Genomic DNA, 55,673 nt, shown 5'->3' with positions numbered 1-55,673 from the left:
CTGATCCCTTCCCGAACTCAGAAGTGAAACCTCTTAGCGCTGATGGTAGTGTGGCACTTGCCATGTGAGAGTAAGTCATCGCCAGCTTTTAAATTGAAAACACCCCTAACTAAACAGTTAGGGGTGTTTTTTTTATTGGCGTTTAAAAAAGTATTCTAGATATCATTCTCTATAAATTTAAAAATTACTTTCGATCTAACGATTAAATTTTTCTCGTTATTTTATTTGTTAAAAGTTTCAACAAAAATCTCGGTTTCTAAGAATAGTTTGATTCGTTTCACTTTAATAATCTTTACTTGAAGATAAACTATATTTACATAAAAACTGTATTATGGTTACATTAGGCATATTTTTATAATGAAAAGTCTAATTCCATTTGGGGATTTGATCGGGGATAAAAAGGAATGATCATGAATAAAAAACAACTTACTTTAAAGTTGTCGGCAATTGCCTTGTCAGTGCTATTAGCTAACTGTGGTGGGGGGGATGGTTATTATGGGAGTACAGGCTCGTCTTCTGGAAATACTGATACACCAGTAGTCGAAACTCCAGTTGCGACGAATTACCATATTATCATTACAAGTTCTAAACCAACATTGGTTACTTCTGGTGACAGTGCAGTAATTACTTTGAAGTTGGTTGATGTAAATGGCGGTGGTGTTGCAAATCAAACTGTACAATTATCTATTCAAGATACAGCTTCTACGAATGTTACTATTGACGGGGCTTCTTCTGCTGTAACCGATAGTTCAGGGAATGCAAATTTTACAGTAAAGCTACCTAAAGATCTGAGCCAAGCGCAATTGAATGATCTGATTGCAAATGGAGTAATGGTTAAAGGTAGTTTTACTGATGCTACAAAGAAAATAACGATTCAATCTTTTATAATTAATGTGGTTGATAATTCAGCTCCAGTATCTGAGACAGCACAATACAGTTTAAATATTACTTCTAATAAACCGACATTACTTGTAACTGGCGATAATGCAGTTATTACAGTAAAAGCTGTAGACAAAAATGGTGGTGGTGTCGCTGGACAAAATGTTGTTCTAAGTATTCCTGATTATAAAGTGAATGGTGTTACGATTAACGGACCATCAACAGGTGTAACTGATGCAACAGGAAATGCAAATTTTACAATTTTATTACCTAATAAGTCTGCTCAAGCACCTAGCTTAATTGCGAGTGGTATCGTAATTAATGCTGCGTTAACTGATAGTAATGGGGTGACATCAAAACAGACGACTACCTTAAATGTTTCAGCGGCACAAGTTGAGCAACCAATTGCGAATATCACTTTCGGTAATTCTGGACAATTACAAACAAGTGCTGATGGTACGTACTATACGGAATCTGTTTCTGTACAAGTGACGAATATCGACGGTAAGCCAATTGCTTCTCAACCTGTAGTAATGTCAATTAATAATTTAAGCTATGCAAAAGGCAGTTTTGTTTATAATCCAGATGCGAAGCCAAGTGCAACACGTCAACTTGTCCTACCATATACTTATTGCCCAATTACAGTTGCAGTCCCAGCTCCAGATTTTGTTCAATTACCAACATCGTTTGTAGCTCCAACAGTGTCTAGTGACGGTACGGTGACTTATACGACTGATGCAACAGGTAAATTTGATTTCCAGATTCGCTATTTAAGAAGATATGCAAATTGGCATAGAGTTAATATTATTGCGACTACACAATTATCTGGTCGTAAAGTTGTGTCTAATATTCCATATAGCTTAACTGCTTTAAAAACAGATATGGACAATCCTGCTGGTATGCCATTTGATGTTAGCCCTTATGGACAAGGTATCGACTGTACTAATCAAAATTAATAATAAAAGAAAAGGAAGCTAAAAAAGCTTCCTTTTTTATAGCCCTGTTCCTACACTGACTGAGGCAGTCGGACGAACTTGCATTGAGCTACAAGCCGAGATGGCGAAAACACATAACAGGATAATAGCTAGTTTTGGCATGGTTCTTTATCTGATGAAAAAGAACCATCTTCTTATAAATCACAGCATTTAACTATTTTGATCAGGTAATTAAATGTAATGAATTTAATCGTCCAGCAAGTCCATTTGTTTTGCTAACTGATATAAATTATTCGAACGGTTACCTGTACGGCAGAACATTAAAATAGGTTTTGGCAATTCGTTATAATGATTTGCAAAAGTACGGACATCTAGCTCAGTAATCTGACCCGCCACGACAGGCTGATAAACGTAATCTAAACCTGCGCTGCGTGCAGATTCTTCGATTTGTGCACTGGTCGGTTGATCAGGTCCACCTTCCATATCTGGACGATTATTAATAATCGATTTGAAACCTTTTTCGACAACTTGGCCTACATGCTCTGGGCCGATTTGACCTGCAAAACCTATATTTTCTGACATCTTGTCACTCCAAAAACAAACAAAACATTTTATGCTCTATCATAGCATTAAGCTCTATCTTGAGTTTAAATGTCTATATTAAATAAACGATGATAACGAATAAGATACGCAATGGAGCGCGCATGCATACTTATACAGTTGAACCGTTGTATGTTCCTAGTGGTGATGAAACGATCGCTGCCGATTTCTATCTTCCCAAAACCAATATCAAGCCTGCTGTGATTGTCATGGCACATGGTTTTGCTGGATTGCGTCAGTTTAAACTGGTTCAGTATGCGCAGCGGTTTGCCCATGCAGGCTATGCCGTGATTTTGTTCGACTATCGTTATTGGGGCGGAAGTACAGGAAAACCACGAGAGCTGGTGTCCTTGAGTGCACAATTGGATGACTGGAAAAGTATTGTTCAATATGCCTCAAACTGTAAGTCGATTGATAGCCGCCGAATTATTTTATGGGGCACTTCACTCAGTGGCGGTTATGCCCTCAGTTTGGCCACCGATCTTAAAAATATTCAGGCAGTGATGGTGCAAGTGCCATATGTGGATGGAGCGGAGACGGCAAAACTGTATCCACTACAACGTTATCCTGAAGCATTAAAACGTTCTAGTCAGGACTATATGGGCTCCAAGATGGGAATGGCACCTAAAACCTTACCAGTAGTCGATCAATATAAGCTTTGTTTCTTACCTACTTCAGACAGTTATTACGGTTATCATTCGATTGTAAATCCTGATTATTACTGGAGTGGTGAGGTTCCTGCCCGGGTATTTTTTAATTTAATGCGTTACCGGCCGATCCAGTTTGTACGTAAGATTAATATCCCCGTTTTATTTATTGCTGCGAAATATGACAGCTTGATTCCGATTGCATCTAGTCGTGAAGCTGCCACCAATATTGCGCCATTTGTGAGCTATCATGAATGGGAAATGAAGCATTTCGATATTTATCACGATTCTTGGTTTGAAAAAGCAGTCACAACCCAATTAGAATTTTTACATCAACATATCGGAGTGATGTAAATGATTATTGTCTGTGCATCATGTGGTGCAAAAAACCGTGTACCCGAAGAAAAACTGGCAGTTCATCCTAACTGTGGTCAATGTCATAAAGCCTTATTGCCTTTAGAACCTATTGAGTTAAATGAACAAAACTTTAGCAATTTCATTAGTAATAGTGATTTACCTGTGCTGATTGACCTATGGGCGGAATGGTGTGGTCCATGTAAAATGATGGCACCACATTTTGCTCAGGTCGCAAAACAAAATCCTTATGTGGTTTTTGCAAAAATTGATACTGAAGCAAATCCTCGTTTAAGCGCAGCATTTAATGTCCGTAGTATCCCAACCTTGGTTCTTATGAATAAAACTACAGAAGTAGCGAGAATTAGCGGTGCATTACGTGCGCCTGAATTACAGCAGTGGTTAGACCAGCAATTACAGCAACATCAAGGAAATTAACATGAGCGAACGCCCAAAGCATCCAGAGGGGATTTTATCTCTACAAAACATTGCCATGCCAGCCGATACTAACTGGAGCGGTGATGTTTTTGGAGGTTGGATTGTTTCTCAGATGGATTTAGCTGGAGCGATTCATGTTGAACGTTTTAGTAAAGGCCGTTGCGCCACGATAGCCATTAATCAAATGACTTTCCTTGTTCCTGTGAAGGTAGGGAATGTGATTAGTTGTTATACCAAAATTCTAAAAGTGGGCAGTAGTTCGGTACAGGTTCAAATTGAAGTGTGGAATAGCCACGACGATTCACGTGAACCTGTGCGTATCACAGAAGGAGTGTTTACTTTCGTGGCGGTGGATGTAAATGGCAATAAACGTTTAATTACAGATGAAATTAAACAGTCCTTTTTAGCCTCACAGTCAGCTTAAGTAAGCCTTTTAAGGTCTACATTTATCAGAATAGATTGATGTTTTAACACTACTTTTTTAATCGAGAATATACAGATGGCTGAAGAACTGGTTTTACAACAAGGCCATAAAGTTGAGCAATATCAAAGTATCCTTCCTCAGATTCAGGCCATTGTTGAGGATGAGTCGGATGTGATCGCCAATCTGGCCAATATCTGTGCTGCACTTAAACAGCAATTCGGCTGGTTCTGGATTGGCTTTTATCTGGTGAAAGGGAATGAGCTGGTATTAGGTCCATTTCAGGGTCCAATTGCCTGTACCCGTATTGCCAAAGGTCGTGGTGTGTGTGGTTCAGCATGGCAACAACAGCAAGTGATCGTTGTGCCTGATGTGGATCAGTTTCCAGGGCATATTGCCTGTAGCTCTGACTCTAAATCGGAAATTGTGTTACCCATCATGAAAAATGGTGAATGTGTTGGCGTGCTAGATATTGATAGTGATGAATTAAATCAGTTTGATGAGATTGACGCTGAATATCTCAAGCAGTTGATGAGCGTGATCGAAAAATTTATCTAAGTCAAAACCTAAAAATAAAGCCCAAATCATTTTGGGCTTTATTGTTTGATTCAGAACTATTTTTTGCGTTTCGGCAACCAGGCCCACAGCATTTGGCACTGGATCGGTTCATTGCCTGAGTCATCAATAACATTCACAGGAATCAATAACTCGCCTTTTTCATTCTCAGCAATAAACTTCTGCTGATCAGTTGATAAGCTTGCTGTCGCAGTTAAACCACCTTGGGCAACTTTTAAATAATCTACATGGAGTGATTTGATCAACAAGATACGATCATCTGGAACATGTAAACCTGTTAAAAAACCAGTCGCAGTTTCCGCAAGTAATGCCATCGCAGCGGCATGAACCCCTTTAATATGGTTTTGCATATTGCGCTGGTTTTCAATACGAACAGTCACGTGGTCTTTATCCACTTCTAAATAACGGATATTCGCAGTTCCAACCATGGGAACAACACGACCAAAAGCTTTGCTCCAGAGCGTGCTACGAATGCCTTTCGGAAATTTAGAGGTGGTTTTAACCAGCTTATAAAGACGGTTATCTTTTGCCATGGTGAACCTATTAATTAATCTTTGAAGTTATTAAATTGGAGCGGCAGACCAAATTGTTGTTCACGTAAAAAGTTCATCACTTGTTGCAAAGTATCGCGCTTTTTGTCCGTGACACGGATTTTGTCTCCTTGGATAGAAGATTGCGCCTTGATGCCACTTTCTTTAATGGCTTTATTAATTTTTTTTGCGGTATCTGAGTCAAGTCCATCTTTGAGCTTGATTACTTGCACGACATTTTTACCTGAAGCTGTTGCTTTTTGTGGATCAAGTGCTTGAACGTCAACTTTGCGTTTATAGAAATGATTTTCCAGCATGGTATAGACTTGTTCACATTGGAAATCACTTTCAGTTGAGATTTTGATTTCTTTATTTTTTTCATTTAGCTCAATTGAAACATCTTGCCCACGGAAGTCAAAACGTGTAGCAATTTCTTTTTGCGTGTTTTGTACCGCATGATTGACTTCAAATAACTCTAATTCAGAAACAATATCAAAAGAAGGCATAGTTAGACCTTTACAAAGGGAAAGAATATTTGAGATGCTAAGGGGGTTTTCTTCATTTGCCAAGTGTTGTTTACATCAAAGGAGTGCACAATGATCCGTAAACAAGAAATTACAACATTTGAGTTCCCGGAAGGCGCAGTCATCTGGGATGTCCGAGATACCAAAGCGTATACAGAGGCTCATGTCAAAGGGGCGGTGAATCGTCCAATTGCTGAATTAACTGCGGATAGTTTGACTCAAGTGGCAGCGGATCAACCGATTTACATTCTGTGTGGTGGCGGTAGTAAAGCACCGCGTGCAGCAGAGCTTTTAGACGGTATTGATAGTTCTCGTGAGTATGTTGTATTGATGGGTGGCACACGCGCAGCGCGTGATGCAGGCTTAGCTTTGGAACAAGGCGCTTAAAACACTCAAAGAATTAGCCAAAATACTTGGGTATTTTGGCTAATTCAAAAATAAGAAAGATTCAAAAGTCCAAACACTTAACCTGAATAATACGGTTTTTTAGCTTTCATTTTCTTCTGGAAGCGCTGCGGATTCAATTTATCCAGTAACTGCTGTGGCACTGGACAAATCTCACCTAAGATCAATGCTGCCAAGATTTCACTACATAGTGGCGCAAACAAGAATCCTTTCGACCCTAAACCTGCAAAGCTATAGTTTTGCTCATGGTTGTGGACTTTGCCGACCAAAGGAAAGTAATCTAGACTCTGCGCACGGACAGCGGCTCGACCTTGCCAATTCTCTATGGCAGGCAACTGTTGTGCATATTCAGGAAAGACACTGTGGATAAGTTCGTAGTTATGCACATGGTCTTCAGTTAGCACGTCTGCATCATCCCGATTGGGATAAAAAGATGCACCGAGAATTAACTGTGAAGCATCCAGTTGCATGCAATAGCCGCCATAACTATAAGCTTGATCCAGAGCTAAAGGCTGCTGGCTATTCTCAACCCAGCTGACTTGTCCCCGAATTGGCTTTAAGACGGGATAGTTTTCAAAGAGTTCAGCACTTTGTTTAGCGCAACAGACGATGACATGATCTGCCGTGGCAATTCGTTGTTGATCTTGCCAAAGTTCAGTTTGTGTTTCGAGCGAATTTAAGCGGGAAATTCTGGCTGTTTTTATCGTGATATTCGGATGTCGTAAAATTTCATCGCGTAATTGGTGTGGAGAAACGGCACCTGCATGATGTAGCGTCAAACTCGGTAAGTCTGTCTTCGGGAATTGTTGCTGTTCTGATTGTGCTGATAAGACACCTTCAGGATACTGTGCTGCTAAAGCCAGTAATTCATCCGCATTTTTCAATGCCAATTGTTGGACCTGAATTGGCCTAAATGCATTAAAGCGTGTATAAAAGTTTAGCGCATGTTGCCAACTCAAGGTCATCAGATGTTCGGATGCCTGATCAATCGGGCACAGTTTGGGATTGAGCAGCGCCAGTGGATTACCAGATGCGCCTGAAAGGGGCTCATTTTGCTCGTATACGATGACTTGATGCCCACGCTGAGCAAATGCCCATGCTGAGCTTAAACCCGCGATTCCAGCGCCAATAATCGCAATTTGGCGTGGTCCAGCATGCTCTATCGTTGTTTTCGTGTCGGGTTGCGAGGTTGCATCGTTCTGTTCTGAAGCCATTGAGCCTGTTTCAGGTGCTACAGTGTCCTGCCAGATCGCTTTGAGCATTTCCCGTTTATGACCAAAACCACGCGGACGGCTAATCTGGATGCCATGTTGTTTAAGCCCGCGTTTCAGTACTCCTGCCACGCTAAAGGATGCGAAGGTGGTTCCAAACGCCGACAAACGTACAATGTGATTCAGCACATTCTCTTGCCACATATCCGGGTTACAAGACGGAGCGAAGCCATCAAGAAACCATGCATTGACCGCTTGTGTTTTAGGAATAACGGGGAAAATATCCTGAGCATCACCAAGCCATAAATCAATGCTAAAGCGTTGCTCTGGAAAACTGAGACGATGACAGCCAGCGATTGGCAAGGGATATTGCTGAATGAGCTGTTCTGCAAGTGGCTGAAGTTCAGGCCAGACATTCAGTGCACGAATCAGATCGGCTTTGCTGAGCGGAAACTTTTCTACACTGATGGCATGCAGATGGCTATGGTTATCTGGTCGAACCTGTTGCCAGAGTTGCCATAAGGTCAAAATATTCAACCCTGTGCCAAAACCTGTTTCACCCACACAGAAATACTGATAATCATGTAATTGGGAAAGACGTTCAGTTAAATCATTGCCATTTAAAAACACATGGCGTGTTTCGAGTAAACCGTTATCTTTGGAAAAATAGACATCGCCGAATTGTTTAGAAATGGGAACTTCAATACCATCGACGAGTTCCCAGTCTAAATCAGCTGTTTGTAGTTTTGATGAGAGAGACATAAATAAAGGTGTATGTTTTACCACTGACGACGACGTTTAGTGTAAACATAACTTGCAATAAAGAAACCGAGAATAACACCGACAGCAATTGTCATTGCGCCGTATAAAAACATTTGTGCACTACGTTCGCTTTGTAACACCTGAACCTGAACCGTCAAATTATCATTTTTTAACTGTAATTCCTGATTCTGCGCGAGCGCTTCAAGATTGGCATGTTCGAGTTGCTTTAAACGGCTAGCCTGATCCTGAATCATGGCTTTTACTTTTGCATCTTGCTGTTGTTTGGCTTTAACAATCTGTTCTGCTGTAAGCGGTTTAGCAGCAGTGGCGACGGTATTGGCTGGCGTCGTTGTGGTGGTTTTTGCTTGTGTCGCTGGAGCAACTGCTGTTGGGGCAGCAGTTGGTGTTGCAGGTTCTACCGCCCATGCAGTAGAACTGAGTAAACTTAAAACGAAAAAGCTTTTGACTGCAATGTGCATGATTTACCCTTTTGGAAAAGCTTTGTTGAAAGGTCTAACTTCAATATCTGAGTAGATCCCTTCTTTTAAAAATGGCTCTTCCTGAATCCACGCATCCAGTGCTTCGCGACTATCAAATTCAACAATCATGGTACTGCCAAAAAAGCCTGCCTGTGGATCATTGGGATCTTTAGGATGCGCGCCTGCAGCAATTAAACGGCCTTCATCATCTAACTTTTGTAGTCGTTCAATATGTTGCGGACGGGTGGCTAAACGTTTTTCCAGAGTACCTTCGCGATCAGTACAGGTCAGCACAAAATATGGCATGGCAGTAGCTCGATGATTTAAAATCTATTCAGTGGTTTTGAAATGTTTTCGTAAGAAAAATAGTATAGCAGCAAGGTAACTGATAGAAACGATAATATCGCCAAAAGCAGTGAATTCGCCCCAATATTTTCCTTGCATATAGACAAAACCAAAGAAGAAATGCAAAGCAGCAAGCAAAAAGAATTGACCACACCAAGCCCAGTTCAATTTGATCCAGCCTCTTGGACTGAGTTCTAACAGTGAACCTAATAATTTCTGGATAATCGGCATGCGTTCTTTATTAAATAAAGGTGTCACTAAAAAGCCGAGACCAATCCCGATATTGATAATAATGGCCTTCATTTTGATATAGGTGACATCGCTAAAAATCAGCGTAATTCCACCAAAAATAACCGACATGACCACGATAAACCACTGCATTTTTTCCAGTTTAAATTTCTGGAAAAAGAACAGGCAACCATAGACGACAAGTGTCGAGATCAGCAGGGCACAGGTCGCAACAAGGATATGGTTCTGGTCGGTATTTCCTGCGCTGCCCACCAACTGCAACAAAGGATGGTGACTATCTTTAGGATCGGTGGTTTTATAAAAATAAAAGAAGATAATAATCGGAAGATAGTCGAGCAACGCTTTCATGTTACAGTACGATGATGAAATAGGTCAGATAGCATAATACAAACCATGTTCGGTGTCGATTTACATACACATACTCTCATTTCCGACGGTACGTTCTCACCTGAGCAGCTGGTGCAGGCTGCTGTTGATTTAAAAATACAGATACTGGCTGTGACTGATCATGACACTATGGATGGACTGGAGCGGGCACAGAATTATGCACAAGAACATGATATTCAAATTATTTCTGGTGTAGAAGTTTCTAGCCAGTGGTCGAGACCGAATACAAAAAAAAGCTATGGCGTGCATATCGTGGCTTTAAATATGCAAGATGAAGCACCCATCAAGGCGATGCTGGAAAATCAGAAGAAGATCCGTGCGGAACGGGCAAAAGTGATTTGTCAGTTACTGGAAAAATGTATCAATTTTGATATTTACCCTGATGTCGTTGCCAAAGTTGATGGTTATGCAGATCGGGTCACCCGAACCCATATTGCCAAGACTTTAGTTGAAAAAGAGATTGTCAGTCGTCCGCAGCAGGCATTTGATCGTTTCCTGAAAGAGGGCAAGAAAGCCTTTGTCAAATTTGAAGGCGTGGGACTGAAAGAAACCATCGAGATTATTCATGCCAGTGGCGGTTTGGCTGTTCTGGCTCATCCTACACGTTATGATTTATCAGCAACCAATATTCGTTACCTGATCGAACTGTTCGCTGAATCTGGGGGGGACGCCGTTGAGTTACCGCCCAGTATAGAACCTGCTTCAACCCGACAAATGGTCGATCGGATGATTCAGCAATTTGATCTGGCAGTTTCGATTGGCAGCGATTTTCATGGGGACAATATGCCGTGGATCAAACTGGGGCAAACGCCACGGGTCAATGAAGGCCAGAGCGGAATTTGGGAACGTTTTAGATAAACGGATCTATGAAAAAATTAGAACTTTACCTGATTATTTTCTTTTTCCTGATGCTTTTGCTGTTATGGGGCATTCAATGGATGTTTCATGGTTTTGCGGGACTTTGAAGAAACTCAATTTTCAGACCGCCAGTGATCATGATGCAGGAAGTAATCTGATAAATAATCTAAAAAGCATTGCACTTTAGGCGGTAGTAATTCTCGATGTGGAAAGACCGCATAAATTGCAGTGGCCTCGACTGGATAATCTGGCAAGATCTGTACCAGTTTGCCTGTGTCTAAATCTTCTGCAACATGCCAGAACGAATGATTGGAAATGCCTAAACCGTGTAAAGCAGCTTGTCGAACGGCTTCACCCGAATTGGTACTAAAGTAACCCTCTACCCGAATCTGTTCAGTTTCACCTGCTTTATTTAGAAAAGACCACTGGTTGGTGAGCCCATTGGCATGCTGTTGCAAAATACAGCGATGAGATTTGAGATCAGAGAAGCTTTCTGGAATCCCATATTGTTGCAGGTAGGTGGGTGAGGCGCACAATAACCGTGGATTGGGAGCTAATTTTCTGGCAATCAAACTAGAGCTTTTTAATTGTCCAATACGAATCGCAAGATCCATGCCTTGTTGAATTAAATCAATGTTTTGATCATTGAGATCGAGATGGATATGTAGCTCAGGATGTAATTTTGAGAACTCGGCAATTAGGGGCATTAAAACCTTGGTACCAAAGATGGCGGACGCGGTTATGCGTAATGTTCCCGAAAGCCTATGATCTTTGACTTTTAACGACTCGTGTAAATTGACAAAATCAGCCATCCAGCCGCGCCCACGCGTCAGTAGCGTGCGGCCTTCTTCTGTTAAGGTCAGCTTACGGGTGGTGCGATGAAATAAACGCAGTTGTAGCTGTTGTTCAAGACGTTGCAACTTCTGGCTGGCGACTGAAACCGAAATATTGGCATCCTGTGCGGCTTTGCTGATTGAGCCTAAGTCTGCCACCCGAATAAAAAATTGAAAATCTTCTGTATTCATTATCCATAAAACCAGAAAAGTATTTCCTGATTATCGTGGTTTTTTAAATAAACCCATAGCGCTATTTTGTCTCTAAGCAATTATGTATTGGAGAGAAAATCATGAAATATCATTTTCTAGGAAACTCGGGGTTAAAAGTCTCGGAATTGGGATTTGGTGCTGGCACTTTAGGCGGACAGGGACAAATTTTTTCTGCTTGGGGACAGGCCAGCCAAACGGAAGCCAACCAAATGATTCAGGCGGGTCTGGATGCGGGGATTAATTACTTTGATACCGCAGATGTTTATTCGGATGGAGAGTCTGAACGAATGCTCGGCAAGGCTTTAGCGGCGAAAAGACAGCAAGCGATTATTTCCACCAAAGTTGGTATTCGTAGCTCGGATCATTTGAACGCTGCGGGATTTAGTCGGGACTATTTACTCTCTGCTGTGGAGCAATCCCTGACACGATTGGGAACCGATTATATTGATGTGTTGCAATTGCACCAGTTTGATAGCTTTACCTCTTTGAATCAATTGATGAAAACATTGGATGAACTGGTCCGAAGCGGTAAAGTTCGTTATATCGGCGTATCTAATTTTGCGGGCTGGCAATTGATGAAAGCACAGGCCATTGCGGAGCAATATGGTTATGAAAAATTTGTGGTCAATCAGGTTTACTATTCTTTGATAGGGCGCGATTATGAGTGGGAGTTGATGCCTTTAAATGATGATCAACAGATGGGCGCGGTGGTGTGGAGTCCTTTGGGGTGGGGACGCTTAACAGGTAAGTTTGATCGGGAAAATCCAATTCCAGCCGAGAGCCGTTTGCACGATACAGCCCAGTTTGCGCCTCCAGTGAATGAGGAACATCTTTATCGGGTCATTGATGCCTTAAAACAGATTGCACAGGAAACAGGTTATTCCATTCCTCAAATTGCGCTGAACTGGTTGTTACAACGTCCGACGGTTGCAAGTGTCTTGATTGGTGCCCGTAATCAAACGCAACTACAAGAAAATTTAAAAGCAAAAGATATTCAGCTGTCGGCTGAACAAATCATGCAGTTGAATCAGGCCAGTGCGGTTTATCCGCCGTATCCTTATTATCCCTATTGGAATGGACAATTTACAGAACGCTTTAAAGCACTGGTGACATCACAGTTTATTTGATGGATGAATCATTTCCCTCATGATGTTTGCTGAGGGAAATGGCAATTACAACAGGTTGTGATCTTGAGCCTGAATCGGTGGCGGTGTTGGGCGACCTAAAGTTCCCAGTAATTCGATTTCAATTGAACGCACCATGGCATCTAGTGGCAGATCGTTACTTTGTGTGCCAAACGGTTCTTCAATTTCAGTACTGAGTGCATCTAAACCGAGAAAGGTATAGGCCAGAATCCCAACCAGTAATGGGGTAGCCAGACCCAATAAAGAACCTAGGCTGAAAGGCAACATAAAGCAAAAGAAGTACACGGTACGATTCAGCAAAACCGAATAGGCAAATGGAATCGGTGTATTGGCAATACGGTCACAACCGGTTTGCATTTCACTTAAAGCTGCCACGTGACGGTTCATCTGGGTATAAATAATATCCGAGATTTCACCTTCTTTCATGGCTTGCAACAGTTCCCATTGAATCAGGCTTAGAGTGTATTGTGGGGCATTGTGCTGTTGGTAAAGCTGGGTCAAAGCTTGCTGACTTAAGCCACTGGTTTCAGTGAGTTCGGTTGGATTCGCTGTTTGATGACGTAAGCGGTCACGTAGGACATTGGCAAAGATAATCACATTCTGAACGATACGTTCTCGACGTGCTTGTGTAAGAACACGACAGTCACGGTCAAAATGTCGAGCCGTGGCGATCAAAACGCCCCAGAGTTTACGGGCTTCCCACCAGCGGTCATAACAGGCGGTATTCTTGAATCCAAGAAAAATAGACAGTACGACACCAATAAGCGTGAAGCCAACTAGTGGAATTTCAGGGAAGCGATAAAGGCCCACATATTCAACACCACCAATAATGGCAGAGATGAGCATTACGAAGCCGAGAGAAGGTAAAATTTTGGGTAAAATCGTCCCACGCCATGAGAATAAAACTTTAAAAATACTCGGCTGGTCACGGACAATCATGTTATATGAATCATTAATTTTATGTGTTGATGTTCATGCCAGATTCATGCTTTGTCAAGACCAGATTGCTTGATTTTAGTAGGGTTGAGTAGTTGTTGTTCAGAAAATGAAAAATGTCCTTCGGGTGAAATAATAAAGTGATCGATCAGCTGTATTTCCAGTAGTTTACAGGCCTGTTTCAGTTGCTGGGTCAGATAAATATCTTCTGTTGACGGTTGGGCAATGCCATAGGGATGATTATGCGCAACTACGATCTGGCAGGCTTGCTGTTGTAATGCATAACGTAAGGTCTGGTTGAGGGAAACACTACAGGAATGATGCGAGCCGAAAAATAGTTTTTTAAAGTGCAATTTCCGTAGTTCTGCATCCAGACACAGCACCGCAAAGACTTCCTGTTTTTCGCCTAGCAACTCATAACGTAAATAGTCGAGTACGAGAGTAGACGTGTCCAGACATAGTCGTTGCTGATGAAAATGATTGTTGAGGTAGCGCCGTCCCAGTTCTTTTACTGCCATGAGCTGAGCGTATTTGGTCGAAGCAATGCCGTTAAATTGTGACAAGTCCTCAAGATTGGCATCAAAGATCAAATTAAGTCCGCCAAAATGTTGAATCAAAATACGGGCAAGTTCGACGGCAGAATGCTGTTTTGAGCCGGAACGGAGAAAAATTGCCAGCAATTCCGCATCAGATAGACTTTGGGGACCTTGTGATAATAAGCGTTCCCGAGGGCGTTCTTGCTCGGGCCATGTTTTGATGGATTGATTCACCTGTTTATTCCCCATTGATTTTATTGCCTTTATTATTTTTATAAGCAAAAATAAATCGTCACATTTTCTCTTAACTGTTTAGGATCCCAATGATATTTTCTGTCGTTTGATCCATTGAAATCTTTATCGTCCCACTTGGGTATGAACTTATTTAATGCTATTGTGAGCGCCACTGCAACAGTAAGGTATCCTGTTTGTGAGCTTCGATCTAAGTGTTATTCCCCATAAAAACATTATATTAGCGGTTACAGGTGGTATTGCTGCCTATAAAAGTGCCATCTTGGTACGCCGTTTAAAAGACTTTGGTTTTGATGTCCGCGTGGTCATGACACATGGCGCACAAGCATTTATTACCCCTTTAACTTTTCAGGCATTGTCTGGAAATCCTGTACATACCGAATTGCTTGATCCTGAAGCGGAAGCGGGAATGGGGCATATCGAATTGGCGCGTTGGGCCGATCTGGTTTTAGTTGCACCTGCCAGTTGTGACACGATTGCAAAATTTGCCAATGGCTTGGCGGATGATTTGCTCAGTACCTTATATTTGGCAACCAAAGCCCCTGTCTGGGTTGCACCTGCGATGAATCAGCAAATGTGGGCGGCGAAAGCGACGCAACGTAATTTGCAAACGCTGGTAGAGGATGGCGTCCATGTAATTATGCCTGACGCAGGTGAGCAGGCTTGTGGTGATGTTGGTCTAGGGCGGATGCCTGAACCTGAGGACTTGGCTCGTCAAGTTGCGGCCTATTTCCATAAGGCACAACGCGCGCTTGCTGAAAAGTTTGGTTTATTGGCGGGCAAGCGAGTCACGATTACCGCTGGCCCAACGCGTGAAGCGATTGATCCAGTCCGTTATATTTCTAACCACAGTACGGGCAAAATGGGCTTTGCTTTGGCAGCAGCATGTTATGCCGCAGGTGCGAAAGTTACGCTGGTGGCTGGGCCTGTCAGTCTGGATACACCGAATGGTGTGCAACGTATTAATGTCAGCTCTGCCATGCAAATGCTCGATGTCAGCATGAATCAGCTGAAAGAAGGCTGTGACATCTTTATTGCAACGGCAGCAGTGGCAGATTATCGCGTGGCACAAGTGGCTGAGCATAAGATTAAAAAAGCAGGTGATGAACTTGCGGTGGCATTAGTGAAAAACCCAGATATTGTGGCAACGATTGCGCAGCAGGAAGAGCGTCCGTTTATGGTTGGCTTTGCCGCTGAAACCCAAAACGTTGAAGAATACGCCGCAGGAAAATTGGTGGCGAAGAAACTGGATATGATTGCGTGTAATGATGTATCACGTCCAGATATCGGTTTCGCTTCAGATCAAAATGCCATGACCGTGTTCTTTGCCCAGTCTTATCATATGAAAAAACGTGAACTGGAAAAAGCGTCGAAACAAGAGATTTCACAGCAACTGGTTGAGTCAATTGCGGATGCTTTACGCCGTCGTTTATAAACGTTAAACGTGATCTTTTTTATCAAAATGCAACGATTTCGTTGCATTTTTTATGTATGCTAAATCAGCAATTTTCTTTGTATGCTAAATCAGCAATTTTCTTTGTATGCTGGCTCCAGAATACAAGGTGTCTTGCCGTTGGAAATAAAGCATAGCCACAGTTTTTGATAGGATATCCTGATGATTAAAAAAACTTTAGCCACCGTTGTCATGTTGTCTGCTTTAGCATTGAGCCATAATGCGAGTGCAGCAGGTTTAGAAGATGATATGAAAACGCTAGGCAAGAATTACAAAGCGTTTAACCAAGCTGATAACTCGCAGGTTGCCACTGTTGCGTTAAATAATATGCGTACAGCTGCGGTACATTCAAAACAATATCATCTGGCTGCCAATACACAGGATAAAGTACCTGCTTCACCAGCGCTATTTGACCAAATTGTTGGGGAAATTGATAAAGCCAAATTACTGGTACAGGCTGGTAAACTGGATGAAGCAAAAAAGCAGGGCAAAAAGATCGCTGAGTTGCGTGATCAGGGGCATAAATATTATACCCATTAAGAGATGGATGATCGGTTTGCAAAGCTGAAGCTGCACTCCAGAGAGGGTGCAGTTTTTTTATTGGTATCCAAGAAAATCATCCCGCAACATAAACTGAGCATGATTCAGATTTTCATAAAAATTTAAAGTTGCTACAGTGAAGTCATGAAGGATGAGAGGTGATGGATATGTTCTCACAGCAACGGAATTATGACCGGATTGCACAGGCAATTGCTTATATCCAGCAGAATTTTCAGCAGCAACCCCAACTGGATGAGGTGGCAGCGCATATACATTTAAGTCCTGCCCATTTTCAGCGTTTATTTACGGATTGGGTTGGCACCAGTCCTAAAAAGTTTTTACAGTATATTAGTGTCGAATATGCCAAACAGATTTTGAAGCAAGAGCAGGGCAGTATTTTTGATGCCACCTTTGCAACAGGACTGTCCAGTACCAGCCGCTTGCATGATTTATTTATTCAGATTGAAGGCATGACCCCAGCTGAATATAAGCATGGTGGGCAGAGTCTGACGATTCATTATCAGTTTGCAGATACCTTATTCGGTGAAGTGCTGATTGCATCTACGCATAAAGGAATTTGTGCATTAAGTTTTGTCGATGATCGGGCAGAAGCTTTCGCCCAGTTAAATGCGCAATTTCCTCAAGCCATGTTTATTGAACAAGTAGATAATTTTCAACAGAGTGCCTTGGCTTTATTTCAGAAAGACCCGCAGCAACTGGCTGAGATTAAACTGCATTTGAAAGGCACCGAATTTCAGCTCAAGGTGTGGCAAAGTCTGCTAAAAATTCCGATGGGACAACTTGCGACCTATGGTGAACTTGCCAGAGCCATTGAGCATCCCAAAGCGGCGCGCGCGGTAGGCACCGCGATTGGTAGTAACCCTGTGGCATTTTTGATTCCCTGTCATCGGGTGATTCAGTCGAGTGGCCTGTTTGGTGGTTATGAATGGGGCAGCGTACGGAAAACAGCGATCATCGGTTGGGAAGGTGTGCAAAGCCATGCCGCAATCTGAACAAGATCAACTCCAGACGGTGATTGATCAGATCCAGTCAGCCGATTGGGACGGAATCACAGAGCAGATGCATCAGCAGGGTTTTGCCCTGATCAGGCAGGTGCTTTCGCCACAACAATGTGAACAATTACAGCAATTGTATCCACAAGATGCACTTTATCGTAAAACTGTCGAAATGCAGCGTTATCGCTTTGGTCTGGGTGAATATAAATACTTTAATTATCCATTGCCAAATTTGATTGAGCAGATGCGCCATGAGATCTACCCACGTTTGGCGCCGATTGCCAATGCATGGTTTCGGGTTCTAAAGATAGAGCGAACATTTCCACCCTCACATCCCGAATTTTTACAACAATGCCAACAGCATGGTCAAATGCTGGCAACGCCATTGATCCTGAAATATGGGCCGGGTGGATTTAATACCTTGCATCAGGATTTATATGGAGAAGTTTATTTTCCATTGCAATTGGTGATTGTACTGAGCCAGCCAAACAGCGATTTTAGTGGAGGGGAATTTGTCTTAACCCAACAAAATCCACGGGCACAGTCCAAGGCGGTCGTTATACAGCCGCAGCAAGGCGATTTACTGATTTTCACCACACAATTTAAGCCAGAAAAAGGCAGTCAGGGCTATTATCGGGTCAATATCAAGCATGGCGTCAGTCCGATCCTGCAAGGTGAGCGTTATAGCCTCGGTATTATTTTCCATGATGCTGTGAGTTAGGCTGATGTGGCGACATCGTGAATTAGAATCGGTCGAACTACACCAGAAGCTGAAACAGCACGAGATTCTGTTTGCAGGCAATGCTCAGCTTAAAATCTACGGCAGATTGACCTGTGGCTCTGGTAAGCGCATGCTAAAACGTAATCGGGTATTTTTTGTCGATGAGCAGGAGGCAATTGCACAAGGTTATCGGCCTTGTGGACATTGTATGAAGCAGGCCTATAAGAAGTGGAAAGATGCAACTATTTGATATTGAAGCTGATCCAGAACAGAATCATTTGCCTTATGACGGCACGGTACAGTACTACGGCAAAATCGTGCATGGCGCTGCCGCAGATCATTATTTTGAGCAGTTGATGCAGACGATTGCCTGGGAAAATGATCAGGCATTGATTTTTGGCAAGCTGTTAACCACTAAACGTAAAGTGGCCTGGTATGGCGATCGGCGCTTTGAATATACCTATTCCAATATGAATAAATATGCCTTGCCGTGGACAACGGAGTTGCTGGAGTTAAAACAATTAACCGAGCGGTTGACAGGAGAGACTTTTAATTCCTGTTTGCTTAATCTTTATCATAGTGGCGATGAAGGGATGGCATGGCATAGTGATGCTGAAACGGATCTGAAAAAGGATGGTGCAATTGCTTCTTTAAGCTTTGGCGCAGAACGGAAATTTGCATTTAAACATAAACAAAGCAAAGAAAAAGTAGAACTGTATTTAGAGCATGGCAGTTTGTTGGTCATGAAAGATACCACGCAAACTTACTGGTTACACCGCTTGCCGCCCACCAAAAAAGTCAATGCAGCACGGATTAATCTGACTTTTAGAACTATTGTGGAATAACTCGCTCCTCGCTTAGACATAGTGATAAAGTTCCACATCAGAAAATGTGCTATTAAATGCTTCAATGAGTTGTTTAATCTGTTCGGCCTGATCTGGCACCAGCATCCAGTAAGGATTTTCATTCGAGATCAGTAATAGCGCTAAATCATGCTGTTTCGCAACCGCATAAAGATGGTCAAATAAAATCGAGTAGATATGTTCTGCAAAATCAATTTCGTTTTGCTCATCGCGTGTCGCATCGGCATATTCAGAAAAAAGTTGTTCGACTTCACTTTCAATACGATTATTCAGCTGCTCAATATCGATTTGGGTTTGTTGCAGTTGATAACACTGGTCAGAGCCATTGTCATAATATTCTTTTAATTCTACATACTGGATGTTTGAGTGCAGGGTATTGGCCCAATTGATAAATTGATGAAACTCGTGTGGATGAAGGGGATATGGAACTTGTGTCAGCTCAGGAAAGACCTGTTGGCAAAGTGGATAGAGCGCTGTGGTCATGTCTTATTCTCGTTTTATTCATCGCATGCTTCTTATTATTATAAAAAAACCACAGCAAGTGCTGTGGTTTTTTTGATTCATTCACAAAAGTCTTATGCTTGACCTTGTGCATCAGCATCCGCTTGAAGGCGTTGCATGTTTGCTTCGAATTCAGCATCGAAGTTAATCGGTGTAAGTAACAATTGAGGGAAGCTACCCTTTGTTACTAGATCATTGACTGCTTCACGCAAGAACGGAAACAGGATATTTGGGCAGTATGCGCCTAAGATGTATGGAAGACGATCTTCTTCTACACCATCAACCAAGAAGATACCTGATTGAGTGACATCAACGATGAACGCAGTTTCATTTTCGTTGTTCGCTTGAACCACAACTTTCAAAGACACTTCATAGTGTGTTGGATCAATTTTTTCTGCAGCAGAAGATAAATTGATGTTGAGTTCTGGTTGCCATTGTTTAGTAAATACTTGTGCACCAGGAACTTCAAAAGAGATGTCTTTGGTATAAATACGTTCTAACGCGAGTTGTGGTTGAACTTGTTCTTCGCTCATTGTTTTTCCTTAAATCTCGGATGTGTTGTTAAGCTAATAATTGGTCGAGTTTACCTTCACGCTCTAAAGCATAAAGTTGATCAAAACCACCGATAAACTGATCTTTAATAAAAATTTGTGGAACTGTACGGTGATTGGTACGTTGCATCAATTCAATACGAACTTCTGGCGCTTCATTGGAAAGATTAATTTCTTTAAAAGCAACACCTTTACGCTCAAGTAATTGTTTTGCACGCACACAGTACGGGCAAGAAAGGGTTGAATAGATGGTGACGTTTGGCGTTGTCATGTTATCTCTCCTTAAGCTTTGGTTTTGCTTTTAACTAAAGGTAAGCCTTGCGCTTTCCAGTTGCTAATACCACCGTCTAGACGGTAGCTGTCAGCATGACCTACTTTTTGTAGTGCTGAGCCTGCAACTTGCCCTAAGTTACAAATGAAGACCAATGGACGATCACTTGCTTTTAATTCATCAACATGACTGGTGATCTGGCTATATGGAATGTTACGGCTACCGCTAATGTGACCATCACGGAAATCTTTTCCATCACGTAAGTCGATCAAGATGGCATTTTTTGCCTTGACCAAGATACCGAGTGATTGTGGTGAAATTTTACGACCATTGCGTTGTCCTTCTAAAATAAAGAACAACACGATTAACACGCCGAGCGTACCAAATAAGAAGGGGTGATTCCCCATAAACTCTAACCAGCGTTCCACAAGTCACCTAAAAATTAAAATACAAAATTGATCCTGAGTATAACTTATCTCTATGGTGATCAAAAATGTTAGTTCAAGGGGCAAAGTCCAACAAAATTAACTTTTTTGCTGTGCTTCCTGAATTTCATCCATTAAACGGAGATAGCTGTCCAAACGTCTTGGCAAAATTTCACCAGCCTCAACCGCTTGTTTCAGTGCGCAATTTTTCTCATGGGTATGAGTGCAATTACGGAACTGGCAAAGTCCTAGATGTGTTTCTATCTCGGGAAAACCAGTACGTACCTTTTCCAGACTGAGATGCCATAGACCGAATTCACGGATTCCCGGAGAATCAATGAGCGCACCGTTTGTTCCAAATTTGATCAATCTGGTCGATGTCGTGGTGTGTTGCCCGAGTGCCGAGTTTTCTGAAATCACATTGGTCTTCTGTGCTGCATCTGGAACGATGGTATTAATCAGCGAGCTTTTGCCCACACCAGACTGTCCAACGAAAGCGACAGTTTCATTGTCCAAACGTGCTGACAGTTCAGAGAGATCGCCACGCGAATGGCAAATTAGAGTTTCATAGCCCAATGCTTCATATTCACTGAGCAGGGTCAGAATCGGATCATTTTCAGTCAGCAAGTCGGATTTATTCAACACCAACAGTGCTGGAATATTGGCATCGGCACAGGCCACCAGATAGCGGTCGATCAATGTCGGTGCAGGCTCTGGTAATGGCGCAAACACGATGACGATGAGACTGATATTGGCTGCGACTGGCTTAACCTTGTGATAGCGGTCGGGGCGAGTCAAGAGCGATTGTCTTGGATAAATCGCGGTGATAATGCCTAGGCCAGTAATTGGATCGGCTTGCCATTTCACCCGATCGCCTGTGACCAGTAATTCTAGGTTGGTACGGGTATGGCAACGCCAGATACTATCCAATTCAATCGGTTTCCAGAATGGTTCTGGTTCACCATCGGCCACTTGTGGTTTCTCAGGATGCTGTTCAGGCACAGACAAGGCTTGTACTTCGAGTTGACGACCATAATGCTGAACAACCAGTCCATCTAAATCTTGTGACGTGTCAATGTCGTCTTGACGCGATTTATGCTGTTTCTCAATACGACGCTGCTGTTGTTCGGTTAAACGACGCTTACGAATTAAAGCCATTCATATCCCAAAAAATCCACACTTTGAAGACCGCAAAAATAGCATGAAGCCGCTATAGAATTACAGCCAAGATGTAATTAATTTGCTACTATTGATGTTTTTAAGCACTTTAGAATTGCCATCCATGAGCAGCACCCCTGATACACGATTAATTTGGATCGATCTGGAAATGACCGGACTTGATACCGATAATGACAAGATCATTGAAATTGCAACAATTATTACAGATGATCATTTAAATATCTTGGCTGAAGGGCCTGTTTTAGCGGTACATCAATCTGATTTGATTCTAAATGCAATGGATGAGTGGAATACCAAGCAACATGGTCAGTCTGGTCTGATCGAGCGTGTTCGCCGTAGTAAACTGACTGCACAAGATGCAGAACAGCAAACTCTCGAATTTTTGAAAAAATGGGTCAATCCAAAATCTTCTCCGATGTGCGGTAACTCAATTTGCCAAGACCGCCGTTTCTTGCATCGTTTGATGCCTGAACTGGAACAATTCTTCCATTATCGTAATCTGGATGTGTCTTCTGTAAAAGAGTTAGCTAAACGCTGGAGACCAGAAATTATGAGCGGTTTAAAGAAAAATGCATCGCATTTGGCAATGGATGACATCCGTGATTCGATTGCAGAATTAAAATACTATCGTGAGTACTTTTTTATCATGAATAACGATAAGTAATCGTTTTCTGAGTCATACATAAAAGGAGCTTCGGCTCCTTTTTTAATGCGCTAAAAATAGTTGGGATTGATCAAAAAATCGCTTAAACTCGGATTTTAATTGCAAACTATAAAAAAGAGAGCGTACATGCAAAGTACTAACCCTATTTTAACACGGGTAGAAACCTATCAAGATTTGGCTGAGCCAATGACCATTCAGGGTGCGATTCAAAAATCTGTACTTTTAACGGTGATTGCTGCTGTTTTAGGCATGGCCTTATTTTTCTACTGTGCGATGACAGCGAATCTGTCGATTGCTTATGCTGCAACGATTATTGGTGCAGTCGGTGGTCTTATTCTTGCACTCATTACCACATTTAAATCGAATACCGCACCAGCTTTGGCCATTCCTTATGCCTTATTTGAAGGGGCTTTTTTAGGCGGCGTATCATTTATTTTCCAGTTGAAATATCCAGGTGTTCCATTACAGGCATTATTGGCAACATTCGTGACCACTTTAGTGCTATTTGCTTTATATAAATTTCAGATCATTCGTGCCACTGAAAAATTTAAGGCAATTGTCATTTCTGCTTCCATCGCAATTGCACTGGTATTTGTGGTGCAGATTATTTTGCGTTTAGCTTTTGGTTCGAGCATCCCTTATATCTTTGAAAGTAACTGGTTGGGTATCGGCTTTGCTGCTTTTGTGGCTGTGATTGCCTCATTAAACCTGATTCTGGACTTTGATCTGATCGAAAATGCCGCTGCTCAACGTGCTCCAAAAGCATTTGAATGGATCTGTGCCATTGCCTTATTGGCAACTTTGGTGTGGATGTATTACTCATTCCTGCGTTTATTGAGTCTGCTTCGTGGCGATGATTAAGTTCTGATTCAATTAAAAATACAAATCGTCTTCCTGTGAAGGCGATTTTTTTATGCAAGATTGTAAAAAAGGTGGATTATGCAATTCCGCAAGCGCTGGAATCTTGGCATCATGTGGTGAAAATTTTTCGAGTGAGAATAAGATGTCACAAGGACTTTTAGCTGGTAAACGTTTTTTAATTGCCGGTATTGCAAGTAAATTATCAATTGCTTACGGTATTGCCGCAGCGTTACACCGTGAAGGTGCAGAGCTCGCGTTTACTTATCCAAATGAAAAGCTGAAAAAACGTGTTGATGACTTTGCAGCACAGTTTGGTTCAACTTTGGTTTTCCCTTGTGATGTTGCTGTTGATCAAGAAATTGACAATGCCTTTGTCGAGTTGGCAAAACACTGGGATGGTCTGGATGGTGTTGTGCATTCAATCGGTTTTGCGCCAGCGCATACGCTTGATGGTGACTTTACTGACGTAACCGATCGTGACGGTTTTAAAATTGCACATGACATTAGTGCATATAGCTTTATCGCGATGGCTCGTGCGGCTAAACCATTATTACAAGCGCGCCAAGGTTGTTTGTTGACTTTGACTTATCAAGGTTCTGAGCGTGTGATGCCGAATTATAACGTAATGGGTATGGCGAAAGCATCGTTAGAAGCAGGCGTTCGTTATTTAGCATCAAGCTTGGGCGTAGACGGTATTCGTGTGAATGCGATTTCTGCTGGCCCAATCCGTACTTTGGCTGCATCAGGCATCAAGTCTTTCCGTAAGATGTTAGACGCCAATGAAAAAATTGCGCCACTAAAACGTAATGTGACGATTGAAGAAGTGGGCAATGCAGCATTGTTCCTTTGCTCGCCGTGGGCTTCGGGTATTACAGGTGAAATCATGTATGTTGATGGTGGCTTTAATACTGTTGGTATGAGCCAGTCGATGATGGATGATGAATAATTAGATTGCTCTAAATTATTAAATAAAGCCGCTTTTATAGCGGCTTTATTTTTTAGAAAATAGAGTTTGAGATTTTAAAATTAGATCAATTTTTAGTCATTGGTTATCATGTTTTTATACTGCTATGCCATTATTCAGGATCTTTAGCAAATAAATATGCATTTGATGTTTTGGCGTAACTTATTATTTCAAATACATTTGCCTCAGCTATACACTTCTGCTCAGGTAGGAAGAATACGCAAGAAAGCTTTTGTGCAATAGTAACGATTTTTTCAATATCTAAAACAAAATTGCCACGCATATCTATTCGGAACTGAATGTTTTCTAATTCACCTTCTGCATACCATATTTGAGCATCAGTTTTTTGTTCATAACCAAAACTAATTAAGTCTTCATGCCATGATTTAGATAAGGTGTAATATTTTATAATTTCATGTTTTGCATCATTTGTTTTTATGTCTTTCCAAGTAAAAGAGACATCATAATTACCTTCTTCATCATAAAATTTAGTTATCTCTTTTGCATGTATATCAAACCAGTATTTAGGGATCAAACAAACTGTAAATTGCCATGTTGCCATAGGGTTTTCTCTTATCCAATTTTTGAGCTAACGCTAAGCGTGTCAAATTTCACTTAAATATATTGTTTTTATAAGTATTTATAACGAAAGTACTTTTCTTACATTTTGGGAGTCAATTTCTTTCCAGAGAGATACAGTTTTACCGCTAGAAGTAGTCTCAACAAGTAATTCAATTTTGTAATCTGTATTGTATTTTCTTTTTTTAAATAGCCCATGCAAGTAGGTAGAAAAATCTTCGGCTAATTCCAATGAATCAAGGTAAACACTTTTCCTGCATAATCGTCCATTTGGTGAAACACCTACAATGATTATTGAGTTTTCATCATGTTCCCAGTGATATGAGCGAAGATTTTTCGGTAAAAACTTGTTTTTTATATAAACACGTAAGGTCGCATACTCTACCGTATTTCGATTCGGAAAATCCCCTAATTTTCTAAGCATTTTATTTTACTTCCTAAGTATATGGCTAAATTTATACGACGTATAACCAATTAGATTTTCTATCTTATTTTGACTTATCTTAATCAGCATATGAAACAGTGGTGTCTGCGTCAAGATACAACTTATACGGAAGATCACCTCATAAGTTCTAATGTGATATTCAAGTTAGCTATGAATCAAATTAATAACAATAAGGAATCATTTGTCATCCCATCCTTTATATGCTAATTAATGCTGGTTTTTTGTTTAATCTAAAATTCTCAAGAGAATGACGATAAACATATTATTTTTAGCTTTCGGGGTAGGTTAAAACGTGAAGAAAATAGCTGTTGTTTTGGGATTAGTCACTCTTCTTTCACTTCAAGGTTGTGCCGCAGTGATGGCAAGTAACCAACCGCATAAAAAGAATATGACGGTTTTAGAGGTCGGGAAACATCGAAATTATGTGATTTCTGAATTGGGTGCACCCGTCACTTCAGAAACCGTAAATGGCGAACGCAAAGAGATTTATACCTTCCAGCAAGGCTACTCAAAAGCAGCCAGAATCAGCCGTACGCTATGGCACACGACTGCGGATATTGCCACCATTGGTCTATGGGAAGTGATTGGCTCACCAACCGAGATGTATTTCAATGGTCAGCAACTTTCGTATGAAGTTGTTTTTGATGATCAGGATAAGATTAAACGTATTCAACAGATCCAGAATAATCCAGATCTGGTGAAAGAATAAGCGTGCCAAACAATAGCGCTAGGGCTATTGTTTCGGTAGTTCTTTTACAGGGCTTCCGCCAAGTGCCTGCATCAAGGTGACATACGCATTGTATTGATTTTGCTTGGTTTCAACCAAGCTGAGTCGGGCATTACGTGTAGTTTCCTGTGCATCCAGTAAATTTTTTAAGGCAATTGCACCATTGCGATAACGCACTTCGGTTAAGCGTTCAGTTTTATCTGCCAGCTCGACATTACGTTGTTGCAATTGAACCTGTTGATTTAGTTGAGTGCGATTGGATAAGGCATTTTCCACATCGGCAAAGGCCTGATACAGTGTTTGACGATATTGAGTGATGGCTTTTTCATACTCAAGATCACTGATCGCAATATCTTTCTTCATATCATTATATTGCAGGAAAGGTAGGCTTAAGCTCGCACCCAAGGTTAGAGCAGGGTTCTTCAATAACTGAGTTAATGATGTACTTGTAGAGCCGAGACTTCCCGTCAGGTTAATCGACGGATAATAGCTGGCTTTAGTCGCATCTTTAGTGGCTAAGGTTTTACGTAAGCGTAATTCCGAAGCCTGCAAATCTGGACGGCGCGATAAAATATCAGCAGGTAAGCCTGTAGCGATACTTGGCAAAGCATTGCGCGGTAATTGTGCAGGTTCCTTGATATTCAATTGCTGCACTGGCTCATGCAGTAAAACGGCAAGGGCAGTACGGGTTTCAACACGTTGCTGTTCAATCTGACTTAAACTGGCTTTCTGGCTTTGTACCGATTGCTCTGCTTGAGTGAGATCGAGACCAGAAACGGCACCCGCCTTGTATTGCGACTGCACTAGAGAATAGGTTTTTTGGGTTGAGGCCAAATTTTGCTGAATAGTTTGATAGCGCTCATTCAGATAACCCAGCTGCCAATACAGTTTCGCCGTTGTGCCAACCAGACTTTGTGCAGTGGCTTGCAAGTCTTGTTCACTTGCTAAAGCTTCCCAACGGCTGGCTTCTGTTTGGCTGGCAAGCTTGCCAAATAGATCCAGTTCATAGCTGACGCCAACTTTAGTGGATAAATCACGGTTAGAACTATCACCAGAACGTAAATCGTACATATAACCAGTGGAAACCGTAGAGCTGGTACGCAAGCCTTGTTTATTTTCAGTCAAATCCGCTTGTAAGCGGGCTTGTTTCAGGGTGATGCCTGCGACGCTTAAATCACTATTTTTTGCCAGTACCTGATCGACTAGTTGATTCAACTGGGCATCATTAAACAGGGTCCACCATTGATCGGTCAGATTCACATTTCTATTTTTTTGTGCATCATACTGGAACTGTTGTGGTACTTGGACCGATGGTGCGTTATAGGGTGTTTTGACGACTGCAGAACAGCCTGCTAATGATGTGCTGAGACAAAGTGCAAGTGCGATTTTATGTTGTTTGAATAACATTGATCGTCATTCCTTTAATAATTTGAAAAAAGCATGATTATCGAGCTGGTGTCTTATCGAGCTTTCATCCTATTTCAGGGTAGGCCTTCGGCTCGACCTACTTTTTAAGGAAAAGTAGGCAAAACCTGAGTTGCAGTTATAGCAACGTAAGATCCGCATGCCACATTCACAGCATAGCTGTTCATCTTTCGCTCAGACAAAGCATAGCTTTGTTTATCTTCGCTCAGGTTGCGGATGACATTCCTGAGTATCTTATTTCTGAGATCAATTTTTGCTGGTTATTCTCTCGCTAAAGCAGCAACTGGGTCGAGTTGTGCCGCATTTCTTGCTGGTAAGAAGCCAAATACAATACCAATCAGACTTGAGCAGACAAAAGCTGCCACAATCGAGGTGGTTGAATAACTCATTTCAATCACACCTTTGGCGAAGTGACCAATAATTTGCCCAATCCCTAAAGACAGCAGCACGCCCAGCACACCACCCAATAAACAGACCAGAATGGCCTCGATCAGGAATTGCTGCAAAATATCACTTTGACGAGCGCCCACTGCCATACGCACCCCAATTTCCTGAGTACGTTCGGTCACAGAAACCAGCATAATATTCATTACCCCAATTCCCCCAACCACGAGCGAAATCACGGCAATTGCAGAAATTAGCAAGGTCATGGTGGCTGTAGTCTGTTGAATGGTTTCACGAATACTGTCAGAGTTCTGGGTAAATACATCCTGTGCGCCGTGACGCTGTTCCAGTAAGGTCAGAATCGCATTTTCAGCAGCACTACTTGGATATTCGTCTTTTATACGCACAATGATGCTGCGAACATTGGACTGACCCAACATACGGCTCATCACGGTTGAGTAGGGCAGATAAACATTCAGGCTGTCAGAATTTCCCATAAAGCCTTGCTGTGCATCAATCACACCAATAATACGGCTTGGTACACTGCCTAATAACAGCACCTGACCGACAGGATTGGTACCATCAGCAAAGAAGGTCTTTTCTGTGTTGGTATCAATCACTACATCTTGGGCACGTTGTGTCACGCTGGCCTTATCAAAAGGCTGGCCTGACTTAAAGGTCATACCACGCACATAGAAGAAATCCGAGCTGACGCCATTTACAGTCGCTGCAGCTTCAGTATCTTTATAACGCAGCGTCAGACTGGTATTGGCTGAAGGACTGACCCCATCCACATAAGGCTGTTCTGCCAATGCTTCGGCATCAGCAGGGATCAGCGTTTTTGCTTGTGAGGTACGTGAGTTATCACCAAAACCACGCCCTTGATAAACGGTAATGGTGTTGGTGCCCAGACTACTGATATTTTCCAGAATCTGCTTTTGTGAACCATTCCCCAGCGCCACGACCGAGACCACTGAGGCGATCCCGATAATGATTCCGAGCATGGTCAGGAAGGTTCGCATTCGATGCGCATTCATCGCTAGCAAGGCCATACGGAATGCTTCACCAAGGCGATCAAAGAAAGAACGCCAAGCGGAGGTTTTTTTCTGTGGAGTCCGTTGCAGCGTTTGATGTTCTAAATCGTTATCTTCATTTTCAGGCACATTGGCACGGTCTGAAATAATATTACCGTCACTGATTTCGATAATACGGGTCGCATTTTTCGCAACATTCAGATCGTGTGTGACCAGAATAATGGTATGACCTTTAGCATTCAGCTCACGCAAAATGCGCATCACTTCAATGCCACTATTCTTATCTAGTGCACCTGTCGGTTCATCGGCAAGGATGACATCACCACCGTTCATTAAGGCACGGGCGATGGATACACGTTGTTGCTGACCACCTGAAAGCTGGCTTGGGCGATGATGTAAACGTTCTTCCAGTCCGAGTTCTGATAATAATTTAGCAGAACGTTCCTGACGCAGATGACTGTCGACACCCGCATAAATCGCAGGGACTTCAACGTTACCTGAGGCACTTAAATCGCCAAGTAAATGATAGCGCTGGAAAATAAAACCAAAATATTCACGGCGTAATTGCGCTAGTTCATCAGGCTCTAGCTGACGTGTTTCACGACCATTGACCTGATAGCTACCCGCAGTAGGTTTGTCCAGACAACCCAGAATATTCATCAGGGTCGACTTACCTGAACCAGACTGCCCGACGATCGCAACCAGTTCACCTGCATAAATCTTGAGGTCGATTCCTTTCAGGATCTGGACAGTACCTTCACCCGCAGGAAACTCACGGGTGAGGTTGCTGACCTCAAGCAATGGCTGTGATGAATGTGTTTGATGTTGAGTCATATTACATTCTCATTGCACGTTGGTTGCTACGTTTTGCAGCTTCATTTGAGCTGTCAGAGGCATCGGCAATCACCACTTGATCACCTTGTTTCAAGCCTTTAAGTACTTGTGCAGTAACACGGTTGTTTAAACCAATTAATACAGGTTGTGGTTGTGCTGAACCATCAGCCTGTAAGACACGTACCATACCTGTAGAGGCTTTACCTTGTGCAACAAGCGCTTTTTCTTCTTCACTCAGTTCTAGGCGTTTTGGACGTTGCGCTTTGTCACTATCCGTTTTTTTCGCTTGTTCTGCTGATCGATTACCTTGACCGCCCTTAGCACTACGATTACCACGTTGAGTCTGGATTGCTGCTGCTGGAATGGTTAATGCATTTTTGGCATCAGCAAGTACGATGTAAACCTGTGCCGTCATATCAATACGAAGTTTGCCATCTTCATTCGGGACATCAAATAATGCGTTGTAGTACACCGCTGCATTCGACGTCGATGAACTGTTACTGCTGGTGGTTTCAGTATTGATCGAGTTTGGCGCTGGTTCAACCTGACGCAATTTCGCGTAATGTTTCTTGTCACTATTGCCTAAAGTGGTGAAATAAACGGTTTGGCCTTTTTCAACCTTCATGACATCGGCTTCAGAAATCTGTGCCTTGATGGTCATGGTATCAAGCTTTGCCAGTTTCACAATGGTTGGTGCTGTTTGATTGGCGTTTACAGTCTGGCCTTCTTCGGTCACGATTGCCACGATGGTACCGTCCATTGGCGCAACAATACGGGTGTAGCCTAAGTCTTCTTTAGCTGTTGCAAGCGTTAAGCGAGATTGTTCAATCTGTGCGTTGATCGATGCAATTTGAGCTTGCGCGGTTTTAAAGTTTGCCAAAGCTGCTTCCAGTTCAGCACGAGAGGTTGCATCTTGGCTGTACATGGCTTGCTGACGCTTATATTCTGCTTCTACTTTGGCCAGATTGGCTTGCTGTACTGCCAATTGCGCCTGTTGGTTTTTAATATTGGCATCGGCCGTTTTCTTTTCGTTTTCCTGACGAATCGAATCAATCTGTGCAATCAGTTGACCTTGTTTAACCTGGTCACCCAACTGAACATACATCTTTTTCACCTGACCTGATACCTGCGCACCCACACTCACCATTTTGGTGGCTTCCAGTACACCTGTTGCCAATACCGAGTCTTCAATATCTCCGCGAGAAACTTCAGCACTGATATATTGCGGTGCTTGGGCTTTAGGCTTAAAGAACATCCATCCGAGCGCTGCGATGATAAGCACACCGAGAGCAATCATGATGAGTTTGCGAGGTTGGATTTTTTTAGTGGTTGTTTTTGGCATGGCAGCAGGTCAAAAGTGAGAAACTGAACGTAGTATAAAATTGAAATAAGGATAAAGCGTGAATATTTTTAATCTAGAATGAGAATTATTTTCTATTTTCCCGCTCAGTTATTCTATAAAAATCTGATAAATACTGCGTGCGCCTTGTTCAGCACAGGTAGGAAGGGCCATGCCACCTTTTGATGGAAGTGCAAATTCTCGCGGGTTAATTCGAATCAGATTAGGGGCAAAACGCTCGCTAAAATAACGCACGGTTGGTATCGCCGTACCTGCACCCAATTCGATGACAACAGGCTGATGATGGTCTTCTAAAAAAGTCGTGAGACGATGCATCTGTTGTTTTTGACGCTGGCTGAGCCACGTATAATCATCAAACATCAAGATATTTGGGCGAGCCAAATTACCGCAGTGAGGACATCGTGGAAGTTGTCCCTGCCATTGGCAATGCTGATGATCAATTTCTGGTGTTAATTCATCTGCTGGCCAGATATTGGACTCACAGGCTGTAAGACATTGTAGATGGTGAATCGAACCATGACATTCATAAATGGATTGTGGATCAAAGCCTGCTTTTTGAAATTGTCCGTCTACATTGGACGTAAAGACAAAATAGGGCAGTTCCAAGTGTTCAGCCAATTGCCTTAGTGCATGAAATCCAGCATGTGGAATAGTCTGCCGATATAATGCCAAGCGATGTCCATAAAATCCCCAAGCCAGATGTGGTTGTTGTTTAAAAGCGGCTGGATTTGCGATTTCGGTAAAATCAAGGCGCTGTTTGCCGAGTTCAGGATAAGCTTGCCACATGCCCTGATTACCGCGAAAGTATCGACACCCATGCCTGCACCAGCGCTGATGATCAGGCTATCCGCGGATTTAAACAGATTCTTTATTTGTTCAGTTTGATGGGGATCTAGATGGAAAGACATGTGAATGCCTGTTGTTATTATGATGAGATGGATTATCTGGTTTTAAGCGGGTTGCGCAAATAGCGTTGTTCCACATAATTCACTCAATGCCTGTAACATCAAGTGTTCAGCATTCTCTTTCGACATACCTTTAATCGATGCATCAATTCGCAATAATAAATCAGGCCAGTTTAAGAACTGTCTTGGATTCAAGCAACGTAAGGCCTGTTGATATTGCGAAACTTTGGTTTTCCAGATGCCGAGCTGAATCGCATTGTGTGGTTGCTCGAACAATTGCATCAATAAGCGCATTTCTTTGCTCAGTGTCCACAAAATCAGGCTGTCAGGTTCGCCCGCAGCAATCAGGTACTGATAAATCTTCACCGATTGAGCCAGATTTCCTGCAAGTACCGCATCACTTAAATCATAAGTGGTATAGCGGGACTGGTCTTGTAAGCAGGCATAGAGCTGTTCAATCTGAATCTGTTGAATGTCTGGGAACGTATCTGCGACTCGCATCAAGCTGTTTTTGGCAGCCAGCAAGTTATGTTCATGATGCTGCATGAGCCATTGCCAGGCATCATTATTGAGCTGGATATTTAACTTTTCTGCTTCGATGGCGAGGATACGCTGTCGATCTTGAGGGTAGGTTGCGGTAAGTGGTACAACCACACCGTTGGCTTCAACCACCTGAAAAAAAGCTGACTTTAAACTGCTACTGTCTTGTTTCGGCAGAACGATCAATAGCAGGTTATGTTCATTATGTTGAATATAGCTTTTGAGTTGTTTCAAGCCATTGGCATCAGGCTTGATATTGCCATGTACTTCAATCGCAAGTTGTTGAGAAAACAGGGACAGGCTATTCAGCGCATTAAAGACATTTTTCCAGTCATTTACGCTACTAATATCGTAGCGCTGGCGTTCAACTTCTTGTTGTTGCCAGCTTTTACGAAATGCATCAAGCAAGTTTTGTTCAAGCAGAGGCTCTTGTCCATGCATGATCCATGCACCGCGAGCTTCATTGACACGTTTTAAGGCTTGAACATAATCCAGTTTCATAATACTTGATTATGGCTGAGCTTTAGGTAAACGGTTGGCAGCAATTTGACGTGTGATCTGCTGTGCCACATCATCAATCACAATACGGTTCAGATAAGCTTCTTGTTGATTATCCGTGTTTACCGTTGCCACATCGTATTGGTAAGTACGAGAAGCGGTGAGTGTACGCGGTTCAGTAATCTTACGGCCCTGACGATCTTCGATCTGGAAAGTCACGGTTAAACGGAGTAATACTTCGGTTAATTTACCGTTGAGGAGCTGACGGCGAGGGGTGTAATCTAGAATGCGAAGGACATAGGCATCATTGGCATTGCTGAGTTGTACGCCTGTTGCACTGAGGTAAATGCTGAGTCGGTTTTCAAGCTCGCCCGTGTTGCCAGGCAAGGCTAAAGATAGCTTGTTATACACCAATGGTGCTGCTGTTGGGTTACTTCCTTTCAAATGAAAGCCGCAGCCGACTAAGCCTGCACTTAGGCCTAAAGTGAGAACGATAGCAGCTGCACGTTGCGCTAAGTGCATATTTATTCCTCTATTTATTCATCTTTCCCAAGCCCTCTTTGTTCAATTGAGGGAACCTCTCTTTTTTAGTGAAAGAGAGGTTGAAAGGGACTATCAAACAACTAAATTAACGAGTTTATTTGGTACCACAATTTCTTTCTTGGTCGGGCCAGTCAAGAATTGTTGAACTTCTGGTAAAGCTTTTGCCAGAGCTAATAAGTCAACTTTAGACATATCAACTGCGACGTCTAACTTACCACGAAGTTTACCATTCACTTGTACAACAATCGTTTGTGTATTACGTGTTAATGCAGACTCATCGACTTGCGGGAATTCAACTGTAGTGAGTTCCAGACCAAACTGAGTCAATAAAGTTTGACTTAAATGTGGTGCAAATGGTGCAAGCAAGGTAAGAAGCGTCGTGATCGCTTCACGTGCGACAGCCGCATCATTATCATCTTTCGCTTCAAACTTGTTGCTGGCATTGAGTAATTCCATCAATGCTGCAATGGCGGTGTTGAAGGCATGACGACGCTCGATGTCATCACCCACTTTCTGGATAGTTTCATGGGTTTTACGACGTAAATCTTGCGCGTCTTTAGAAAGATTTGCAGTATCAATCGCAGTCGCTTGATTGCCTTTTTCAAGGAAGCCTGCCGCTAAACGCCATACACGTTTCAAGAAACGGTTTGCGCCTTCTACACCTGCATCTGACCATTCCAATGATTGATCTGGTGGTGCAGCAAACATCATGAAGACACGTGCTGTATCTGCGCCGTATTGATCAATAATCGCTTGTGGATCAATACCATTGTTTTTCGACTTAGACATTTTTTCTTGTCCGCCGATCACAACTTCCTGACCATCACCTGAATATTTTGCAGACAGGATACGACCTTTCTCATCGCGTTCTAATTCGATGTCAGCAGGGTTGAACCAGGTTTTCTTACCGTTTTCTGCTTCACGATAGAAAGTATCAGCCAAAACCATGCCTTGCGTTAACAAGTTAGTAAATGGTTCGTTACCTTGTACCACGCCTTCATCACGCATCAATTTATGGAAGAAACGTGCATAAAGTAAGTGCAGAATTGCGTGCTCTACACCGCCAATATATTGGTTCACAGGAAGCCAGTTTTGAGCTGCTTCAGGTTTGACCATACCGCCAGTAAAGTCTGGAGAGGCGTAGCGTGCATAGTACCAAGATGATTCTACGAAAGTATCCAATGTATCTGTTTCACGACGTGCATCGCCACCACAGCTTGGACATTTGGTTTCATAGAACTCAGGCATTTTATTCAATGGGTTACCAGAACCATCTGGAACGACATCAGTCGGTAATACTACTGGCAATTGATCTTCTGGAACTGGCACCTGACCACAACTGTTACAGTTGATCATCGGGATTGGACAACCCCAGTAACGTTGACGAGAGACACCCCAGTCACGTAAACGGAATTGAACTTTAGCGTTTGCCAAAGCTTGTGGTTCTAATTTTGCGAGGAATGCATCGAAAGCAGCTTGGAATGCTAAACCGTCAAACTCACCAGAATTGACCAATTTACCTTCTTTCGAGCCATACCATTCTTGCCATTCAGTTGCAGAATAATCTGCCTCGTCAGCGCCTTTGGCATCAATCACTTGCTTGATTGGCAAATTGAACTTGTTTGCAAATTCAAAGTCACGTTCATCATGTGCTGGAACCGCCATTACAGCGCCAGAACCATAAGACATTAATACGTAGTTTGCGATCCAGACTGGAAGCTCTTCACCAGTTACAGGGTGTTTTACGAACAAACCTGTTGCCATGCCTTTCTTTTCAGCAGTGGCTAAATCCGCTTCTGCCACTGAACCCATGCGGCATTCTTCAATAAATGCAGCCAATTCAGGGTTGCCTGCTTCTGATTGGAGGGCAGCAGCTTTAAGCGCGAGCGGGTGCTCTGCTGCAACCGCAACGTATGTCACACCCATAAGTGTGTCAGCACGCGTGGTATAAACCGTTAAGCCGTCAGCATAGATTGCAGGATTGGCAGAAGGGAAGGTGATTTCCATGCCTGTTGAACGACCGATCCAGTTACGTTGCATGGTCAACACTTGTTGAGGCCAGCCGTCTTGTAAGGTATCTAGGTCATCTAATAATTCTTGTGCATAGTCCGTGATGCGGAAGTAGTACATTGGAATATCGCGTTTTTCGACCAATGCACCTGAACGCCAGCCACGACCATTTTCAACCTGTTCATTGGCTAAAACAGTCTGGTCTACAGGATCCCAGTTCACTGTTGAAAGCTTACGATAGATCAAGCCTTTTTTATAAAGCTGTACGAATAACCATTGTTCCCAGTGATAATACTCTGGTGTACAGGTTGCGAATTCACGATCCCAATCGACAGACAAGCCCAATTTTTTTAATTGGTCACGCATATAAGCGATGTTTTCAAATGTCCATTTGGCAGGTGCAACCTGATGTGCAATCGCTGCATTTTCAGCTGGTAAACCGAAAGCATCCCAACCCATTGGCTGTAGGACCGTCTCGCCTTTTAAACGATAAAAGCGGCTGATGACGTCGCCAATTGTATAGTTACGCACATGCCCCATGTGCAGCTTGCCACTTGGGTAAGGGAACATCGACAGGATATAGCGATGTTTACCCTCTACAGTGTCTGCAACTTTAAAAACTTTGCGATTGTCCCAGTCTTGTTGAACTTGAGGCTCAATGGCACTTGCTTGATATTCGGAGTCAATGTGAGAAGTCGTCATAGGGATATGCGATACAACAAAAAAGTAAAGTTAAGATTGCTGCACAGCATAGCGCAAAATTGCAGGAAATGTCAGTTTTTAGATCGGGATTTTATCTGCAAGCTCACCTGTCTTAAAAGTCGCTTGCAGATCAGTACACGGTTTAATGAACAGATTGCGATGCGTTTGCAGGTGGAGTTTGGGGTTTGACTGTATTTGCTGGCACTTCAGGTTCAACTTGAGGTACTTGGGGTGCAGTATTCGGGCTAGTCGTTGCATTATCCTGCTGAGAAGGATTTTGTTTCACTTGATGACTGCTGCCATAAGTTGAAACTTTATCCAGTCTTTTGGCACCTTTCGGTGGCGGTGTTGTGGTGTAATGGGTCGAGCCATTGGCATCCATCCATTTATAATATTGCTGTGCATGGTTCTGGCTTGAACACAATAATATTGCTGTTGTTGCGAATGTGTATAAGCTTGATTTTAAATAAGATGATTTCATATTTGATCTCCCCAAGAGAATGCTGTTTATATTCGATCAAAATGCTGAATTGAGTCGTTTACAATGCCTATTTTTACTTAAAAAGAAAACAGTTTTTTGACAAAAGGACGTTTAAAAAGACCAAATTATTCTGTGAAATGTGTTTAAAAAAACAACAGCTAAAAAATATTCGTTAAAAACCTTTTCTTTGTTCTTGACTTTGCTTATGAAAGAAACAAGAATGCTTTCTTAAGTTTTATATGCGCTTATTTGATCACCCTTCGAATAAATGTCATGGCTTGTAATGGACATTCTTTCTAGCCGAGAGAATGATTTTTTGAAATTTGCTTATCCCAGCATATTTTGATTCGAGATGTCATCAAGTTTATACGGCTGATGAGTCTCAGAAAATTTTTCCTATTACAGCAAAAACGAGTAGAATACGCACACTTATAAGAAGTGCAAAAGTTAATGAATAACACACAATTTATGTCTCCCATAAATTGTGCTAACACTAGGGTGAATCACGTTGGAACTTTTATCTGGTGGTGAAATGCTCGTTCGTGCCCTCGCGGACGAAGGCGTAGAGCATGTTTTTGGGTATCCAGGCGGCGCTGTATTACATATTTACGATGCGCTATTTCAACAAGACAAAATTAACCATTACCTCGTGCGTCATGAGCAAGCTGCTGGTCATATGGCAGATGCGTACTCACGCGTAACGGGTAAAACTGGTGTAGTACTGGTCACCTCAGGACCAGGCGCGACCAATACCGTCACTCCAATTGCTACAGCCTACATGGACTCAATCCCAATGGTGATTTTGTCTGGTCAGGTTGCAAGCCATCTGATTGGTGAAGATGCGTTCCAAGAAACAGATATGGTTGGTATTTCTCGTCCAATCGTAAAACATAGTTTCCAGGTGCGTCACGCTAGCGAAATTCCTGCAATTATCAAGAAAGCATTCTATATTGCTGCATCTGGCCGTCCAGGTCCGGTTGTGGTGGATATTCCAAAGGATGCAACCAATCCGGCAGAAAAATTTGCCTACGAATATCCTGAAAAAGTGAAGATGCGTTCATATCAGCCACCTTCACGTGGTCATTCAGGTCAAATTCGTAAAGCGATTGATGAACTGATTTCTGCAAAACGCCCGATCATTTATACCGGTGGTGGTGTTGTTCAGGGCAATGCTTCTGGCTTATTGACTGAGCTGGCACATTTACTTGGCTATCCAGTAACAAATACCTTGATGGGCTTAGGTGCTTTCCCTGGCAATGATCCACAGTTCGTGGGCATGTTGGGAATGCATGGTACCTATGAAGCCAATATGGCGATGCATAATGCGGATGTAATTTTGGCAATTGGGGCACGTTTCGATGACCGTGTAACCAATAACCCTGCAAAATTCTGTACCAATGCAAAAGTCATTCATATTGATGTAGATCCTGCAGCAATTTCGAAAACCATTATGGCGCACATCCCGATCGTGGGTGCAGTAGAGCCAGTGCTTCAAGAAATGTTAGCGCAGCTGAAACAGATGAATGTATCGAAGCCAAACCCTGAAGCAATTGCGGAATGGTGGTCTCAGATTAATGAGTGGCGCAAAGTACATGGTTTACGTTACGAAGCAGGCCAGAATGGTGTTATGAAACCGCAACAAGTGGTTGAAGCACTTGATCGTGTGACCAATGGTGAAGCGATTATTACCTCTGACGTAGGCCAGCATCAAATGTTTGGTGCCAATTACTACAAATACAAACGTCCACGCCAATGGATTAACTCTGGTGGCTTGGGCACCATGGGTGTTGGTTTACCGTATGCGATGGCTGCAAAGCTTGCATTCCCTGACCAGCAAGTGGTTTGTATTACAGGTGAAGCATCAATCCAGATGTGTATTCAGGAATTATCAACATGTAAGCAATATGGCTTGAATGTGAAAATTCTCTGCTTGAATAACCAGGCGCTGGGCATGGTGAAACAGTGGCAGGACATGAACTATGAAGGACGTCATTCAAGTTCTTATGTAGATTCACTACCTGACTTTGCCAAGTTAATGGAAGCTTATGGTCACGTTGGCATTCAGATTAACCACGCAGATGAGCTGGAATCTAAATTAGCTGAAGCGATGGCAATTAATGATAAATGTGTATTCATTAATGTCATGGTAGACCGTACTGAACATGTATACCCAATGCTGGTTGCTGGTCAGTCCATGAAGGATATGTGGTTAGGTAAAGGGGAGCGTACATAATGAGACATATTATTTCTGTACTCGTTGAAAACGAGGCTGGTGCGCTTTCTCGTCTTGTTGGTCTTTTCAGCCAACGTGGCTACAACATTGAAACCCTCAATGTTGCGCCAACCGAAGATGAAACTTTATCTCGTCTGACTTTAACCACTTATGGTGATGATCATAAAATTGAGCAAATCACTAAACAACTCAACAAACTGGTTGAAGTTGTAAAAGTGGTTGACCTTTCAGAAGGATCACACATTGAACGTGAATTGATGCTGATTAAAGTCAAGGCATTAGGTGCAGCGCGTGCGGAAATCAAACGTACTGCTGACATCTTCCGTGCGCAAATCGTAGATGTTACACCGACGACCTATACGATTCAGATTGCGGGTACGACTGAAAAGATTGATGGTTTTATTGATGCGCTCGCAGAAAATACCATTCTTGAAGTGGTTCGCTCTGGTGTATCAGGTATCGCACGCGGCGAAAAAGTTTTAACAATTTAATCGTGTCCTCAATTCTTCATGGAATCCTGCAAGAATTGAGGAAGAACAAAAGATCTGTCCTTGCAGAACAAGGGAAATGACAACAATTTTAGCGGAGTAAACAGATGCAAATTTTTTACGATAAAGACTGTGACTTATCTATCATCCAAGGCAAGAAAGTTGCAATCATTGGTTATGGTTCACAAGGTCATGCACACGCACTTAACTTGAAAGACTCTGGCGTAGACGTAACTGTTGGTTTACGTGCTGGTTCAGCATCTTGGAAAAAAGCTGAAAATTCTGGTCTTAAAGTATCTGAAGTTCCAGCTGCTGTAGCGCAAGCTGACTTAGTCATGATCTTGACTCCAGATGAATTCCAATCTCAACTTTATCGTGACGTTATTGAACCGAACATCAAAGAAGGTGCAACTTTAGCATTTGCTCATGGTTTCTCTATTCTTTATAACCAAGTTGTTCCACGTAAAGATCTAGACGTGATCATGGTTGCACCGAAAGCACCAGGTCATACAGTTCGTTCAGAATACCAACGTGGTTCAGGTGTTCCTGATCTTATCGCAATCCATCAAGATGCTTCTGGTAATGCACGTAACGTTGCTCTTTCTTATGCTTCTGGCGTAGGTGGCGGTCGTACCGGTATTATCCAGACTTCATTCAAAGAAGAAACTGAAACTGACTTATTCGGTGAGCAAGCAGTTCTTTGTGGTGGTGCTGTTGAATTGGTTAAAATGGGCTTCGAAACTTTGGTTGAAGCTGGTTATGCACCAGAAATGGCTTACTTCGAATGCTTACACGAACTTAAGTTAATCGTTGACTTGATGTTCGAAGGCGGTATCGCTGACATGAACTATTCAGTATCGAACAATGCTGAATATGGTGAATACGTAACTGGCGTTGAAGTCATCAACGAACAGTCTCGTGAAGCAATGCGTAATGCATTGAAACGTATCCAGTCTGGTGAATATGCGAAGATGTTCATTCAGGAAGGCGCATTGAACTATCCGTCAATGACTGCTCGTCGTCGTCAAAATGCAGCGCATGGCATCGAAGTAACTGGTGCTAAATTACGTGCGATGATGCCTTGGATTCAAGCAAACAAGATTGTTGATAAAGAGAAAAACTAATTTCTCGAATCAATTGATTTGAATGCGGAGACCCACTCTATTTGAGTGGGTTTTTTATGTTTATCTTTACGTGCCTCAAAAAGATGAAAGCAGTGCTTTCATCTTTTTTCGTACCTTGGATTCAAGCAAACAAAATCGTAGATAAAGAGAAAAACTAAGTTTTAGTTTGATCTTTAAAAAAGCCCTTGTTTATGCAAGGGCTTTTTTTGGATAATTCTACTATTACGTGCGTTAGTGAAGCATAGCTTCACTCTTGCGCAGGGGAAAAGCGTCGCTTTTCTTTTTCCCTGCTCATGCTTTGGATTCAAGCAAACAAGATTGTTGATAAAGAGAAAAATTAATTTCTCGAATCAATTGATTTGAATGCGAAGACCCACTCTATTTGAGTGGGTTTTTTATGTTTATCTTTACGTGCCTCAAAAAGATGAAAGCAGTGCTTTCATCTTTTTTCGTACCTTGGATTCAAGCAAACAAAATCGTAGATGTAGATAAAGATTAAACTAAGTTTTAGTTTAATCTTTAGAAAGCCCTTGTTTATACAAGGGCTTTTTTATGTGAGCAGATACAGAGTTATAACAATATGGGCAAAAAATCAGATTAGTATTGTTTGAGTTTTAAGCATTTTTTTATGAGATATTGATCGCTGATTGAGAATAACAATGCGCTAGGATTTTTGCGTAGAGATACGATTTAAAACAAATAAAAATCAAGAAAGTGAAAATTAAATAAATGCTGATAAAGATAAAAGGATCTCTAGGAAATAGTTGAAATAAAAAAATAAGGTTTTTCATCGGCTTGAATTTAACATTTGCTTTTATTCTATTGATTTATAAAGTGAAAAGGACTTGACCTTATGTGAGATGATGCTATTGTTAAGGAAAGTTTATGAATCACAGATTCATTGCTTTTTGGGGTGTGGAAGGTCGTTCGGATTTCGAGCATTTTTGCTCATCAAATAAAAAAAAGTACTGAATAATCATGGAAGTCCTTTATGGTTCACGTTGATTACGATAGCACATTGGTCATCGTTTCCATTTTGGTTGCAATAGCGACATGCTATGCTGCAGTTTCAATGGAAGAACTCGTTTTTAAAGTTGCTTATAAAAAATTTGAAAAAAGCATTTTAGTGGCGAGTGGGCTAATCTTGGGATTAGCGATATGGTCAATGCACTTTGTGGGAATGCTGGCTAGCCATTTGCCAGAAGGGTATCATTTTGATGTTAATTTAACCGTACTGTCTTATCTGGTGGGTGCGGTGGCTTCCATTTTTGCAGTATGGTTAACCTCGCGACCCACGTTACCGTTGCCCCGTTTGATTCTCGGTGCCGTTTTTATGGGCCTTGGAATATCGGGTATGCATTACACCGGCATGCTGGCGTTAACGGTTGAACACCACCGCATGCATTATGATCCACTGTTGGTGATTTGCTCGGTACTGATTGCGATTAGTGGTTCTGGTTTAAGTTTCTTTTTCATTTTCAAATATAAAAGCGCTGTCAAATATCGAACTTTACTTAAAGCAATCATCGCTGTCCTGATGGCATTTAGTATTGTTGGCATGCATTATACGGGCATGGCAGCCACCTACTTTGATGAAAGTCTGGCTCAAATCCTGACTTCGGATCAGACCGAACAAAGCGTTTTACTCTTTACCATTATTTTTATTACCAGTCTGGTTTTCGTTGCAGGTTTTGCAGTTGCTGTGTTGGAAGCTCGTCTGGAAGAACGCAATGAACAGCTCACAAAAATTAATAAAGAGTTGGCTACACAGTCCTTACATGATGCACTGACAAAATTACCCAATCGTTTATTTCTGACCGATTATGCTGAAGTCGTATTTAGTCACCATCGTCTGCATGAACAAAAAGCGGCTTTTTTATATATCGATCTAGACCGTTTCAAGTCGGTGAATGATGCTTTCGGGCATCATATCGGTGATCAGCTCCTGATTCAGATGGCGAATCGTTTGCATAATAAATTAGACAATAGCCGCCATAAGCTGTTTCGGATTGGTGGTGATGAGTTTGTCTTAATTGCCGAAAATACGGATATCAATGAAGCGATGCAGCTTGCAGAAAATATTCTGCATTACATTCAGGAAACTTATTTAATTGCGACCAAAGATATCAATATCTCTGCCAGTGTCGGGATTGCCATGTATCCTGAACATGCCACAAATGTGCAGGACATTTTAATTAATGCTGATGTCGCGATGCTGATCTCCAAAGAGCAGGGCCGCAATACCTATACCATGTTCCATTCAATGTCTGACCAGCACGATGTCCGCAGTCAGTCCAAGTTGATTAATGATTTATATAAAGCGGTCGATGAGCAGCAATTTGTTTTATTTTACCAGCCTAAATTTACGGCTAACTATGAAGTTTGTGGTGTCGAAGCCTTGATTCGCTGGAAACATCCAAGTTTAGGATTGTTAACGCCGCAAATGTTTATCGAAGGGGCAGAAAAAACCGGTTTGATTATTCCAATGGGATACTGGGCACTCGAGCAAGCCTGTCAGCAGATCCAGAAATGGGAGCGAAATAACAGTGCGTTTTACCCGATTGCAGTCAATCTGTCGGCCCTTCAGTTTGAAAATAAAAAGTTATTTAGCGTGCTGGAACAATTGCTCGAGCAATATCAAATCCAGCCACATCATTTGATCCTTGAAATTACCGAATCAACAGCGATGCATCATATCGATTCCAGTATCCGTACTTTAGAACGCTTGCGGAAGTTAGGGATTCGTATTGCTATTGATGATTTTGGGACAGGTTATTCGAGTTTCCTGTATTTAAAAGATTTACCTGTGGATGAACTTAAAATTGATCGGGGCTTTTTGATTGACTTGCAGCCAAATTCAAAAGAAGAAGCGATTTTGGAAAGTATTATTCATTTAGCAGCAAAGCTGGGTTTGACTGTGACCGCAGAAGGCGTAGAAACACAACAACAGGCCGATATTTTGACCAGTTTAGGCTGCAATCAGTTACAAGGCTATCTGTTGGGAACACCCGTAAATGTTGAAAGTCTGGTATTGCATCGCCAGCAGCATTTTGCCTGAGTTATTTATATAGGCTGCTCGGTTATTTAAACCTTACAGCCTGATCTTGCTGAAATAATTAATCAGAACGTTGTGCCAACCACTTGGTGACTACGGGCCAAACGGAAAGGGGTGCCTGATTACCTGAGACAAGTCCCATATGTCCGCCCGGGACGATTTCAAATTGTTTATCAGTGCTGCTAATTAAATCCATCAGCGGACGTACCGCTTCAGCAGTCACGATAATATCGGTGCTGCCACCTACTGCCAGTACCGAACAATCAATATCTTTTAGATTCGCAGTTTGTTCACCGAATTTCACCATTCCTGTAGAAAGTTCATTATCAATCCAGAAACGTAAAATGATATCGCGCATGACTCCCCCAGGGTAAGCCAGCATATTGTCGACAAAAGAGCTGGAAGTCGCGTGATTAATCACAAACTGACGGTCATTCAGATTTTTAACCAGTTCCCAGTAATTCTTAAAGTTTCCAATCGGATCGGTCAGTTTAAATCCCAAGGTATTTTGCCAGCCGTGGATATGGAAGACGCGACTAGGCACCTGATAGATACGGAACTTGGTATTGCTACGAATCCATTGCGCGGGTGCAGTCAGTTTTTGATAAAACTTGCCCATATAACCTGATTTATGCGTATTAATGGGTGATGCCAGAATCACGATATTTTGAATATTCTTATCTTTAAAGAGAGAGGTGTAGCAAAGCGAAAGTGCGCCACCTAAACTCCACCCATAGAGTGAAAGTTGTTGTTGACCGCTATGCTGGCGAATCTGTTCAATAAAATCTGGCATAAAGGTTTTGACATAAGTACCGAGATTATATTTTGCCTGTCGCAGACTCGGTGTACCCCAATCAATTAAATAAACATCAAAACCTTGCGCAAGAAAATAACGGACTAAACTACGATTTGGAAATAAATCATAGATCAGCATGTTGGCTGCAAGGGGAGGCACAATGACGAGAGGAATTCGATGTTTTGCTGTCGTATGATCGGTGGTGTAGTGACGCAAGCTGATAATTTCACGTTGATAGACGATGTCAAAAGGTGTCTTGCCTGAAAGGGCAAGCTGTTGTCCACGAAAGACACGATCTACAGCATTGGCAAAGATATGACGTGCTTGGTGGCTTTTACGGCTATGCAAAATTCTTTTCGCCGTTTGTGTACTCAACAAAGTACGTTTCGCTTTTGGCAATTGAGTCATTGTGAACCTAAAACGTTAAGCTATTACTATTCAGTAGCGGCATATTAGAAGAAAAAGTGCCGCAGCTCAGTGACTCATTCGCTTAACTTATATTCCAAAATGATCAATTTTCTACAAAGCATCTGGCCCCAAAAGGCGAGGAGGATTGATTTGATTAGAAATAATCGAATTCAATATATATGAAATTGCATATATATGGATAATCATATATAAAGATTATATTATTCTTTGGATGTCTTTCTCATGGCAGAAATCAAGATTTATCACAATCCCGCTTGTGGAACCTCACGTAATACCTTGGCGTTGATTCGAAATACTGGAATTGAACCCACCATCATTGAATATTTAATTCATCCCCCGACACAAAATGAATTGGTACAACTGATTCAGGATGCGCAGTTAACTGTACGAGAAGCGATTCGAAAAAATGTCGAGCCCTATGAGGCGCTGAACTTGGATCGTGATGGCTGGACGGATGAACAACTGATCCAGTTTATGCTTGAGCATCCAATTCTGATCAATCGTCCTTTTGTAGTGACCCCAACGGGAACCCGCCTTTGTCGTCCGTCAGAAGTTGTACTCGATATTTTAGTGCTTGCTCAAAAAGGTGCTTTCTATAAAGAAGATGGCGAGCAGATCATTGATGAAAATGGACAGCGTATCCAGTAAACCCTGATGAATAAAATGAATAATTTAAGTCGGAGATAGAGATGGATGCCGTCAATTTTTTTAAATGCTTATCGGATGAAACAAGGCTGAGTATTGTGATGCTCGTTGCGGAGCATAAAGAATTATGCGTCTGTGATTTAACTGAAAAATTACAATTAAGTCAGCCAAAGATTTCTCGCCATTTAGCTTTATTACGTGCAAGTGGAATATTGCAAGATCGCCGTCAGGGACAATGGGTGTACTACAGTATTGCGGCCCATTTACCAAGTTGGTGTAATGAAATCCTCGACGTTTTGAAGTTACAGCACACAACAATCTTCCCTCAATTACACCGCTTAGATCGCAAAAGCTGTTGCGAATAAAACCTATGAAAAAGTTATCCTTTTTAGATCGTCATCTGACCGTGTGGATTTTTCTTGCAATGGGCTTAGGCGTTGCAATAGGCGTATTTTTCCCGCAAGCCTCTATTGCTTTGGATCGGATGCATGTTGATTCGGTCAATATTCCGATTGCAATCGGGCTGATTTTGATGATGTATCCTCCTTTGGCAAAAGTGGACTATGCAAGCCTGCCTGAGGTGTTTAAAGATAAAAAGACGCTGAGCTTATCTTTGATACAGAACTGGCTGATTGCACCAAGTTTGATGTTTGGTCTGGCGATTATTTTTTTGCATCATTATCCTGAATATATGACGGGACTCATTCTTATTGGTTTGGCGCGTTGTATTGCGATGGTTTTGGTCTGGAATGATTTGGCTTGTGGTGACAACCAGTATGTCGCTGCTCTTGTGGCCTTTAATAGTGTGTTTCAGATTCTATTTTTTAGTACCTATGCCTGGTTATTTCTGAGTGTCTTACCGCCGTATTTTGGTATTGCAGGACAAGTGATCCATGTCGATTTCTGGACAATTACCCATGCTGTACTGGTTTATTTAGGGATTCCATTTTTTCTTGGATTTATGACTCGTTTGGTTTTGGTGAAAACTAAAGGGCTGGAATGGTATCAGCATCATTTTATTCCCAAGATTAGTCCATTTAGTTTATTGGCTTTGCTGTTCACGATTGTCGCTATGTTTAGCCTGAAAGGTGGTGAGGTGATTAGCCTGCCTTTAGATGTGATCCGTATTGCGATTCCGCTGACAATTTACTTTGTTGTAATGTTCTTCATTAGCTTTTTTATGAGCAAATGGATGGGGAATGATTATCCCAAAACAACAGCAATATCTTTTACCGCTGCGGGGAATAATTTCGAACTGGCCCTTGCTGTTGCCATTGCAACATTTGGCTTGGCTTCACCTGTGGCTTTTACAACGGTGATTGGGCCATTGGTTGAAGTTCCTGTGTTGATTGCACTGGTTAGTGTGTCTTTGTGGTTAAGAAAGAGATTATTTCCTCAATTAAGCGGCTAAAAGAAATATTAAAAAAAGTTAAAAAATTCAATCAGCTAAGTTTTATTTTTGGCATAAATTGTAAATCGCTTGAAATTTAATCCATTTAGATTATTATTTTAATCTAGATGGATTAGATCATAAGTGAGCAAGATCCAGAATCATAAGTATGAAACCAGTGGATAGGTTGATTAGAAGTTGATTAAAAAGGAAAAATTCATGGAAAAACGCAATAAAGTAAAAACGGCAATTTTCTTAACGGTGATGGGTTCTGCTGGGCTAACAGCATGCAATGACAATGATCATTCAAGTTCGGCCAGCAATCCGCCACCTCCAGTGACTGAACTCACTGATTGTATGTGGCAAAACTCGGTTACCAGTAAATCACATACTGGCGAAGATCCACTTAATTTTGCATTTCCTGATACCAATGTAAATTACTGGTCATCTGAGTTTACGGTACCAGAAGGTGCCAAAGTGATGATTGATGGGGATTATCCTTACTCTCGTCATTTTTCTCTGGTCAGCTATACCGCAAAAGGAGAGCGGGTCAATTCATTGCTTGATCGGGCGATTGAACCAAATCAAGGGGCGACTAATCCTTTTGTAGAAGGCAATAATCGTTTAGGAAAAGACCGTGCATATTCAGCACAACTACAACTGGCAGACTTACCTGCTACACCAGCCAAAAACACCCTTTATGCGCCTAAAACAGCAGATAATAAAGTTGCCATTTTATATCGTGTCTATGTTCCTAACAAAAATATGAATGAGAAAGGCAATGTAAGTTTTCCACGTTTTAAAGTTCAGCTTGCCAATGGTGAGGTGAAAAAGGGCAATGAGGTTTGTAATATCTTACAGGTTAAGCAAGGGCCGATTGATCGTACATCAACATTGCCTTTACAAGCGACTTTAGCAGCATTTAATCAGAATCGTTATGAAGGCTTCCCTGCACAACAGGAACCGAAATGGTATAAAGCCTTTAGTGCGTTAGATAGCTTTAAATGTATTTATAAAATTGATCCAATCACTAAAACACCAATCGATAAATGTGAAGGGATGGCGGTCACACCAAAGTTGGGTTATTGGGCCACTCCTGACAATGAATATGTCTATGCGGCGACCAGTAGACGATTGGGTGAAGTAATTGAGCTACGGGCTAAAATGCCAAGTACAGAAAAAACCTTTAATAATGATCAGTTTGTGAAAAAAACGGATGTACGTTATTGGTCGATTTGTACCAATGAAGTGATTACCACAGCAACCAACTATTGCCTGTATGATGAAAATATTCAGAAAGTTGATAAAGATGGGTTCTATACCATTGTCGCATCTTTAGCCGAAGATAGACCCGCAAATGCACGTGAAGAATGCGGTGTATATTTCCTTGAGCTCAGTCCGAGAGGTTCTGGTTATACTGCTGAAGATGGAAAAGCATTTGGACACCCTGACTTTGGTCTATTGATCATGCGTAATTTACTGCCTGACCCTGCATTTAAGCACGCCGTACAAAATGTCAAAGCGATGGGGGAAGAGAAAGCGGTAATGGGAGATTATTTACCAGATATCCGTTATACCTCTAAAGCTGCTTTTGAAGATAAAGGCTGTGTTTAAGCTGTTACATCTACCTCACGCATTAAACCAATCTTGTTGAAAGATTGGTTTAATTTTGATGCGTTGTGATATAAAAGCACTCGATTCAAATCTTTCCCTGTGACATAGCATGACCAATCAAACGAAAGAGAAGCTGATCGAAGCAGCTATTGTTCTTTTTTCACAGAACAATGTTGAAACGCTTTCTGTTCAGAAAATAAATGAAACTGCTGGGGTAGCAAATAAATCTGCACTTTATTATCACTTCAAAAATAAGTGGGGATTGGTCGAAGCTGCATTGGCACATGTAATGCAACCTTACGTCAATGATAGCTTGGCTCTGCTTAATACAATCCAGCCAGAACAGGTACAAGTCTCAGACGTTGTAGATGCGCTCATGAAGCCCATGGTCAACATCCTTTTACAGGAAAATGGTATTCATTATTTGAAGTTCTTCTCCAAGACAATCAGTGCAGGAGATGAGGGGCGAATGATCGTTGCCAAGACACTGGTACCTATTTCAAATAAAGCAGTTGAACTTTTAATGCTTGCTTTACCTGAAGCAGAGCAGGATGCGCTATCGCTCAAAGTGTTGTTCACCTTCAATACAATCTTAAATATTATTAGTGACATTGGGCTTGAACATTTCTGGCCAACCAATGTGAAAGATCATCGATTGATTGGTAAATATTTAAAAGATTATATTGAGGGGGCAATACGTTTCAAAGCAAATCATACTTATTGATTTTTAAGCTCAAATATATGGATTGTTAAAGTTGGGTTTATCATTTTTTATCGAATTTAAAGTTTGATAAACCGAAATGGGAATAATCTGTCTGTTTTATAATCTTGGTTTTTTTTACCAAATGGTTGAATTAAATGATTGTAAAATATTAATAAGATTTTCTCTATTTCTCTTTGTTCTACCGATATTATTTAATACTGTTGAGTTTGAAATATTATAGAAGATATATTTAATTTTTCTTTTTAATTTATGAGTAAAATAAAAGATCTAAAATCATAATGTAAAAATGAGGGCAAAAAAGAAGAATAAAATAGATTTCTTAAGTTGATAGAATAGCATTGAGATTGTTTAAATTTTTTTAGCTGGCTTGTAGGGTTTTATAGAAATACTCTAGCCATAAAAAAACCTCAGCTAAAGAAAATTGCTGAGGTAGAAGAGGAGTTGCTTAAATAGAATATTGTTATTTATCTTCTAAATCAAGAAAATGCATAACATGTTAATTTTTAGAAGAAAAATTGTTTTTAATTTTTTATCTTAAATTTTGCTTCTGCTTTAAGGTTTTAATCAAGAGATCTTTTTAGATTGTTTTAGATAGTAGTCTTTAAAAGAGACTCTTTGCTCACGAATATAATCACTTGGTTTTTTACCTGTCCAGCCAATAAATGCTCTTGAAAAAGCACTAATATGGCTATAACCCAATAAATCTGATATTTCCTGAATATTTCGGTTCGAGTTAATTAACTTTTTAGCTAACTCAAATTTTTTGGATTGTAGCAAGGATGAGAATGTTGTATTGGCGCTTGAGAGTTCTCGCTTTAACGTTCTTTCAGAAATTTTTAACTTTGTTGCGACATCCGTTAAGCTCGGAAAACCAAAACCAGGTATAAATTTAAGCTGTTGATTTACCTTTAAAATAATCTTATTGTCTTGATCTTGATAGAAAAGGTATTCTTTATTAACCAGTTCCATTGCAATCATATAAGCACTCGGTGAACTAAATGTTAGCGGTAAATCCAAACACTTGGTATCAAAACTGATCTGGTTATATTCTTCATTAAAATGAATAATCGGTAAGCGCTTTTCATAGAATTGATGATAATCGGCTTGGTCCCATGTTACATTAATGTTTATGCCTGTTAAGTTGTAGTTAGTAATGAGTTGAAGATTATTCACAATATCAATTAATGCGCTTTCAATGAAAAACTTATTAATAATATTTTTTTTGCTTTCATTTAAATGGCCAGGTAGTTGATAAAGTGGGTTAAGTCGGATAATGATTTTATTGTTTTTATTTAAAATGGATAAGTCCATTTTATGAAGGCGCATATTATAATATTTTTGCAAGTCAACTAAAACTTTTCCAATAGTATTATTGGTCAATAGGGCAAAGCCTAGAGCACCATGAGTAGTAAGCTTACAGTTAAAACCCAACTGATAGCCTAAGCCTTTTTCTGGTAGGAGTTCTAACAGGCGAATCACAATATCAATCCATTGATTGAAACTCATGCGTTCATTCTGATTGACGTCAGTTAGCAAAGATAAAGGAATTTGACAATATCTGATGATTTCCCCTTTAGGGATTCCAAATCTAGAAGCTGTGTCGACAAGGATTTTTAGATAATCATTATGAACATTAAGTAACTGTTTTTTCATAGCAAAAAGAAGATATTGACCTAAAAATCCTTATACATTAGGTTATTATATTTTTTATGTTTTTATAAAACAAAGACCTGTTTTGTTAATTCATATGGTTTTTAATGTTTATTAATATTCCTTTGAGGAATAATGGGCAAAAAATGATAAAAAAATGTCGTAATTGTTAAAACAATGTATTAATTGTTAAATGTGTATAGGTTTTATTTCATTAGATTTATATGTGCTTGATCCCTTTTAAGGCACATAATCATGAATAAAATATACCGTTTAGTCTGGAATAAAAGTCTAAGTTTATGGACCGTTGTTTCTGAAAATGCACGAGGCGTCACAAAAAAACGTAATGTGAATACAATTCAAACAGTTAATGCGTTCTCGTCCACTTCCTTAGAGCAAAATAATAATCTTTTAAAGCTTAAACCAAGCTTAATTGCACTTACGATTAGCTCGATTTTCTTTAGTACAGGTGCCTTTGCTGGGGCGAATATGGGAGGAGGAACCTCCAACCAAGGCTCAAGTACAGCAATTTCACCGACCAATGACCAGTGTGGTAACCCAGGACAAGCCACAGTCAATGGCATGCCCAACAGCGTCGCGATTGGTTGTGGTTCTCGCGTGAATCAAACCAATAATCAGGTACAGGGTATTGCCCAACGTCGTGGCGGAGGCACTACTCAGCCCTATCCTGATGGTGCGGAGAATCATCTCCCAAATGCAGTGGCAATCGGCAATAAAAACGTGACCGGCGCTGGTGGCGGTGTTGCTATTGGTAATGCCAATGAGTCGAGTGCAACTTTTGCCAATGTTGCGATTGGACAGGGTAACCGGGCAGTTGGTGGTGGTTTTGGTACAGCACTCGGTATTGGTAACTTAACAGATGGTAGTTCAAATGTCGCAATTGGTGTCGCCAACCGTGCGCGTGGCAATACTGTAATTGCGTTGGGGCGTCAGACTTATGCAGATGCAGACTTTGCAATTGCGCAGGGTAATACTGCCACGGTAGCTCAAGGTGCGACGGGTGGTATTGCGATGGGTAATGCTGCAACGACCAAAGGTGTACGTGGTATCGCGATTGGTAGCGGTACTGGTGGTGCAAACTACGATGCAACCACGGCAGCCAATGCAGATGGTGCCGATTCGGTTGCGATTGGTACGGGTGCAAAAGGTACTGGAGCTGGTTCAACGGCTGTTGGGCGTAGAACGGTTGCTTCTGGTGATAGCTCAACTGCAATGGGAGATGAAGCTACAGCGGAAGGAAATGGTGATGTTGCAATTGGCCGAAATGCATATGCAAAAGGTTCTAATAATGCGTCTGCGACAGCGGTAGGTCGAGGAGCTCGTGCAGAAGGTGAAGAGTCACTTGCATTAGGGAATACGGCAAAAGCAACAGCTAATTTTGCAAGTGCAGTGGGTAACTTTGCTGAAGCGACAGGGAATCAGTCAACTGCAAGTGGTAATCGTGCCAATGCATCAGCTGACTTTTCTAGTGCGTATGGTACTTGGAGCAAAGCATCAGGAGCGCGTTCAAGTGCCTTTGGTAATATAGCGGAAGCTTCTGGAGGGCAATCTACAGCAATTGGTAATGCAACCAAAGCATCTGGATTGCGTTCAAGTGCCTTTGGTAATTTTGCTGAGGCTTCGGGGGAAGACTCTACTGCAAGTGGTAATGGTGCTAAAGCAACTTCAGATTTTTCAAGTGCTTATGGTAATTTGGCTGAAGCTTCAGGTATTCAATCTACAGCAATTGGTAATGCAAGCAAAGCATCTGGATTACGCTCAAGTGCCTTTGGACATGGTGCTGTAGCAGAAGGGGCAGAATCCCTTGCAATGGGACGTACGGCAAGATCGACTGGTGAGTCCTCTGTAGCGGTGGGTGATAGTGCCCAAGCACGTGGTGATCATGATATTGCGATTGGTTATGATGCTGCAACTTCGGAAGGTACTAAAGATAACATCGCGATTGGTCATGGCGTGACTACAGGAGACACAGGCCAAAATGTGGCAATGGGTTCAGGCACAACCACAGCGAATGCAGCTTCCTCGGAAGGTGGCGCGGTTGCGATTGGTCGTGATCAGGTGGCTCGTGGTGATGGCGCGGTTGCGATTGGTGACCCGAATAATGCCAATGGTAATGGTGCAGTTGCTTTAGGTCGTAATAATACTGCGGCGGGCAATGATGATGCTTCAGAAGCTGCAGATGGCGCAGTGGCGATTGGTAATGAAAACAAAGCGATTGGTCAAGGTTCCGTTGCATTGGGTAACGCATCTACAGCAGCAGAAGCTGGTTCGATTGCCTTAGGTGACTCAGCCAATGCACAAGCGGCACGAGGCATTGCTTTAGGTTCAAATGCAGTAGCGACCAATGCAGATGATGTTGCTTTAGGTGCAGGCAGTGTTACTTCTACAGCAACAGGTGACAGTTTCTTAACTGGAATAGCAGCACCTGCTTCCGTAGTTTCTGTTGGATCTGCAGGCAATGAACGTCGTATTCAACACCTTTCTGATGGTGCGGAAGACACTGATGCTGTGAATGTGCGTCAATTAAAACACGTTAAAGATGTTGTTGATGAACAAGGCGAAAGCACAGCCAATGCCTTAGGTGGCGGTTCTACTTATGACCCAGAAACTGGGGCCGTTTCAAATCCAACTTATAATATTAATGGCAATGACATGAATAATGTCGGTGATGCTTTAGCTGAACTCGACAAAGGCTGGACATTACAGACCAATGGTGAAAATGCTGGCGCAGTGAAAGCTGGCGATACTGTTGATATCGGTACAGTAGATGGCGAAGAAAACTTACAGGTTGAGAAAGAAGGCAACAACATTAAGTACAGCCTGAACCGTGACCTGAAAGTGGATAGCGTGACTGCTGGCGATACCGTGATGAACACAGACGGTATGACCATTGCTGGAGGTCCAAGTGTGACTAAGTCTGGTATCGATGCAGGCGGTAATAAAATTACCAATGTTGCAGAAGGAACAGAAGGCACAGATGCAGTTAACAAAGACCAGTTAGACAGTGCAACAGCAGCAGCAAAAACTGAAGTTGAAGCTGGCAAGAACATGACCGTTGAAAGCGAAACAGGTGCAGATGGACAAACCATTTATACCGTCGCAACAGCTGATGATGTTGAGTTCGATTCAGTCAAAGTCGGTGATGTGAGCATCGATGGTGCCACAGGTAAAATCACTGGCGTGACAGCAGGTGATGTCAATCCTGATTCAACTGATGCCATTAACGGTAGCCAATTGGCAGGTACAGCGCAAAGCGTATCGGATGCGTTGGGTGGTGGTTCAACGGTCAATCCTGATGGCACAGTGACTGCTCCGAACTACAATATCAATGGCACCGACGTGAATAATGTCGGCGATGCTTTAGCTGAGTTAGATAAAGGCTGGACACTACAAAGTAATGGTGAAAATGCGGCTGCAGTGAAAGCAGGCGATACCGTTGATATCGGTACAGCAGATGGCGAAGAAAACTTACAGGTTGTGAAAGAAGGCAATGACATCAAGTACAGCCTGAATCGTGACCTGAAAGTGGATAGCGTGACTGCTGGCGATACTGTGATGAACACAGACGGTATGACCATTGCGGGTGGTCCAAGTGTCACTAAGTCAGGTATCGATGCAGCAGGTAACAAGATTACCAATGTTGCTGATGGCGAAGTTGCTGCGGGTTCTAAAGATGCAGTCAATGGTGGTCAACTCAATGACAGTGTGGGTTCAGTCGGTGACATGCTTGGTGGAGGTGTAACCAATGAAGGTGGCAAGCTAAACGGTCCATTCACAGTGAATGACAATGGCTATGCCAACGTTGCAGATGCGATTGAAGGTGAAACAGCAGCAGCAAAAACCGAGGTTGAAGCTGGCAAGAACATGACTGTTGAAAGCGAAACAGGTGCCAATGGACAAACCATTTATACCGTTGCAACAGCGGATGATGTTGAGTTCGATTCGGTCAAAGTTGGTGACGTGAGCATTGATGGTGCAACAGGCAAAATCACAGGTGTGACCGCGGGTGATGTGAATCCTGATTCAACCGATGCGATCAACGGTAGCCAATTGGCAGGTACAGCACAAAGCGTATCGGATGCCTTGGGCGGTGGTTCAACGGTCAATCCAGACGGTACAGTGACTGCACCAAATTACAGTGTAAATGGCACTGACGTGAACAATGTTGGTGATGCGATTGCCGAGTTGGACAAAGGCTGGACACTCCAAAGCAATGGTGAAAACGCAGCTGCGGTTAAAGCTGGCGATACCGTTGATATCGGTACAGCAGACGGCGAAGAAAACTTACAAGTTGTGAAAGAAGGCAATGACATCAAGTACAGCCTGAATCGTGACCTGAAAGTGGATAGCGTGACTGCTGGCGATACTGTGATGAACACAGACGGTATGACCATTGCAGGTGGTCCAAGCGTGACCAAAGATGGTATCGATGCAGCAGGTAACAAGATTACCAATGTTGCTGATGGCGAAGTCGCTGCGGGTTCTAAAGATGCAGTGAATGGCGGTCAACTCA

General features: G+C 41.9%; 54 protein-coding genes, 1 rRNA gene and 1 pseudogene. 29 read left to right on the top strand and 27 right to left on the bottom strand.

Features of this window, described 5'->3' with window-relative positions; all coding sequences use genetic code 11:
- Positions 1–87 (top strand): 5S ribosomal RNA (gene rrf, locus EC846_RS01470); the annotation flags it as partial.
- A gap of 323 nt (positions 88–410) precedes the next feature.
- Positions 411–1,835, top strand: coding sequence for a hypothetical protein (locus EC846_RS01465; RefSeq protein ID WP_171409960.1), 1,425 nt, complete (start codon positions 411–413; stop codon positions 1,833–1,835).
- 225 nt (positions 1,836–2,060) lie between these two features.
- On the opposite strand, the gene EC846_RS01460 is transcribed toward EC846_RS01465, so the two are convergent.
- A complete protein-coding gene (locus EC846_RS01460) occupies positions 2,061–2,396 on the bottom strand; it encodes a TIGR01244 family sulfur transferase (protein WP_004774417.1) in 336 nt (111 codons plus the stop codon).
- Between the two features lie 122 nt (positions 2,397–2,518).
- Here EC846_RS01460 and EC846_RS01455 point away from each other — a divergent pair, with 122 nt between their 5' ends.
- From EC846_RS01455 to EC846_RS01440, 4 genes are all read left to right on the top strand, one after another.
- Positions 2,519–3,415 carry an alpha/beta hydrolase gene (locus EC846_RS01455; RefSeq protein WP_004774419.1) on the top strand — a complete coding sequence of 299 codons (897 nt, stop codon included), beginning with the start codon at positions 2,519–2,521 and terminating at the stop codon, positions 3,413–3,415.
- Positions 3,416–3,853 carry a thioredoxin TrxC gene (gene trxC, locus EC846_RS01450; protein WP_005255257.1) on the top strand — a complete coding sequence of 146 codons (438 nt, stop codon included), beginning with the start codon at positions 3,416–3,418 and terminating at the stop codon, positions 3,851–3,853. It abuts the gene before it with no gap.
- Between the two features lies 1 nt (position 3,854).
- Positions 3,855–4,277 (top strand): acyl-CoA thioesterase, encoded by a 423-nt coding sequence (locus EC846_RS01445; protein WP_004774422.1) that lies wholly within the window; start codon positions 3,855–3,857, stop codon positions 4,275–4,277.
- 75 nt (positions 4,278–4,352) lie between these two features.
- Positions 4,353–4,832: a GAF domain-containing protein gene (locus tag EC846_RS01440; protein ID WP_004774424.1), complete on the top strand. Its 480-nt coding sequence runs from the start codon at positions 4,353–4,355 to the stop codon at positions 4,830–4,832.
- A gap of 56 nt (positions 4,833–4,888) precedes the next feature.
- On the opposite strand, the gene EC846_RS01435 is transcribed toward EC846_RS01440, so the two are convergent.
- Positions 4,889–5,383: a DUF4442 domain-containing protein gene (locus EC846_RS01435; protein ID WP_004774425.1), complete on the bottom strand. Its 495-nt coding sequence runs from the start codon at positions 5,381–5,383 to the stop codon at positions 4,889–4,891.
- Between the two features lie 14 nt (positions 5,384–5,397).
- A complete protein-coding gene (locus EC846_RS01430) occupies positions 5,398–5,886 on the bottom strand; it encodes a YajQ family cyclic di-GMP-binding protein (RefSeq protein ID WP_004774427.1) in 489 nt (162 codons plus the stop codon).
- A gap of 90 nt (positions 5,887–5,976) precedes the next feature.
- On the opposite strand from EC846_RS01430, the gene EC846_RS01425 reads away from it, so the two are divergent.
- Positions 5,977–6,291: a rhodanese-like domain-containing protein gene (locus tag EC846_RS01425; protein ID WP_004774429.1), complete on the top strand. Its 315-nt coding sequence runs from the start codon at positions 5,977–5,979 to the stop codon at positions 6,289–6,291.
- Positions 6,292–6,368: 77 nt separating this feature from the next.
- Here the strand turns inward: EC846_RS01425 and mnmC are convergent, their stop codons facing one another.
- The 4 genes from mnmC to EC846_RS01405 are packed head-to-tail and all read right to left on the bottom strand — an operon-like array spanning position 6,369 to position 9,703.
- Positions 6,369–8,282, bottom strand: a complete 1,914-nt coding sequence (mnmC, locus tag EC846_RS01420) for an FAD-dependent 5-carboxymethylaminomethyl-2-thiouridine(34) oxidoreductase MnmC (protein WP_123773855.1) — start codon at positions 8,280–8,282, stop codon at positions 6,369–6,371.
- 17 nt (positions 8,283–8,299) lie between these two features.
- Positions 8,300–8,761 (bottom strand): hypothetical protein, encoded by a 462-nt coding sequence (locus EC846_RS01415; RefSeq protein ID WP_069577879.1) that lies wholly within the window; start codon positions 8,759–8,761, stop codon positions 8,300–8,302.
- A 3-nt stretch (positions 8,762–8,764) separates the two neighbouring features.
- The gene (locus tag EC846_RS01410; RefSeq protein WP_004774435.1) at positions 8,765–9,067 is read right to left on the bottom strand and encodes a YciI family protein; all 303 of its coding nucleotides are present in this window, start codon (positions 9,065–9,067) and stop codon (positions 8,765–8,767) included.
- Positions 9,068–9,091: 24 nt separating this feature from the next.
- Positions 9,092–9,703, bottom strand: coding sequence for a septation protein IspZ (locus tag EC846_RS01405; protein WP_004774436.1), 612 nt, complete (start codon positions 9,701–9,703; stop codon positions 9,092–9,094).
- A 45-nt stretch (positions 9,704–9,748) separates the two neighbouring features.
- Between EC846_RS01405 and EC846_RS01400 the strand changes: the two genes are divergently transcribed.
- Positions 9,749–10,600: a PHP domain-containing protein gene (locus tag EC846_RS01400; protein WP_123773854.1), complete on the top strand. Its 852-nt coding sequence runs from the start codon at positions 9,749–9,751 to the stop codon at positions 10,598–10,600.
- A 113-nt stretch (positions 10,601–10,713) separates the two neighbouring features.
- Here the strand turns inward: EC846_RS01400 and EC846_RS01395 are convergent, their stop codons facing one another.
- Positions 10,714–11,625 (bottom strand): LysR family transcriptional regulator, encoded by a 912-nt coding sequence (locus EC846_RS01395; protein ID WP_123773853.1) that lies wholly within the window; start codon positions 11,623–11,625, stop codon positions 10,714–10,716.
- A 101-nt stretch (positions 11,626–11,726) separates the two neighbouring features.
- Here EC846_RS01395 and EC846_RS01390 point away from each other — a divergent pair, with 101 nt between their 5' ends.
- On the top strand, positions 11,727–12,773 hold the full coding sequence (locus tag EC846_RS01390; protein ID WP_123773852.1) for an aldo/keto reductase: 1,047 nt from the start codon (positions 11,727–11,729) through the stop codon (positions 12,771–12,773).
- 45 nt (positions 12,774–12,818) lie between these two features.
- Here the strand turns inward: EC846_RS01390 and EC846_RS01385 are convergent, their stop codons facing one another.
- Positions 12,819–13,730 carry a bestrophin family protein gene (locus EC846_RS01385; protein ID WP_004774445.1) on the bottom strand — a complete coding sequence of 304 codons (912 nt, stop codon included), beginning with the start codon at positions 13,728–13,730 and terminating at the stop codon, positions 12,819–12,821.
- Between the two features lie 44 nt (positions 13,731–13,774).
- Positions 13,775–14,512 carry a RadC family protein gene (gene radC, locus EC846_RS01380; protein WP_005255245.1) on the bottom strand — a complete coding sequence of 246 codons (738 nt, stop codon included), beginning with the start codon at positions 14,510–14,512 and terminating at the stop codon, positions 13,775–13,777.
- Positions 14,513–14,693: 181 nt separating this feature from the next.
- Between radC and coaBC the strand changes: the two genes are divergently transcribed.
- From coaBC to EC846_RS01350, 6 genes are all read left to right on the top strand, one after another.
- Complete coding sequence (gene coaBC, locus EC846_RS01375; RefSeq protein WP_004774447.1) at positions 14,694–15,950, top strand: bifunctional phosphopantothenoylcysteine decarboxylase/phosphopantothenate--cysteine ligase CoaBC; 1,257 nt, start codon at positions 14,694–14,696, stop codon at positions 15,948–15,950.
- 180 nt (positions 15,951–16,130) lie between these two features.
- On the top strand, positions 16,131–16,508 hold the full coding sequence (locus EC846_RS01370; RefSeq protein WP_123773851.1) for a cytochrome b562: 378 nt from the start codon (positions 16,131–16,133) through the stop codon (positions 16,506–16,508).
- A 167-nt stretch (positions 16,509–16,675) separates the two neighbouring features.
- On the top strand, positions 16,676–17,521 hold the full coding sequence (locus tag EC846_RS01365) for a methylated-DNA--[protein]-cysteine S-methyltransferase (protein WP_123773861.1): 846 nt from the start codon (positions 16,676–16,678) through the stop codon (positions 17,519–17,521).
- A complete protein-coding gene (locus EC846_RS01360; RefSeq protein WP_123773850.1) occupies positions 17,508–18,245 on the top strand; it encodes a 2OG-Fe(II) oxygenase in 738 nt (245 codons plus the stop codon). Before EC846_RS01365 ends, EC846_RS01360 begins: the two co-directional genes overlap by 14 nt.
- A 4-nt stretch (positions 18,246–18,249) precedes the next feature.
- Positions 18,250–18,495: an Ada metal-binding domain-containing protein gene (locus EC846_RS01355; protein ID WP_123773849.1), complete on the top strand. Its 246-nt coding sequence runs from the start codon at positions 18,250–18,252 to the stop codon at positions 18,493–18,495.
- Entirely contained in the window at positions 18,482–19,090 is a 609-nt protein-coding gene (locus EC846_RS01350; protein ID WP_123773848.1) for an alpha-ketoglutarate-dependent dioxygenase AlkB family protein, read from the top strand. The genes EC846_RS01355 and EC846_RS01350 overlap by 14 nt, the downstream gene beginning before the upstream one ends.
- Before the next feature lie 12 nt (positions 19,091–19,102).
- Here EC846_RS01350 and EC846_RS01345 read toward each other — a convergent pair whose 3' ends face one another.
- The 5 genes from EC846_RS01345 to rsgA form a co-directional block, all read right to left on the bottom strand.
- Positions 19,103–19,591 carry a hypothetical protein gene (locus EC846_RS01345; protein ID WP_123773847.1) on the bottom strand — a complete coding sequence of 163 codons (489 nt, stop codon included), beginning with the start codon at positions 19,589–19,591 and terminating at the stop codon, positions 19,103–19,105.
- A 92-nt stretch (positions 19,592–19,683) separates the two neighbouring features.
- Positions 19,684–20,142 carry a protein-export chaperone SecB gene (gene secB, locus EC846_RS01340; protein ID WP_004655889.1) on the bottom strand — a complete coding sequence of 153 codons (459 nt, stop codon included), beginning with the start codon at positions 20,140–20,142 and terminating at the stop codon, positions 19,684–19,686.
- A gap of 28 nt (positions 20,143–20,170) precedes the next feature.
- Positions 20,171–20,431, bottom strand: a complete 261-nt coding sequence (grxC, locus tag EC846_RS01335; protein WP_004774456.1) for a glutaredoxin 3 — start codon at positions 20,429–20,431, stop codon at positions 20,171–20,173.
- Positions 20,432–20,442: 11 nt separating this feature from the next.
- Positions 20,443–20,859: a rhodanese-like domain-containing protein gene (locus EC846_RS01330; RefSeq protein WP_004655885.1), complete on the bottom strand. Its 417-nt coding sequence runs from the start codon at positions 20,857–20,859 to the stop codon at positions 20,443–20,445.
- A 96-nt stretch (positions 20,860–20,955) separates the two neighbouring features.
- Entirely contained in the window at positions 20,956–22,014 is a 1,059-nt protein-coding gene (gene rsgA / locus EC846_RS01325) for a ribosome small subunit-dependent GTPase A (protein WP_004774457.1), read from the bottom strand.
- A 124-nt stretch (positions 22,015–22,138) separates the two neighbouring features.
- Between rsgA and orn the strand changes: the two genes are divergently transcribed.
- The 3 genes from orn (at position 22,139) to EC846_RS01310 (ending at position 24,506) form a co-directional block, all read left to right on the top strand.
- Positions 22,139–22,699: an oligoribonuclease gene (gene orn, locus EC846_RS01320; RefSeq protein WP_032810933.1), complete on the top strand. Its 561-nt coding sequence runs from the start codon at positions 22,139–22,141 to the stop codon at positions 22,697–22,699.
- 126 nt (positions 22,700–22,825) lie between these two features.
- The gene (locus EC846_RS01315; protein WP_005255233.1) at positions 22,826–23,560 is read left to right on the top strand and encodes a Bax inhibitor-1/YccA family membrane protein; all 735 of its coding nucleotides are present in this window, start codon (positions 22,826–22,828) and stop codon (positions 23,558–23,560) included.
- Between the two features lie 142 nt (positions 23,561–23,702).
- Positions 23,703–24,506 (top strand): enoyl-ACP reductase FabI, encoded by an 804-nt coding sequence (locus EC846_RS01310; protein WP_032810936.1) that lies wholly within the window; start codon positions 23,703–23,705, stop codon positions 24,504–24,506.
- 130 nt (positions 24,507–24,636) lie between these two features.
- Here the strand turns inward: EC846_RS01310 and EC846_RS01305 are convergent, their stop codons facing one another.
- Complete coding sequence (locus EC846_RS01305) at positions 24,637–25,086, bottom strand: hypothetical protein (protein ID WP_123773846.1); 450 nt, start codon at positions 25,084–25,086, stop codon at positions 24,637–24,639.
- A 78-nt stretch (positions 25,087–25,164) separates the two neighbouring features.
- Positions 25,165–25,527 carry a hypothetical protein gene (locus EC846_RS01300; RefSeq protein WP_123773845.1) on the bottom strand — a complete coding sequence of 121 codons (363 nt, stop codon included), beginning with the start codon at positions 25,525–25,527 and terminating at the stop codon, positions 25,165–25,167.
- Between the two features lie 313 nt (positions 25,528–25,840).
- Here EC846_RS01300 and EC846_RS01295 point away from each other — a divergent pair, with 313 nt between their 5' ends.
- Positions 25,841–26,257: a hypothetical protein gene (locus tag EC846_RS01295; protein ID WP_032877683.1), complete on the top strand. Its 417-nt coding sequence runs from the start codon at positions 25,841–25,843 to the stop codon at positions 26,255–26,257.
- A 24-nt stretch (positions 26,258–26,281) separates the two neighbouring features.
- On the opposite strand, the gene EC846_RS01290 is transcribed toward EC846_RS01295, so the two are convergent.
- From EC846_RS01290 to EC846_RS01255, 8 genes and pseudogenes are all read right to left on the bottom strand, one after another.
- The gene (locus EC846_RS01290; RefSeq protein ID WP_123773844.1) at positions 26,282–27,682 is read right to left on the bottom strand and encodes an efflux transporter outer membrane subunit; all 1,401 of its coding nucleotides are present in this window, start codon (positions 27,680–27,682) and stop codon (positions 26,282–26,284) included.
- Between the two features lie 278 nt (positions 27,683–27,960).
- A complete protein-coding gene (locus EC846_RS01285; protein ID WP_123773843.1) occupies positions 27,961–29,952 on the bottom strand; it encodes a MacB family efflux pump subunit in 1,992 nt (663 codons plus the stop codon).
- 1 nt (position 29,953) lies between these two features.
- A complete protein-coding gene (locus EC846_RS01280; RefSeq protein ID WP_004774473.1) occupies positions 29,954–31,294 on the bottom strand; it encodes a MacA family efflux pump subunit in 1,341 nt (446 codons plus the stop codon).
- 108 nt (positions 31,295–31,402) lie between these two features.
- A pseudogene (locus tag EC846_RS01275) lies at positions 31,403–32,220 on the bottom strand (SIR2 family NAD-dependent protein deacylase).
- Positions 32,221–32,262: 42 nt separating this feature from the next.
- Positions 32,263–33,258, bottom strand: coding sequence for a DNA polymerase III subunit delta (gene holA, locus EC846_RS01270; protein WP_123773842.1), 996 nt, complete (start codon positions 33,256–33,258; stop codon positions 32,263–32,265).
- A gap of 9 nt (positions 33,259–33,267) precedes the next feature.
- Positions 33,268–33,777 carry an LPS assembly lipoprotein LptE gene (lptE, locus tag EC846_RS01265; RefSeq protein ID WP_047431615.1) on the bottom strand — a complete coding sequence of 170 codons (510 nt, stop codon included), beginning with the start codon at positions 33,775–33,777 and terminating at the stop codon, positions 33,268–33,270.
- Between the two features lie 93 nt (positions 33,778–33,870).
- Positions 33,871–36,510, bottom strand: coding sequence for a leucine--tRNA ligase (leuS, locus tag EC846_RS01260; protein WP_123773841.1), 2,640 nt, complete (start codon positions 36,508–36,510; stop codon positions 33,871–33,873).
- Between the two features lie 142 nt (positions 36,511–36,652).
- A complete protein-coding gene (locus EC846_RS01255) occupies positions 36,653–36,991 on the bottom strand; it encodes a DUF4124 domain-containing protein (protein WP_123773840.1) in 339 nt (112 codons plus the stop codon).
- 508 nt (positions 36,992–37,499) lie between these two features.
- Between EC846_RS01255 and EC846_RS01245 the strand changes: the two genes are divergently transcribed.
- The 4 genes from EC846_RS01245 to EC846_RS01230 all read left to right on the top strand — a co-directional run bounded on the left by EC846_RS01245 (position 37,500) and on the right by EC846_RS01230 (position 43,894).
- A complete protein-coding gene (locus EC846_RS01245; RefSeq protein ID WP_004774486.1) occupies positions 37,500–39,224 on the top strand; it encodes an acetolactate synthase 3 large subunit in 1,725 nt (574 codons plus the stop codon).
- Positions 39,224–39,715 (top strand): acetolactate synthase small subunit, encoded by a 492-nt coding sequence (gene ilvN, locus EC846_RS01240; protein WP_004655854.1) that lies wholly within the window; start codon positions 39,224–39,226, stop codon positions 39,713–39,715. Before EC846_RS01245 ends, ilvN begins: the two co-directional genes overlap by 1 nt.
- Positions 39,716–39,819: 104 nt before the next feature.
- Positions 39,820–40,836: a ketol-acid reductoisomerase gene (ilvC, locus tag EC846_RS01235; RefSeq protein WP_005255211.1), complete on the top strand. Its 1,017-nt coding sequence runs from the start codon at positions 39,820–39,822 to the stop codon at positions 40,834–40,836.
- Between the two features lie 991 nt (positions 40,837–41,827).
- Entirely contained in the window at positions 41,828–43,894 is a 2,067-nt protein-coding gene (locus EC846_RS01230; protein ID WP_005255210.1) for a putative bifunctional diguanylate cyclase/phosphodiesterase, read from the top strand.
- 58 nt (positions 43,895–43,952) lie between these two features.
- On the opposite strand, the gene EC846_RS01225 is transcribed toward EC846_RS01230, so the two are convergent.
- On the bottom strand, positions 43,953–45,095 hold the full coding sequence (locus EC846_RS01225) for an alpha/beta fold hydrolase (RefSeq protein ID WP_123773839.1): 1,143 nt from the start codon (positions 45,093–45,095) through the stop codon (positions 43,953–43,955).
- Between the two features lie 243 nt (positions 45,096–45,338).
- Here EC846_RS01225 and arsC point away from each other — a divergent pair, with 243 nt between their 5' ends.
- The 5 genes from arsC (at position 45,339) to EC846_RS01200 (ending at position 49,489) form a co-directional block, all read left to right on the top strand.
- Positions 45,339–45,764 (top strand): arsenate reductase (glutaredoxin), encoded by a 426-nt coding sequence (gene arsC / locus EC846_RS01220; protein ID WP_123773838.1) that lies wholly within the window; start codon positions 45,339–45,341, stop codon positions 45,762–45,764.
- Between the two features lie 41 nt (positions 45,765–45,805).
- Positions 45,806–46,126 (top strand): metalloregulator ArsR/SmtB family transcription factor, encoded by a 321-nt coding sequence (locus EC846_RS01215; RefSeq protein WP_123773837.1) that lies wholly within the window; start codon positions 45,806–45,808, stop codon positions 46,124–46,126.
- Between the two features lie 5 nt (positions 46,127–46,131).
- Positions 46,132–47,172: an ACR3 family arsenite efflux transporter gene (gene arsB, locus EC846_RS01210; protein ID WP_123773836.1), complete on the top strand. Its 1,041-nt coding sequence runs from the start codon at positions 46,132–46,134 to the stop codon at positions 47,170–47,172.
- Between the two features lie 198 nt (positions 47,173–47,370).
- Positions 47,371–48,765 (top strand): hypothetical protein, encoded by a 1,395-nt coding sequence (locus EC846_RS01205; RefSeq protein ID WP_123773835.1) that lies wholly within the window; start codon positions 47,371–47,373, stop codon positions 48,763–48,765.
- Positions 48,766–48,874: 109 nt separating this feature from the next.
- Positions 48,875–49,489, top strand: a complete 615-nt coding sequence (locus EC846_RS01200; RefSeq protein WP_047431636.1) for a TetR/AcrR family transcriptional regulator — start codon at positions 48,875–48,877, stop codon at positions 49,487–49,489.
- 564 nt (positions 49,490–50,053) lie between these two features.
- Here the strand turns inward: EC846_RS01200 and EC846_RS01195 are convergent.
- Entirely contained in the window at positions 50,054–51,142 is a 1,089-nt protein-coding gene (locus EC846_RS01195; protein ID WP_123773834.1) for an AraC family transcriptional regulator, read from the bottom strand.
- A 252-nt stretch (positions 51,143–51,394) separates the two neighbouring features.
- Here EC846_RS01195 and EC846_RS18410 point away from each other — a divergent pair.
- Positions 51,395–55,673 (top strand): ESPR-type extended signal peptide-containing protein (locus EC846_RS18410; protein ID WP_265936681.1); only part of this gene is annotated, 4,279 nt, incomplete at its 3' end.

This window comes from Acinetobacter sp. BIGb0102, from assembly GCF_003815055.1.
Lineage (GTDB): Bacteria > Pseudomonadota > Gammaproteobacteria > Pseudomonadales > Moraxellaceae > Acinetobacter > Acinetobacter vivianii.
The sequence above is the reverse complement of the archived record's forward strand: the minus strand, read 5'-3'. Positions and strand labels throughout refer to the sequence as shown.

What these genes read in the sequence shown, in the direction of transcription:
- EC846_RS01315 (WP_005255233.1), top strand. Translation starts at nt 22,826, where the DNA reads ATGCAAAGTACTAACCCTATTTTAACACGGGTAGAAACCTATCAAGAT.
- ilvC (WP_005255211.1), top strand. Translation starts at nt 39,820, where the DNA reads ATGCAAATTTTTTACGATAAAGACTGTGACTTATCTATCATCCAAGGC.
- EC846_RS01425 (WP_004774429.1), top strand. Translation starts at nt 5,977, where the DNA reads ATGATCCGTAAACAAGAAATTACAACATTTGAGTTCCCGGAAGGCGCA.
- EC846_RS01280 (WP_004774473.1), bottom strand. Translation starts at nt 31,294, where the DNA reads ATGCCAAAAACAACCACTAAAAAAATCCAACCTCGCAAACTCATCATG.
- holA (WP_123773842.1), bottom strand. Translation starts at nt 33,258, where the DNA reads ATGAAACTGGATTATGTTCAAGCCTTAAAACGTGTCAATGAAGCTCGC.
- orn (WP_032810933.1), top strand. Translation starts at nt 22,139, where the DNA reads ATGAGCAGCACCCCTGATACACGATTAATTTGGATCGATCTGGAAATG.
- EC846_RS01285 (WP_123773843.1), bottom strand. Translation starts at nt 29,952, where the DNA reads ATGACTCAACATCAAACACATTCATCACAGCCATTGCTTGAGGTCAGC.
- arsC (WP_123773838.1), top strand. Translation starts at nt 45,339, where the DNA reads ATGGCAGAAATCAAGATTTATCACAATCCCGCTTGTGGAACCTCACGT.
- EC846_RS01405 (WP_004774436.1), bottom strand. Translation starts at nt 9,703, where the DNA reads ATGAAAGCGTTGCTCGACTATCTTCCGATTATTATCTTCTTTTATTTT.
- EC846_RS01195 (WP_123773834.1), bottom strand. Translation starts at nt 51,142, where the DNA reads ATGAAAAAACAGTTACTTAATGTTCATAATGATTATCTAAAAATCCTT.
- EC846_RS01355 (WP_123773849.1), top strand. Translation starts at nt 18,250, where the DNA reads ATGTGGCGACATCGTGAATTAGAATCGGTCGAACTACACCAGAAGCTG.
- EC846_RS01400 (WP_123773854.1), top strand. Translation starts at nt 9,749, where the DNA reads ATGTTCGGTGTCGATTTACATACACATACTCTCATTTCCGACGGTACG.
- radC (WP_005255245.1), bottom strand. Translation starts at nt 14,512, where the DNA reads ATGGGGAATAAACAGGTGAATCAATCCATCAAAACATGGCCCGAGCAA.
- EC846_RS01345 (WP_123773847.1), bottom strand. Translation starts at nt 19,591, where the DNA reads ATGACCACAGCGCTCTATCCACTTTGCCAACAGGTCTTTCCTGAGCTG.
- trxC (WP_005255257.1), top strand. Translation starts at nt 3,416, where the DNA reads ATGATTATTGTCTGTGCATCATGTGGTGCAAAAAACCGTGTACCCGAA.
- EC846_RS01390 (WP_123773852.1), top strand. Translation starts at nt 11,727, where the DNA reads ATGAAATATCATTTTCTAGGAAACTCGGGGTTAAAAGTCTCGGAATTG.
- EC846_RS01455 (WP_004774419.1), top strand. Translation starts at nt 2,519, where the DNA reads ATGCATACTTATACAGTTGAACCGTTGTATGTTCCTAGTGGTGATGAA.
- EC846_RS01205 (WP_123773835.1), top strand. Translation starts at nt 47,371, where the DNA reads ATGGAAAAACGCAATAAAGTAAAAACGGCAATTTTCTTAACGGTGATG.
- EC846_RS01370 (WP_123773851.1), top strand. Translation starts at nt 16,131, where the DNA reads ATGATTAAAAAAACTTTAGCCACCGTTGTCATGTTGTCTGCTTTAGCA.
- EC846_RS01440 (WP_004774424.1), top strand. Translation starts at nt 4,353, where the DNA reads ATGGCTGAAGAACTGGTTTTACAACAAGGCCATAAAGTTGAGCAATAT.
- EC846_RS01465 (WP_171409960.1), top strand. Translation starts at nt 411, where the DNA reads ATGAATAAAAAACAACTTACTTTAAAGTTGTCGGCAATTGCCTTGTCA.
- secB (WP_004655889.1), bottom strand. Translation starts at nt 20,142, where the DNA reads ATGAGCGAAGAACAAGTTCAACCACAACTCGCGTTAGAACGTATTTAT.
- EC846_RS01255 (WP_123773840.1), bottom strand. Translation starts at nt 36,991, where the DNA reads ATGAAATCATCTTATTTAAAATCAAGCTTATACACATTCGCAACAACA.
- ilvN (WP_004655854.1), top strand. Translation starts at nt 39,224, where the DNA reads ATGAGACATATTATTTCTGTACTCGTTGAAAACGAGGCTGGTGCGCTT.
- EC846_RS01415 (WP_069577879.1), bottom strand. Translation starts at nt 8,761, where the DNA reads ATGCACATTGCAGTCAAAAGCTTTTTCGTTTTAAGTTTACTCAGTTCT.
- arsB (WP_123773836.1), top strand. Translation starts at nt 46,132, where the DNA reads ATGAAAAAGTTATCCTTTTTAGATCGTCATCTGACCGTGTGGATTTTT.
- EC846_RS01435 (WP_004774425.1), bottom strand. Translation starts at nt 5,383, where the DNA reads ATGGCAAAAGATAACCGTCTTTATAAGCTGGTTAAAACCACCTCTAAA.
- EC846_RS01365 (WP_123773861.1), top strand. Translation starts at nt 16,676, where the DNA reads ATGTTCTCACAGCAACGGAATTATGACCGGATTGCACAGGCAATTGCT.
- mnmC (WP_123773855.1), bottom strand. Translation starts at nt 8,282, where the DNA reads ATGTCTCTCTCATCAAAACTACAAACAGCTGATTTAGACTGGGAACTC.
- EC846_RS01310 (WP_032810936.1), top strand. Translation starts at nt 23,703, where the DNA reads ATGTCACAAGGACTTTTAGCTGGTAAACGTTTTTTAATTGCCGGTATT.
- EC846_RS01290 (WP_123773844.1), bottom strand. Translation starts at nt 27,682, where the DNA reads ATGTTATTCAAACAACATAAAATCGCACTTGCACTTTGTCTCAGCACA.
- EC846_RS01350 (WP_123773848.1), top strand. Translation starts at nt 18,482, where the DNA reads ATGCAACTATTTGATATTGAAGCTGATCCAGAACAGAATCATTTGCCT.
- EC846_RS01385 (WP_004774445.1), bottom strand. Translation starts at nt 13,730, where the DNA reads ATGATTGTCCGTGACCAGCCGAGTATTTTTAAAGTTTTATTCTCATGG.
- leuS (WP_123773841.1), bottom strand. Translation starts at nt 36,510, where the DNA reads ATGACGACTTCTCACATTGACTCCGAATATCAAGCAAGTGCCATTGAG.
- EC846_RS01395 (WP_123773853.1), bottom strand. Translation starts at nt 11,625, where the DNA reads ATGAATACAGAAGATTTTCAATTTTTTATTCGGGTGGCAGACTTAGGC.
- EC846_RS01225 (WP_123773839.1), bottom strand. Translation starts at nt 45,095, where the DNA reads ATGACTCAATTGCCAAAAGCGAAACGTACTTTGTTGAGTACACAAACG.
- lptE (WP_047431615.1), bottom strand. Translation starts at nt 33,777, where the DNA reads ATGCACTTAGCGCAACGTGCAGCTGCTATCGTTCTCACTTTAGGCCTA.
- EC846_RS01460 (WP_004774417.1), bottom strand. Translation starts at nt 2,396, where the DNA reads ATGTCAGAAAATATAGGTTTTGCAGGTCAAATCGGCCCAGAGCATGTA.
- EC846_RS01300 (WP_123773845.1), bottom strand. Translation starts at nt 25,527, where the DNA reads ATGCTTAGAAAATTAGGGGATTTTCCGAATCGAAATACGGTAGAGTAT.
- EC846_RS01200 (WP_047431636.1), top strand. Translation starts at nt 48,875, where the DNA reads ATGACCAATCAAACGAAAGAGAAGCTGATCGAAGCAGCTATTGTTCTT.
- EC846_RS01360 (WP_123773850.1), top strand. Translation starts at nt 17,508, where the DNA reads ATGCCGCAATCTGAACAAGATCAACTCCAGACGGTGATTGATCAGATC.
- EC846_RS01230 (WP_005255210.1), top strand. Translation starts at nt 41,828, where the DNA reads ATGGTTCACGTTGATTACGATAGCACATTGGTCATCGTTTCCATTTTG.
- EC846_RS01445 (WP_004774422.1), top strand. Translation starts at nt 3,855, where the DNA reads ATGAGCGAACGCCCAAAGCATCCAGAGGGGATTTTATCTCTACAAAAC.
- EC846_RS01410 (WP_004774435.1), bottom strand. Translation starts at nt 9,067, where the DNA reads ATGCCATATTTTGTGCTGACCTGTACTGATCGCGAAGGTACTCTGGAA.
- rsgA (WP_004774457.1), bottom strand. Translation starts at nt 22,014, where the DNA reads ATGGCTTTAATTCGTAAGCGTCGTTTAACCGAACAACAGCAGCGTCGT.
- EC846_RS01215 (WP_123773837.1), top strand. Translation starts at nt 45,806, where the DNA reads ATGGATGCCGTCAATTTTTTTAAATGCTTATCGGATGAAACAAGGCTG.
- grxC (WP_004774456.1), bottom strand. Translation starts at nt 20,431, where the DNA reads ATGACAACGCCAAACGTCACCATCTATTCAACCCTTTCTTGCCCGTAC.
- EC846_RS01305 (WP_123773846.1), bottom strand. Translation starts at nt 25,086, where the DNA reads ATGGCAACATGGCAATTTACAGTTTGTTTGATCCCTAAATACTGGTTT.
- EC846_RS01430 (WP_004774427.1), bottom strand. Translation starts at nt 5,886, where the DNA reads ATGCCTTCTTTTGATATTGTTTCTGAATTAGAGTTATTTGAAGTCAAT.